Genomic DNA, 55,433 nt, shown 5'->3' on the forward strand with positions numbered 1-55,433 from the left:
CGCACCGTCATCTTCCTGATCGCCGGCAAGCTCGACTTCTCGCGCCTCAACCCGCACGTGGCATAACCCACTCGAATTTCAAAAGAGCCAAAAAAGAAGAGGCCGGGTGAGAAATACCCATACCCCCGAAGAATTCTACGAAGAGCGCACAACAGGCTGCGGAACTAAGGGCTCGAAACGGATCTCTCCCGGAGCTTTGCAACTTCTTGGCACCAAACATCCAGGTCACCGGTCCCGGCCTGTCCGACCTGCTGGGCGGCAAGGCGGATCTGGCGTCGGTGATCAGGCCGGTCGCCGGCACGCAGAACCTGAGCTACCTGCCGCGCGGCGACATCCCGCCGAATCCGTCCGAGCTGCTCATGCACCCGCGCTTCGCCCAGTTGCTGAAGGTGGTGGCCGACCAGTACGACATCGTCATCGTCGATACCCCGCCGATCCTGGCGGTGACCGACGCGGCGCTGGTGGCGGCGCATGCCGGCTCGAATCTGCTGGTGACCCGCTTCGGCGTCAACCAGGCGCGTGAGATCGCGCTGACCGTGCAGCGCTTCGAGCAGAACGGCGTGCCGGTCAAGGGCGCGATCTTCAACGCGGTCGAGAAGCGCGCCACCGGCTACTACAGTTATGGCTACTACGACTACCGGCCGGCCGACGCGCGCGCCTGAGCGCGCCGGTTGACGCCGTAAGCCGCCGCGCCGCCCACGGCCCGTGCGGCGGCGTGGTTGTATCCTTGCGCCATGGCATACGAGCGCTACGAAACGCCCATCCTGCCGCCGGTCCCGCGCTGGCGTGAGCGGCTGGGGCAGTACTGGAAACTGGTGCGCGGCGACCGCCCGATCGGCGTGCTGCTGCTGTTGTGGCCGACCTGGTGGGCGCTGTGGCTGGCCGCCAAAGGGCTGCCGGACCTGTGGACGCTGTTCGTGTTCACCGCCGGCGTGTGGCTGACCCGTTCGGCCGGCTGCGTCATCAACGATTACGCCGACCGCTGGCTGGACCCGCAGGTCGAGCGCACGAAGGAACGGCCCCTGGCCACCGGTGCAGTGTCCGGGCGCGAGGCGCTGGCGGTGTTCGCGGTGCTGATGCTGGTGGCGTTCGCGCTGGTGCTGACGCTCAACCGGCTCACCATCCTGCTGAGCTTCGTCGGCCTGTTCCTGGCCTCGACCTATCCCTACCTCAAGCGCCACACCTACCTGCCGCAGGTCTACCTGGGCATGGCCTTCGGCTGGGGCATCCCGATGGCCTTCGCTGCGGTGCTGGGCGAGGTGCCCGCGCTGGGCTGGCTGCTGTATTGCGCCAACATCCTGTGGTCGACCGCATACGACACCTGGTACGCGATGGTCGACCGCGAAGACGACATCCGCGCCGGCTCGAAGTCCACCGCGATCCTGTTCGGCGACCTGGACCTGGTCGCGCAGGGCATCCTCTACGCGCTGACCTTCCTCGCGCTGGCCCTGGTCGGTCGCCAGGCGCAGCTGGGCGTGGCCTACTGTGCCGGACTGGGCGCGGCGCTGTTGCTGGTGGCCTGGGAGTTCTGGATCGCGCGCCGCCGCGAGCGCGGCCCCTGCTTCCGCGCATTCCTGCACAACAACTGGGTCGGCCTGGCGGTGTTCGCGGGCATCGCCGTGCATTACGCCCTGTAGCCACACTTGGGCATCGCCCGCGGCGTGCCGCGCTGCCGCGTTTCCCGTTGTCGCCAACGCAGCGAGTCACCGCCGCCCCGTAGAGCGGGGCTTGCCCCGCTCCCCCCGCATCCGCAGCCGCCGCTCCCCAGGTGCAGCCGCCCGTCCAGCGGCTTTTCGCGGGTACGGGCACATCCGGCGTAGGAGTCGGGCAAGCCCGACTCTACAGGCGCGGCTCGCCGCCGCTCTTGTAGAGCGGGGCTTGCCCCGCTCCCCCGCATCCGGAGCCGACGCTCCACCAGGTGCAGCCGCCCGTCCAGCGGCTTTTCACGGGCGCCGGCACATCCGGCGTGGGAGTCGGGCAAGCCCGACTCTACAGGCGCGCCTCGCCGCGCTCTTGTAGAGCGGGGCTCGCCCCGCTCCCCCGCATCCGCAGCCGCCNNNNCNCCNGGTGCAGCCGCCCGTCCAGCGGCTTTTCACGGGTGCCGGCACATCCGGCGTGGGAGTCGGGCAAGCCCGACTCTACCTCTGGGAGAGGGGTTGGGCGCCGGCGCGTTACCGCGTCAGGACGGGCGCGCCAACACGCTTGCGCATGTACACGGCGACGAGGATCTGCAGCAGGCCGTAGACCAGCGCGCCGATCCCCAGCCACAGGGCGATCGCGGCCACGCCGAGGTCCGGGTGGGCCAGGAACAGGATGCCCAGCGCCAGGGCCAGCACGCCGCTGAGCACCAGCAGCCAGTTGCCCTGGAGCATCCGCCGCAGCATTGCCGCGAAGACGATGCGCGCGATGCCGGCCACGACGAGCCACAGCGCCAGCAGCCACACCAGCGCGGTGGCCACCGCCTCGGAACGGAAGATCGCAAGCAGGCCGAAGCCGATCGAGGCCAGTGCATACACCAGCAGCAGCCAGTTGGGCAGGGCGATGTCCTTGCGCAGCACGCTCAGCAGGCTGATCACGCCGTCGCCCAGCGCCAGCAGGCCGAAGGCCATGATGATCACCCATACCGTCGATTGCGGCTGGGCCAGCGCGAACACGCCGAACGCGATCGCCAGCACGCCATACACCGCGAACATCCACCAGGCACGGAACATGGGGTTCTCCTGCAATGCGATGGAGCGTGGCGGCATGGTCGCCGCCGCGAAGGATGCGGCTCAGTCCGACTTCGGCTGGTACTTGCGCAAGCGCAGTCCGGCGACCACGTGCGCCACGCCGTAGACCAGCGCGCCTGCGCCGATCCACAGCGCGGTGGCAAACAGGCCCGTCGCCGGATTGCGCAGGAACAGGATGCCCAGCACGATCGCCAGCACGCCGCTGAGCGCGATCAGCCATTCGCCGACGATCTCCTTGCGCACCCGGATCGCGAACACGATCCGGAACACCCCGGCCACGATCAGCCAGAACGAGAGCATCAGGAACAGGATCCCGGCGGTGGCCTTGGGATTGGCCACGGCGATGACGCCGAAGGCGATCGAGGCCAGCGCGTAGAACAGCAGCAGCGCCTTGGGCACCGCCACGCGCTTGTCGAACAGCGCCAGCAGGCTGGCGATGCCATCGGCCAGGGCCACGATGCCGAAGGCCCAGGCCATGGCGACCAGCGCCTGGAACGGCTTGGCCAGGGTCACCAGGCCGAACACGATGCCGATCAACCCGAACAGGACCGACACCCACCAGCTGCGTCGCACCTCCTCGCTCGTGCCCGCTTCCATGGCGCCCTCCAGGGGGATCCGGACCGGTCAGCGACGGGATACGCCTGGCAGGGCCCCCTGTCAAATCGCCTCGCCAATGTCCCCTCTCCCCATGGGAGAGAGGCTGTATCGGCGCCTCCTGTAGAGCGGGGCTCGCCCCGCTCCCGCGCATCCGGAGCCGAGGCGCGATCAGAAGCGGGAATTTGCGTCGTCACTCTTGCCAGCGCCAGGACATCCGGCGCGGGAGTCGGGCAAGCCCGACTCTATGAATAGAGGGGACCCCCGTAGAGCGGGGCTTGCCCCGCTCCCACACTTCCGGAGCCGAGGCGCGATCGGAAGCGGGAACCTGCGTCGCCCTCTTGCCGGCACCAGGACATCCGGCGCGGGAGTCGGGCAAGCCCGACTCTACGAAATGCCTTCGAGATGGGCTTATCACGGCGCCCGCGCGCAGACCCAGGCGTCGACCCGTTCCACGCCCGCCCGGCGCAGCGCCCGCGCCGCGGCATGCAGGGTCGCGCCGGTGGTCATGACGTCGTCGACCAGGACCACGTGCGCGGGCATGGCGATGTCGCTGGCGCGGAACGCATCGCGCAGGTTGCGCCGGCGCGCGGCGGCATCCAGTTCCGACTGCGCCGCGGTGGCGCGCACGCGCCGCAGCAGGTCCGCGCGCAGCGGCAGCCCGAGCGTGGCCGCCAGCGGCCGTGCCAGTTCCAGGGCCTGGTCGTAGCCGCGCCGGCGCAGGCGGCTGCGGTGCAGCGGCACGGGCACCAGCGCCTGCGGCCGTTCGCAGCCGGCGAAGGCGCGGGCTATCAGCTGCGCCATCAGGCGCCCGGCGGCGAGGTCGCCATGGAACTTGTAGCGCGGCAGCAGCCGGTCCAGCGGCGGGGCGTAGAGGAAGGCGGCATGGACCTGCTGCAGCGGCGGCGGTCGTTGCAGGCAGGCCCCGCAGACGCCGGGGGCGGGCAGGGGCAGGGCGCAGCAGCGGCAGGCATTGTGCAGCTCCGGCAGGCTGGTACGGCAGGCCGGGCACAGGTCCAGTCCGTCGGCGCCCGGTTCTGTGCACAGCAGGCAGCGCAGCGGCAGCAGGCGGTGGGCGAGGGTGGCCAGGCGCGCCGGCAGGTCCTTGAACAACATGGCCTGTAAACCATCCATGGCTGATCCGGGTTGACAGTGGCAGGGGCGGATTCCCAGACTGCCCGCGCCCGCTTCCCGGCGCTGTCAGGAAACCCCACGCCATGCCTTCGGAAATCCGCCACGACTGGCGGCGCGAGGAACTGCTCGCGCTGTTCGACCTGCCGCTGCCCGAGCTGCTGTTCCGCGCCGCCAGCGTCCACCGCGAGCATTTCGACCCGGCCGAGGTCCAGGTCTCGACCCTGCTGTCGGTGAAGACCGGCGGCTGCCCCGAGGACTGCGGCTACTGCCCGCAGGCGCAGCGCTACCACACCGGCGTCGACGCCACGAAGCTGATGGACACCGACGAGGTGCTGGAGAAGGCCCGCCAGGCCAAGGCCGCCGGCGCGTCGCGCTTCTGCATGGGCGCCGCCTGGCGCAGTCCGAAGGACCGCGACATCCCCAAGGTCGCGGCGATGATCGCCGGGGTGAAGGCGCTCGGGCTGGAGACCTGCGCCACCCTGGGCATGCTGACCCCGCCGCAGGCGCGGGCGCTGCGTGAGGCCGGGCTCGACTACTACAACCACAACCTCGACACCGCGCCGGAGTTCTACGGCGACATCATCCACACCCGCCAGTACCAGGACCGCCTGGACACCCTCGGACACGTGCGCGAGGCCGGACTGAAGACCTGCTGCGGCGGCATCGTCGGCATGGGCGAGACCCGCGAGCAGCGCGCTGGCCTGCTGCAGGCGCTGGCCAACCTGCCGGCGCACCCGGACTCGGTGCCGATCAACCGCCTGGTGCAGGTGCCGGGCACGCCGCTGGCCGGCACCGCCGAACTGGACCCGTTCGAGTTCGTGCGCACCATCGCGGTGGCGCGCATCGCCATGCCGCGCTCGATGGTGCGGCTGTCGGCCGGGCGCGAGGCGATGTCCGACGAACTGCAGGCACTGTGCTTCGCCGCCGGCGCCAACTCGATCTTCTACGGCGAGAAGCTCCTCACCACCGGCAACCCCGACGTCGAACGCGACCAGGCCCTGTTCGCACGGCTCGGTCTGCGGCCCATGCCACTCGCCCAGTGTGATGACCGTCACGGAAAGTCGACGGTGGCTGGCGGTACCGTGCATGCCGACATCACCGGACCGGCGCCCGCCTGCGGCTGCGCGGCCTGAACTGGAAGGGGGCCCCGGGGGACGGGGCAGGAACATGGCACGTACCGATATCCACGACCGCATCCATGCCTTGCGGCGCCAGCGCGCCGCCCAGGGCCGCCTGCGCCAGCGCCGCACCGTCACCCGTCGCGACGGCGTGCGCCTGGAAGTGGATGGCCGCTGGCTGACCGGCTTCTGCAGCAACGACTACCTCGGCCTGGCCACGCAGTTCGAAGTCGGCGCCGCCCTGCAGGACGCGTCCGCGCGCGAAGGTACCGGCGCCAGCGCCTCGCACCTGGTCTGCGGCCACCATGCCCTGCACGAGCAGCTCGAACGCGAGATGGCCGACTGGCTGGGCGTGCCGCGCGCGCTGCTGTTCGGCAGCGGCTTCATGGCCAACCTCGCCGTGCAGCAGGCCTTCCTCGAGGACGAGGACGTCTGCGTCCAGGACCGCCTCAACCACGCCAGCCTGATCGATGCCAGCCGCCTGGCCGGCTGCCGCCTGCGCCGGTATCCGCACCTGGATCCGGAAGGGGCGATGCGCCAGCTGCGCAACGCGCCCGACGGCGCGGCGATGCTGATCACCGACGGCGTCTTCAGCATGGACGGCGACGTCGCCCCGCTGCGCGCGCTGTCGCTGGTCGCGCGCACCCAGGAAGCGCTGATGTACGTGGACGACGCCCACGGCGTCGGCGTGCTCGGCCCGCAGGGCCGCGGCACGGTGGCCGAGGCCGGCCTCGGCGTGCTGGAAGTGCCGCTGCAGCTGGCCACGCTGGGCAAGGCCCTGGGCGGCTACGGCGCGGTGGTGGCCGGCGACGAGGACCTGGTCCAGCACCTGGCCGAGGTCGCGCGTCCCTACCTGTACACCACGGCGCTGCCGCCGGCGCTGGCGGCGGCCTCGCTGGCCGCGGTGAAGCTGGCGCGCCGCGACGAATGGCGCCGCGAGCGCCTGCGCGAACTGGTCGGCCAGTTCCGCACCGGCGCCGGCAAGTTCGGCCTGGAGCTGATGCCGTCGAACACGCCGATCCAGCCGGTGCTGTGCGGGGACGAAGCCACCGCCTCGGCGATGTCGCGCGCACTGGAGGAAGCCGGTTTCCTGGTCACCGCGATCCGTCCCCCGACGGTGCCCGAAGGCCAGTCGCGCCTGCGCGTGACCCTGTCCTCGCTGCACACCCCGCAGCAGGTCAACGCCCTGCTCGCCGCGATCGCCGACGCCCGCGACCGCGCAATGCGTGACGCGGCCTGACGCCGCCGCCCTTCCCCCAAGCGAGAAGCTCGTAGAGTCGGGCTTGCCCGACTCCCCGGCCGGATGTCCCGGCGTCGGCGGAAAACGGCGACGCAAGCCCTCCGCTTCTGGTGCGCCGTTGTCTGCGGATGCGTGGGAGCGGGGCGAGCCCCGCTCTACAGGGGCGAGGGGCGCCTCCTCAGCGCTGCACCTGCTCCGACTCCACGACCATGTCCAGCACGTAGGCGTAGCGCGAGGCGTCGGCCGGAACGTCCTGGCGGGTGTAGCGGTCGATGCGCAGCACGTTGCGCACGCCGGGCTGATGCGTGTAGCCCTCGATCTCGTCGTAGAAGTTCTGCCACTGGCCCGGTTCGCCGACGCGGAGGCCGTTCTCGTCGAAGCGGATCTCGCGCACCTGCAGGCACTGCTTGTCCGGGATGAGCGGGTGGTCGCAGGGCTTGGTCTCCGCGCCGACCTCCAGGAAGATCCGCTCGCCCGGGCCGCCGAAGCGGGTCGCCGCGGTCGGCGCGCCCTGGAAGACCAGGCGGCTGCCGTCGGCGCCGGTGAGCACCAGTTCCGGCGTATCGCCCGCGGTGGCCGCCACACCCAGTTCGCCCGACAGGCGCGCGCCAGCCTCCGCATCGAGGGCGGACAGCTTCGGATCGGTGCAGGCCATCATCGTCGAGGCCATCCGGCCCAGCGTCAGCCGGTCGCCGGCCAGGGTGTAAGCGCCGTTCATGCGATTGCAGGTGTTGGAGACCGACACGCGACCGTCGGCGAAATCCAGCTGCAGCGGCTGCTCGGGGCGCACGAACAGCGCCTCGATGCGCTGGCCTTGCGCGTCGGTCGCGTCGGTCAGGCGCCAGTGGTGCGCGGGCAGCAGGCTGGCCGGATCGGCCGCGGCCAGCGGCGGCGGCGCGGCCGGATCGGCGGCCATCTCGCCGGGCGCCGGCGCACCGGGTTCGGCGGGACGGTTGCAGCCGGCCAGGGCCAGCGGCAGCAGCAGGAGGAGGATGTGCGGAGCCTTCATGGACAACCTCCGGGCAGGGCCGGCCTGTGTGGCCGGCAGGCGAATGTTCGACTGCGACGGACGACAGAACGGCTGGATGCGCCCGGCGGGGTTCAGCCCGCGTGAAGAGGGTTCAGCTGCCGGCCGGCATGAACGCCAGCAGGCCCAGGCCCAGGGCGATGCGGTAGATCGCGAAGCCGGTGAAGCGGTGGCCCTTGATGTAGCCCATCAGCCAGCGCACCACCACGAAGCCGGTGATCGCCGCGGCCACGAAGGCCAGCGCCACGTCGCCCCAGGGCTCGCGGCCCAGGCCGCCGTCCTTGACCAGTTCCAGGAAGGCATAGCCGCTGGCCGCGAACATGGTCGGGATCGCCAGCAGGAACACGAACTCGGCCGCCGCCGAACGCCGGCTGGTGCCGGCCAGCATCGCCAGGAAGATCGCGGCCGCCGAACGCGAGGTGCCGGGGAAGATGCCGGCCACCACCTGCGCCAGGCCGACCAGCACCGCGACCTTCCAGGTCACGGTGGCCACGTCGCCGCGCTTCTCGGCCACGCGCTCGGCGACCAGCATCCACAGGCCGCCGAGGACCAGCGCGGTGGCCACCGGGGTCACCGTTTCCGGCAGCTCCCAGCCGGCCAGCCGCACCGGCAGGCCGACCAGCGCGGTCACCAGGAAGGCGACGCCCAGCTTGAGCACGTAATCGCGGTTGGCCGGGTCGTGCAGGTTGCTGGCCAGTTCCCACAGGCGGGTGCGGAAGGCCAGGACCACGGCGAGGATCGCGCCGGCCTGGACGACGATGTTGAAGAAGTCCGAACGCGCGCCGAGCCAGTGCTGGGCGATGAGCAGGTGTCCGGTACTGGAGATCGGCAGGAACTCGGTCAGGCCTTCGAGGATGCCCAGCAGGAGGGCGGAAAACAGGTCGGACACGTGCGCTGCCGGAGTGTGAAAGGCGCACGAGGATAGCCGAAGTGAAATGGCTCCTGCTCGTTGCACCATTATGGTTCATCGCGCGCACCCAAATGATGCACTCTTGTGGTGCATTCATCCCCGAATCCGGGATGTGTTCAGTGGAATCAATGACTTGTGAGCGCCGGAAAGTTGGCACGCGGCCTGCTTGTATGCCGGTACCCATCAACCCGAGGTTGCAAGCGATGTCCGTGGAAAACGTTGAGAAGCTGATCAAGGACAACCAGGTCGAGTTCGTCGACCTGCGGTTCGTCGACATGCGGGGTGTGCAGCAGCACGTCACCTTCCCGGTCAGCATCGTCGAGCCGGCCCTGTTCGAGGACGGCAAGATGTTCGACGGCAGCTCGATCGCTGGCTGGAAGGGCATCAACGAGTCCGACATGGTCCTGCTGCCCGACGCCAGCACCGCGGTGCTGGATCCGTTCACCGCCGATCCGACCCTGATCCTGACCTGCGACATCCTCGACCCGGCCACCATGCAGGCCTATTCGCGCTGCCCGCGCGGCGTGGCCAAGCGCGCCGAGGCCTACCTGAAGTCGCTGGGCATCGCCGACGCCGCGTTCTTCGGCCCGGAGCCGGAGTTCTTCATCTTCGACGCCGTGCGCTTCGCCAACGACATGGGCCACACCTTCTTCGAGATCGAGTCCGAGGAGGCGGCCTGGAACAGCGGCACCAAGTACGAATCCGGCAACACCGGCTACCGCCCGGGCGTCAAGGGCGGCTACTTCCCGGTCGGCCCGGCCGACTCGCTGCACGACCTGCGCGCCGAGATGTGCAAGACCCTGGAAGAGGCCGGCATCGAGGTCGAGGTCCACCACCACGAAGTGGCGACCGCCGGCCAGTGCGAGATCGGCACCAAGTTCAGCACCCTGGTGAAGAAGGCCGACGAGCTGCTGACGCTGAAGTACATCGTCAAGAACGTCGCCCACCGCAACGGCAAGACCGCCACCTTCATGCCCAAGCCGATCGTCGGCGACAACGGCAGCGGCATGCACGTGCACCAGTCGCTGTCCAAGGACGGCAAGAACCTGTTCGCCGGCGACGGCTACGGCGGCCTGTCGCAGCTGGCGCTGTGGTACATCGGCGGCATCTTCAAGCACGCCAAGGCGATAAACGCCTTCGCCAACTCCGGCACCAACAGCTACAAGCGCCTGGTCCCGGGCTTCGAGGCGCCGGTGATGCTGGCCTACTCGGCGCGCAACCGCTCCGCCTCGTGCCGCATCCCGTGGGTGTCCAGCCCGAAGGCCCGCCGCATCGAGATCCGCTTCCCCGATCCGCTGCAGTCCGGCTACCTGACCTTCACCGCGCTGATGATGGCCGGCCTGGACGGCATCAAGAACCAGATCGACCCGGGCGCGCCGAGCGACAAGGACCTGTACGACCTGCCGCCGGAAGAAGAGAAGAACATCCCGAAGGTGTGCTCGAGCCTGGACCAGGCGCTCGAGGCGCTGGATGCGGACCGCGAGTTCCTGAAGGCCGGCGGCGTGATGAGCGACGACTTCATCGACGGCTACATCGCGCTGAAGATGCAGGAAGTCACCAAGTTCCGCGCGGCCACGCACCCGCTGGAATACCAGCTGTACTACGGCAACTGAGCAACACGGCGCGCGCGGCGGGGAGTCGCGCGCGCTGCGGTTTGCGGCCGGGCCGGAAACCGTCGAAGAAACAAACACGAAAGGAAAGAAACAGCAACACTGCTCCAGGGGAACGAAGGGATTCACGGGCCTGCATGACCTCCCCCAAGAAGTCGGATGCAAGCCCTGAATCGGTGTGCCGCGGCCAGCACGGCGCGGCCATGTCGTGCGGGGGCGCCGGGTCCAGGGGGACCCGGCGCGATCCCCGGGTTCCGAACGCCGGCCTTTGTGCCGGACCCTCCACCATCGGGATGCGAACATGAAACTGATTACCGCGATCATCCGGCCGTTCAAGCTTGACGAGGTGCGCGAAGCCCTCGCCCAGGCGGGCGTGTCCGGTATCACCGTGACCGAAGTGAAAGGCTTCGGTCGCCAGAAGGGCCACACCGAGCTGTACCGCGGCGCCGAGTACGTCGTCGACTTCCTGCCGAAGATCAAGATCGAGACCGTCGTGACCGACGACCGCGTCGACGCGGTGCTGGAAGCCATCCAGCAGTCCGCCGGCACCGGCAAGATCGGCGACGGCAAGATCTTCGTCACCGCCGTCGAACAGGTCATCCGCATCCGCACCGGCGAGCTCGGCGCGGACGCGCTTTAACCCACCCCTCGGAGAAGCCCATGAACATGCGATTCCTGGCCGGGTGGAAGTCCCGGTTCTATGCCGTGTGCCTGACGATGCTGGTTTCGGCCATGGCAACCACCTCCTTCGCCGCGCAGGCGCAGGAAGAAACCGCCGCGCCGGCCGCCGGAGAAGTGGCCGCCGAGGTCGCCGCGGCGGCCGACGCCGCCGGCGAGGCCGTGGCCGAAGTGGCCGCCGCGGCCGTCGTCGAAGAAGCCGCGCCGGCCGAGGAGGAGGCTTCGCTGGATTCCGGCGACACCGCCTGGATGCTGACCTCCACCATGCTGGTCCTGCTGATGATCGTGCCCGGCCTGGCCCTGTTCTACGGCGGCCTGGTGCGCAGCAAGAACGTGCTGTCGGTGCTCAGCCAGGTGATGGTCGTCGCCTCGGTGGTGATCGTGCTGTGGGCCTTCTACGGCTACAGCGCGGTGTTCTCCGAGGGCAACGCGTTCTTCGGCTCGTTCAAGGAGAAGGCGTTCCTGGCCGGCATCACCACCGCCAGCCTCAGCGGCACCATCCCGGAGCTGCTGTTCGTCGCCTTCCAGTCGACCTTCGCCGCCATCACCACCGCGCTGATCGTCGGCGCCTTCGCCGAGCGCATCAAGTTCAAGGCGGTGCTGCTGTTCTCGGTGCTGTGGTTCACCTTCAGCTACATCCCGATGGCGCACATCGTCTGGGGCGGCGGCTACCTCGCCGAGCTGGGTGCGATCGACTTCGCCGGCGGCACCGTGGTCCACATCAACGCGGGCGTGGCCGGCCTGGTCGGCGCGTACTTCGTCGGCAAGCGCCTGGGCTTCGGCCAGGTCGCGCTGAAGCCGCACAATGTGCCGTTCACCTTCATCGGCGCCTCCCTGCTGTGGATCGGCTGGTTCGGCTTCAACGCCGGTTCGGCCGCCGCCGCCAACGACACCGCCGCCCTGGCCTTCATCAACACCATCCTCGCCACCTCGGCGGCGATCGTCGGCTGGACCCTGGTCGAGGCCCTGACCAAGGGCAAGCCGTCTGCCCTGGGCGCGGCCTCCGGTGCGGTCGCCGGCCTGGTCGGCATCACCCCGGCCTGCGGCACCGTCGGTCCGCTGGGCGCGATCGTGGTCGGCTTCGCCGCCGGCGTGATCTGCGTGTGGGGCGTCACCGGCCTGAAGAAGCTGCTGAAGGTCGACGACACCGCGGACGTGTTCGGCGTGCACGGCGTCGGCGGCATCGTCGGCGCGATCCTCACCGGCGTGTTCACCGCGCCGTCGCTGGGCGGTACCGGCGACGCCGACTTCGACATCGGCCACCAGGTGTGGGTGCAGGTGGTCAGCGTCGGCTTCACCATCGTCTGGTGCGCCGTGGTCACGGTCGTCGCCCTGCTCATCGCCAAGGTGCTGTTCGGCCTGCGCGTCAACGAAGAGGCCGAGCGTGTCGGCCTGGACATCAGCTCGCACGGCGAATCCGCCTACGAGGCCTGATCGACGTAACGACCGGTCCGCGGCACGCCGCCGCGGACCGGGGTTTTTCCACCGGGGCCACCGCTTCCCGCGGCGGCCTCCGGAGACGCGCACGGCCGGGGGGCGCAGCGCAACAGCCACTGCCGAGGTGATCCCGTGTTCGCGGCTTCCTTCCGCATCCGCAGCAGCCGTTCCCGCCCGCCTGCGGGCGACGGCGGTCGCGGACCGCGCGTGCGGCCCTTGCCTTCCGCGGCGCATCCCGCTGCAATGAGGCATGGCCAACGTGTTCCGTCACACCCCGATCATCGCGCTCGCCCTGCTGCTGGGCGCCTGCGCGCAGGCGCCGGTACGCAACCCCATCGCGCAGTGGGAAGCCTCGCCGAACCACGACGAGCGCCGCGCGACCATCATCGTGCTGCATGCGACCGAGCAGGAATCGGTCGCGCAGAGCCTGCTCACCCTTCGTACCGCCAACAGCGGCGGGCCGGTGAGCTCGCACTACCTGGTCGGCGCCGGCGGCGACCTGTACCAGCTGGTCGAGGACTCGCGTCGCGCCTGGCACGCCGGCGGCGGCAACTGGGGCACGATCACCGACCTCAACTCCGCCTCCATCGGCATCGAGCTGGACAACGATGGTGGTGAACCGTTCCCGCCCGCGCAGATCGACGCGCTGCTGCGCCTGCTCGAAGACCTGTGCACGCGCCTGGGCATCCCGCGCCACGCGGTCATCGCTCACGCCGACCTGGCGCCGACCCGCAAGCGCGATCCCGGCGCGCAGTTCCCGTGGGCCGAGCTGGCCCGCGCCGGCTTCGGCCTGTGGCCGGATCCGGCCGATGGCGATCCGCCGCCAGGCTTCGACCCGTGGCTGGCGATGCAGGCCATCGGCTGGCCGCTGGACGACCGCGCCGCGGCCGTGCGCGCCTATCGCCGGCATTACCGCGGCGACGAGGCCGACACCCTCGACGCGGAAGACCTCCGCATCCTGCATTCGCTGGTCCAGCAGGCCCGCAAGCGGCGCTGAACCCCGGCGCGGCGCGGGATCGCGCCGGACCGTGTCTTGCACTAAATTGGTGCAATGGACGTGAGTACGCCGAGCGCCGCCCCGACCCTGGAGCAGCTGACCACCCCCGTGGCCTGGACCGATGCGCAGGCGCGCATCGCCGGGGTCAATCCGGCGTTCCCGCGCTGGCTGGGCATCGGCCCGCGCCGCCTGCTCGGCCAGCCGCTGGCCGCGCTGGAAGTGGAGGGCGAGGCCCTGGCCCGCTTCCTCGAGCAGGAGGAGCGCGAGGTCCTGCGCCTGCACCGGATCGCGCTGGGCGTGCCCGGCGAGGCGCCGCGCTACGCCGACGGCTGGGTCACCCGCACCGCCGACGGCTGGCTGCTGGAAGCGCACCCGGCCGACGCCTTCCCCGCGCCAGACCCGGCCCAGGCCCTGCCCGGCGCCCTGCAGGCCGCGCTCAAGGGCCTGGCCCACGAACTGCGCAATCCGCTGGCCGGGCTCAAGGGCGCCGCGCAGCTGCTGGCGCGCCGCGCCGCCGCGCGCCCGGACGACAGCGGCGAACGCGAGCTGCTGGACCTGATCGGCGCGGAGATCGACCGCCTCAGCCAGCTGGTCGACCAGCTGATGTCGCCGGCACCGCAGCGCCCGCATGCGCCGCTCAACATCCACGCCGTGCTCGAGCGGGTGCTGCGCCTGGTCGAGGCCGAGGGCGGCTGGAGCGTGCGCGTGCAGCGCGACTACGACCCCAGCATCCCCGAGTTCCCCGGCGACGCCGACCGCCTCACCCAGGCGGTGTGGAACCTGGTGCGCAACGCGCTGGAGGCCGGCGCCTCCACCATCATCCTGCGCACCCGCGTCGAGAACGGCCTGCACATCCGCGAACACCTGCACCCGCGCGCGCTGCGCGTGGAGATCGTCGACGACGGCCGCGGCGTGCCCGACGAACTGGCCGAGCACCTGTTCCTGCCGCTGGTCAGCGGCCGCGCCGAAGGCACCGGACTGGGCCTGGCCCTGGCCCACCAGGTCGCGCGCGAACACCGCGGCTCGCTGACCTTCCGCTCGCGCCCCGGCCATACCGTCTTCACCCTGCTGCTGCCGCAGAACGACACCGAAGGAGCAACACCTGCATGAATCCGGCCGTCGCCCGCGCCGAGAACCGCCGCGTCTGGGTCGTCGACGACGACCGCTCGGTGCGCTTCGTCCTCGCCACCGCCCTGCGCGACGCGGGCTACGAGGTCGACGGCTTCGAGAACGCCGCCAGCGCGCTGGCCGCGCTGCGGGTGCGCGGCGCGCCGGACCTGCTGTTCACCGACGTGCGCATGCCCGGCGAGGACGGCCTCAAGCTGCTGGACCGGTTGAAGACCGCGCACCCGCAGCTGCCGGTGATCGTGATGTCGGCCTATACCGATGTGGCCAGCACCGCCTCCGCGTTCCGCGGCGGCGCGCACGAGTTCCTGTCCAAGCCCTTCGACCTTGATGATGCGGTCGCGCTCGCGGCGCGCGCGCTGCCGGCCGGCACGGTCCAGGCGCCTGCACCCGCAGCCGAGCCGGAACCGGAAGGCGAGCCGCCCGCGTCCGAACTGATCGGCGACACCCCGGCAATGCGCGCGCTGTTCCGCGCGATCGGCCGCCTCGCCCAGGCGCCGCTGTCGGTGCTGATCACCGGCGAGACCGGCACCGGCAAGGAGCTGGTGGCCAGCGCGCTGCACCGCGAATCGCCGCGCGCCAACGGCCCGTTCGTCGCGCTCAACACCGCCGCGATCCCGGCCGAGCTGCTGGAAAGCGAGCTGTTCGGCCACGAGGCCGGCGCCTTCACCGGCGCGCAGAAGCGCCACATCGGCCGCTTCGAGCAGGCCGACGGCGGCACCCTGTTCCTCGACGAGATCGGCGACATGCCGGCCTCGCTGCAGACCCGCCTGCTGCGCGTGCTGGCCGAGGGCGAGTTCTTCCGCGTCGGCGGCCGCGAGCTGATCCGCGTCGACGTGCGCGTGATCGCCGCCACCCACCAGGACCTCGAGGCGCTGGTCCAGCAGGGCCGCTTTCGCGCCGACCTGCTGCACCGGCTCAACGTCGTGCGCCTGCAGATCCCGCCGCTGCGCGAGCGCCGCGCCGACATCCCGCTGCTGGCCGACACCTTCCTGCACCGCGCCGCGCGCAAGCTCGGCGCCGGTGCCAAGCGCTTCGAGCCGGCGGCGCTGGCCGCGCTGCAGGCGATGGACTGGCCGGGCAACGTGCGCGAACTGCAGAACCTGTGCTGGCGCCTGGCCGCGCTGGCGCCGGGCGAGACCATCACCGTCGAGGACCTCGGCGACACGCGGGCGCCGCAGTCGCAGGTGCCGCTTCCCGCGGTGGCGTCGGCGCCGGCCGAATGGGACCGCCAGCTCGGCCAGTGGGCGCTGGCCTGCCTCCAGGCCGGCGCCCGCGACCTGCATGCCGAGGCGCGGCAGCGCTTCGACCAGGCCCTGCTCAACGCCGCCCTGCAGCACACCGGCGGCCGCCGCGTGGAAGCCGCCGCGCTGCTGGGCGTGGGCCGCAACACGGTCACCCGCAAGCTGGGTCCGGGCCGCAAGCGGCGCTGAGGCCCATGTCCGCTCCCTCTCCCCCGGGGGAAGAGGGGCTATCGCGCGGCGCCTTTGTAGAGCGGGGCTCGCCCCGCTCCCACCTATCCGTAGCCGCCGCCCGATCAGAAGCGGCCGTGGTCGCGCTGCCTTTCACGGGCGCCGGGACATCCAGCGTGGGAGTCGGGCAAGCCCGACTCTACCGTTCATTCCATCTGCACCGGCCGGGCCCGTATCCTGCGCGTTTTCCAAAGGGAGACCGCATATGCACAAGCACAGGATCCTCGCGCCGCTCGGACTGCTCGCCCTGGCCGCATGCAGCACCACGCCGCCGCCGGCTCCGGAACCGGCACCTCCGGCCCCGGTCAGTACCGCGCAGCAGGCCGAGGCCGTGCTCGCTTCGGCCTCCGGCAGCCGGGTCAGCGGCAAGCTCACCCTGGCGCCGATGGGCGACGGCGTGCACATCAGCGGCGAAGTCGGCGGCCTCGCGCCGCAGGGCCAGTTCGGCTTCCACGTGCACGAGAAGGGCGACTGCAGCGCGGTCGACGCGACCAGCGCCGGCGGCCACTTCAATCCGGCCGCCACCGCGCACGGCCGCGCCGGCACCGCGACCCACCACGCCGGCGACATGGACAACATCACCAGCAATGCCGAGGGCGTGGCCACGGTCAACGTGCACCTGCGCGGCGTGACCCTCGGCGGCGGCGCGACCAACGACATCGCCGGCCGCGCGGTGATCGTCCATGCGTCCGCGGACGACTACCAGAGCCAGCCGGCCGGCAACGCCGGCGCCCGCGTGGCCTGCGGCATCATCAAGGTCGTGCGCTGACGCGGAAAGCGACCAGGAGCCCCTCTCCCGCCGGGAGAGGGGAGATAGAAGCCACGACCTCAACGGTTCGAAAGACGCGGTAGCGCGGGGGTAGCCAGAAGCGTCCCGCTGGGCGACGCGGTGAAGGCTGGCGCGTGGCGACGCGTCAGGCGTCGCCAGCGCCCGAGTGCATTCCCGGCGCGGACGCGGAACCGCGCGATGCGGCATACCGCCGTGCTGCCGCGGCTCCGTCCGGAGCCGGCGCCCCAGCGCTCTCGCCGTTGCTGCTGCAATCGGCGCGCCACTTCCGCCAAGCGGCTGCGGTCCCCTTACCCGGATGCGCTTCGCTTATCCGGGCTACGCGACGGTGCCGTCGCCTGGAGCGCCTTCTTCCGATCAAGCGGCTGAGGCCCCTGGCCCCGGGTGCGCTTCGCTTGCCCGGGCTACTCTCCTCAACTCAGCTGAGGAGGGCGCGGGCGTCCTGCTGGCCGTCGCAGTGGACGTAGAGGACGGGGATGCCGTGGGCTTCGAGGACCGCGGCGAGCTGGCGCTGGCGGGCGAGGAACAGCTCATAGGCGCGCTGCAGCCTGTCGCAGTCGCCCTGGCCGCCGTGGTAGTGCGTGCACCAGCCGGCCGGATCGAACAGGGCCATGCGCGCTTCGCCGCCTTCAAGCCGCAGCAGCGGTTCCGGGCCGGCATCCAGCCACTCCACCGCCTGCGGCGCCAGCAGCGCCGCCTCGACCAGGTTCCACAGTGCCGACAGGCCCTGGTTGTCGTACTGCATGGCCATCATCGCGGCCAGGTCGTGCACGCTGAAGTAGCGCGCGTGCTCGATCCGCGCCTCGAAACCATCCTGCGCCAGCAACGCGGTTTGCGGCTGGGCCATGCCCAGCGCCAGCAGCTTCTCTTCCAGGGCCTCGGCGACCGGCCCCAGCACCTCGGCAGGACCGGCCAGCACGAACGGCAGCACGCGCAGGCCGCCGCCGACCAGGGCCGGATCGGCCTGCAAAGGCATCGGGATCCCGCCGTCGGCGGCCGCGCCGAAGGCGACCACGCGCGGTCCGCTGTTGCGGCCAGGCGCACGCGCGTGCAGCTCCTCCAGGCGCCGATGCAGCGACCAGCCGGGACGCAGGGCCTCGGCCGGGTCGAAGTGGGCCGCCCCCAGCACCAGGTCCAGCCCGGCAACGCCATCGACCAGGCGGGCCAGGTCGCGGCCGATGCCGACCGCCAGCTCGCCGGCGGCCTCCTGGGACAGCGCGGCCTTGCCCGGCGCCTGGCCGCCGGCCAGCTCCAGCGCGAACACGCCCCTGAACACGGCCTCAGCCATGGGCCGGGCCCGTGGAAGCGGTACGGGGGCAGGATTTTTTCATGGCTGGAAGGCTGCGGATCATTGGCCGTCTGTCGGGTCGAGGCTACACTGCGGCATTATGCATTCGCTTGCGTATGCAAGCCGTGTCCACCGAATGGAATCCACCCGAGGTCACCCCATGCCCGCACCCCGTCCCGTCGCCATCCTCGGCGGCGTCCGCATTCCGTTCTGCCGCCAGAACACCGCCTACTCGGACGTGGGCAACCTGGGGATGTCGGTGCGGACCCTCGGCGCGCTGGTCGAGCGCTTCGGCCTGCATGGCCAGCAGCTGGGCGAAGTGGCCATGGGCGCGGTCATCAAGCATTCCTCGGACTGGAACCTGGGCCGCGAGGCGGCGCTGTCGTCGGGCCTGTCGCCGCTGACCCCGGGCATCACCCTGCAGCGCGCCTGCGGCACCTCGCTGGATTCGATCATCACCATCGCCAACAAGATCGCCGTCGGCCAGATCGAGTCGGGCATCGGCGGCGGTTCGGACACCACTTCCGACGTGCCGATCGTCTACGGCAAGAAGCTGCGCGCGCGCCTGCTGGCCGCCAACCGCGCCAGGACCACGAAGGACAAGCTGGCCGCGTTCAAGGGCTTCAAGCTGTCCGAGCTCAAGCCCGAATTCCCGGGCGTGGCCGAGCCGCGCACCGGCAAGAGCATGGGCGACCACTGCGAGGACATGGCCAAGGAGTGGAACATCTCCCGCGACTCGCAGGACGAGTGGGCGGTGTCCTCGCACAGGAAGCTGGCGGCGGCCTACGAGCGCGGCTTCTTCTCCGACCTGATCGCGCCGTTCCGCGGCGTGGAGCGCGACAACATCCTGCGCCCGGACACCTCGCTGGAGAAGCTGGCCACGCTGAAGCCGGCGTTCGACAAGACCTCCGGCCGCGGCACGCTGACCGCCGCCAACTCCACCCCGCTGACCGACGGCGCCGCCGCGGTGCTGCTGTCCACCGAAGAGTGGGCGCGCGCGCACGGCCACGAGCCGCTGGCCTACCTCAAGGACGCGCAGGTGTCGGCGGTGGACTTCGTGCATGGCGAAGGCCTGCTGATGGCGCCGACCGTGGCCGTGCCGGAGATGCTCAAGCGCCACGGCCTCACCCTGCAGGATTTCGACATCTACGAGATCCACGAGGCCTTCGCCGCGCAGGTGCTGTGCACGCTGCGCGCGTGGGAGAGCGAGGACTACTGCCGCAACCGCCTGGGCCTGGATGCGCCGCTGGGCCGGATCGATCCGGAGAAGATCAACCCGGTCGGCTCCTCGCTGGCCACCGGCCATCCGTTCGCCGCCACCGGCGCGCGCATCGTCGCCACGGCGGCCAAGCAGCTGGCCGAACGGGGCGGCGGCCGCGCGCTGGTCTCGATCTGCACCGCCGGCGGCATGGGCGTGGTGGCGATCATCGAGCGCTGATCCGCGCACAGCATCGCCACGAAAGGGAAGGGCGGCCATGGGCCGCCCTTCTCCGTTTCCGCCGGCCGGTTCTTCAGCCCTTGAGCCGCGGCAGGCCGTGCTCGTCGCGTTCCTCGGGGACCGCGAGGTCCTGGATCTTCCCGCGCAGGTCGCGCCCGGGCAGTTCCTCCGCCGGTTCGCCGCGCGCGGTGCGCACGGCGTTGGCGTAGGCACGCCGCGCCAGGGCTTCGTCGCCGGCGGCGGCGAAGCCTGCGCCCAGCTCTTCCCACGCCTCGGCGCCGGCGCCCTGTGCGATCGCCCGGTGCAGGAATTCCTGGGCCTGCAGCCACTGGCCCTGGCGGCGGGCGAGGCGGCCCAGCGTCACCAGCAGCGCCGGGCTGGCCGGATGCTGCTGCAGCCACAGCTGCGCACTGGCGCGGCGCGAGTCGACGTGGTTGATCGGCAGGCGGCCGTAGAGGTCGACCAGGCGCTCGTCCCAGCGCGTGTCGATCGCCTGTTCCAGGTGGCGCAGCGCGGCCTCGTCCCAGCGCAGCGCCGCGGCGCGTTCGGCGTAGGCGGCCACCACCGCCGGCTCCACGCGCAGCGCGCGCGGCATCGCTTCCCAGCGTTCGGCCAGCAGGTTGGCGTCGGCGGCCTCGTGCAGCGAGCGCGTGGCCAGGTCCAGCTCCAGGCGTGCCAGTGCGTCGGCCGGCAGCGCTTCCTGCTGGCGCAGCGCACCGAGCAGGCCATAGGCCTCGCCGGAGCGTCCGACCATCGCCAGGGCGCGGGCGCGCAGCAGCAGGCCGCGCGGCGGCAGCGGCTGCGCCGCGGCCACGTCCAGCGCGTTGATCGCGTCGACCGGCAGCGCACGCTCGAGCAGGCGCTCGGCCTGCAGGATCGCGTGGGTGACCGGGTCGCGTTCGGCCAGCCTGGCCAGCCACGCATCGGCCGCGGCCGCATCACCACGGCCGTCGGCTGCGCGCACCGCCGCGGCCAGGGCGACGCTGCCGGCTTCCGGATCCTCGCCGGCGGCGCCGAGCAGGCGCTCGGCGCGCTGCCAGTGGCCGCCTTGCAGGGCGCGCAGGCCTTCGATCAGGCGCGCGCGGCCCTGGCGCTTGCGGTGCCGGGTCCAGGCACGGAACGGCAGGCGCAGCAGCGACCAGACGAAGCCGAGCACCAGCCACGCCAGCACCAGCAGCAGCACGGCGCGCGGCAGGGTGGTGCTGTAGTCGTAGCCGCCGGCGCGCACGAGCACCGCGCCGAAGCGCGACGGATCGTGCTGCGCCAGCCACTGCGCGCCGATCACGCCGATCACGGCGACGAGCAGCATCGCGACCAGCCAGCGGTAGGGTTTCATCGCGCCTCCTTGCCTTCGCGCAGTGCCCGCAGCTGCAGCAGGGTGCTGTCGACCAGGGGCGACTGCGGCTGCAGCGGGGCCTCGCGCATATCGTCGAGTTCCTGCCGCACTTTCCGCGATTCCGGTGAATCCGGCCACAACCGCCCGATCCACATCGCGCTGCGGTTCAGCGCCGTGTGGAAGCCGTCAACGTCGCCGCGTTCCAGCGCGGCGCGGGCGAGGGTCAGTTCGACCTGCAGCGCATCCTCGCCCTGGCGGCGCTCGGCCTCGCCCATGAGCGCGTCACTGCCGGCCGGGCGCACTTCCAGCAGCGGGGCGAGCAGGCGCTGCCACAGCGGGCGCCGGGCGTCGGTGGCGACGCTGGCGTGGTGCGGGAGCGTGGACAGCGCCTCGACCACCGCCTCCAGGCGTTGCGCCAGTGCGGCGCGCGGGCCGGGGCCGAGCGCGTCCAGCGCGGCGCGTTCGGCCGCCAGGGTCTGGCGCAGGTTGAGCAGGCCGGGGTCTTCGAGGCCTTCGAGCATGGTCGCGGCCAGCGCGTAGGCGCGGCGCGCGCCGTCGATGTCGCCGGCCACGTGCAGGCGCTGGGCACCGAGCACCAGCAGCAGTTCGGCCTCGTCCAGGCGCAGGGCCTGGTGGCCCTGGCGGGCGCGCGCATCGAGCCGCGCCACGCTCTCCTCGAGCAGGGCGTTGCGTTGGCCGAGGCCGAGGACCTCGTCGCGCAGCACGCGGTTGGACGCGGCGGCGTCCTGCAGCAGGCGGCCCTGGGCGCGCAGGTCGGCGCGCAGGGTGTCCAGGCGCTGGCCGAGGGCGTCAATCTGGCGGGCGTCCTCGATCGCGCGTTCCTGCGCCTGTTGCTGGCGGGCCTGCCAGTCGTGCCAGCCATACCAGGCGGCTCCGCACAGCAGCAGCACCAGCAGCAACGGAAGCAGCGCGCGCCAGCGTACGCGCGCGGCGACGGGGGAAACTTCGTCCACGGGAGCGTCCTTGTCCTGGGAGCGCCTGTCGCGCCGTCGAACGTGACGCGCGTCGCACCGGCGATCCTGTGGGAAAGGATCGCTTGGCGCTTTCACGCCCGCAAGCGGCGGCCGTTCAGCCCTGCAGCGCCTGCGCCGCGGCGGCGGCGAGCGCGGCCGGGCGCGGGCTGCCGGCGACGACGGTCCGGCTCCAGCCCAGCTCGCCGGCGCGCTCGGCCAGGCGCTGGCTGGCGGCGGCCACGGGCATGCGCTGCAGCGCGGCCCGGGCCGCGGGCGGCAACTGGTCCAGTACCAGGCGCAGGGCTTCCTCGCTGCTCAGCGCGATGGCGGCCGGAGCGTCGAGGGACTCCAGGCGGGCGATCGCCGCGGCGGGCAGGGGCAGCGGCACGCGTTCGTAGACGTCGGCGCGTTCGACCACCGCGCCGCGCTCGACCAGGGTCGGCGCGAGCAGGCCGCGGCCGCCGGGGGCGGTGACCAGGCCGACGCGTTCCGGCGCCGCCAGTGCCGCCAGGGCCAGCAGGCCCTCGCTGTCCATCCGCGACGGGGCGACGACGCTGGCGATGCCGGCGCGGCGCAGCGCGGCGGCGGTGCCCCCGCCCACCGCCAGCCAGTGCTGGCCGGGCCGGGCCTGTAGCGTCTGCAGCCCGGCCGCGGCGCGGACCGCGGCCGGGCTGGTGAACAGGACCACGGGGGCGCGCAGGGCGGAGGCCAGTTTCTGGCGACTGGCCTGGTCGGTGCGGGGTTCGAGTTGCCAGGGCGACAGCGCCAGCAGGCCGCCGCCGTGGCGCGCGGCGGCGCGGCGCAGGGCGCGGTGCTCGCCCCGTGCGCGCAGCGAGACCAGGTACCAGGCGGGCGGACGCGATGCGTTCATTGCGGCATTATGCGGGCCCCGCGCCTCCCCCCGGACCGAACCTCGATGAGCTCCGACGATTCCCTGGCCGCGCTGCGCGCGCGCCTGCACCTGATCCCGCAGGTGCGGTCCATGCACGCGGAGCTGGTCGCCGAGGAAGGCGGGCGCATGCGCATGGCCGCGCCGCTGGCGCCGAACGTCAACGACAAGGGCAATGCCTTCGGCGGCAGCCTGGCTTCGCTGATGACCCTGGCCGGCTGGAGCCTGGCGACGCGGCGCCTGGAACAGGCGGGGATCGATGCGGAGGTCTACGTGGCCGACAGCCAGATCCGCTACGTGGCGCCGCTGTACGGGGACCTGCAGGCCGAGGCCTGGCTGGAGGAGGGCGACTGGGAGACCTTCGTGGACACCTTCCGCCAGCGCGGTCGCGCGCGCTGCCGTATCGCCGCCTGCATCCGCCTGCCCGAGGGTGGGGAGGCGGCCACCTTCAGCGGGCGCTTCGTCGCCCTGGCCAGGGCCTGAGGTCCTGCTAGCATGCGGGCCATGCGCATCCCATGGCTCGTGTCGCTGTTCCTCCTGCTGGTGGCCGTCGCGGCCCCGGCCAGTGCCGCCGGGGCGCGGCAGCGGGCCAAGCTGGACGAGGTCCAGGTGGCCTACGCTTCGGCCTTGCGCTGGAGCGATTACGAGTCGGCCTGGCAGCTGGTCGATCCGGAGGTGCGGGCGCAGCGGCCGCTGACGGGCCTGGAGCTGGAGCGTTACAGGCAGCTGCAGGTCTCCAGCTACCGCGAAGGCGGCAACGGGGTGCTCGACGACGGCACGGTGGTGCGCGCGGTCGAGGTGGGCGTGGTCAACCGCCACACCCAGTCCGAGCGGGTGATCCGCTACGAGGAGCGCTGGCGCTGGGACCCGGAAGCCAAGCGCTGGTGGCAGATGGCCGGGCTGCCGGACTTCTGGGAAGGGCTCTGAGATCCAGGCTTCTCTCCCGGTGGGAGAGAGGCCAGCCCGCGTAGCCCCGTAGCCCGGACAAGTGGAGCGCATCCGGGACCCTGGTGCGGGAATCGCTGGCGGGCGGATCTTCCCGGCGGCGGCCTGCGGCTTTGGCCGTGATGCGCTTCTGCGAGGGGAAAGCGTCGGGCGGGGCGGCGTCGGAGGGAGCCGCGACAGTGCGGGGGTATCCCGCATCGCGCGGTTCCGCCGTCCATGGCTCCAACGCGCGAGCGCAGGCCTCCATGGCCTGCTTGCGGGATACCCCCGCACTACCGCGTCTTCGGGCGCTTCGAGCTCGCGGCTCCGCTTCCTCCCGTCTCCCCCGGGAGAGGACGCAGGTAAGGGTCGGGTGCCAGCCCGCGTAGCCCGGATAAGCGAAGCGCATCCGGGGATCCGGGCAGGAGAAGCCCTGGCGCGTCTTCGGGTGCGTTTGGGTCGTGGCTTCGTTCCTGGTCCCGCTCACGCGGGCTATGGGGCGGGCTGGCGGCCCGGGGCCGTGCCTGTGCGACAATCCCCGCCCTTTCCCGATTGCCGATCCGACTGCCGTGAATTTCGAGACCCTGATGGCCTTCTTCGGCCGCCACCCGATGCTGTCGCTGGCGCTGGCGGGCCTGACCGTGGCCATCGTCTACACCGAGATCGCCCGGCTCTTCCGCGGCTACAAGGCGCTCAAGCCGGCCGGGCTGACCGAGCTGGTCAACCAGGAAGGCGCGCTGGTCATCGACCTGTCGGCCATCGCCGACTTCGAGAAGGGCCACATCGCCGGCAGCAGGAACGTCATCCCCAGCCAGTTCGACCCGCAGTCCAAGCTGCTGGCCGGGGCGAAGCAGTCGCCGGTGGTGCTGGTCTGCCGCAACGGCATGGCCTCCGATTCGGCGGCCAGGAAGCTGAAGAAGGCCGGTTTCGAGCGCGTGTACTGGCTCGAGGGCGGCACCGCCGCCTGGGAGGCCGCGGGCCTGCCGCTGGTCAAGGGCCGCAACTGAGCTTCCGGCCACGCCCGGGCGGGCGTGCCATAATCCGGCGTTCACTACCGATCTAGACGATCGTTTCCATACAAGCCAGTCCTGGAGTTCCCGAAATGTCCGACGAAACCACCAACGGCGCCGCCGCCCCCGCCCCGCAGGATGCCGCTGCCGCTGGCCCCGCTTTCAGCGTCGAGAAGATCTACGTCAAGGACGTTTCGTTCGAAGCTCCGGGCGCGCCGGGGATCTTCAACGAGCAGGGCCAGCCGGACCTGCAGCTGAACCTCAACCAGCGCGTGCAGCGCCTGAACGATGCCCTGTTCGAGGTCGTGCTGGGCGTCACCCTGACCTGCAAGGTCGGCGACAAGACCGCTTACGTGGCCGAAGTGCAGCAGGCCGGCGTGTTCGCGCTGGTGGGCCTGCCGCCGCAGGGCATCGACGTGCTGCTCGGCACCCAGTGCCCGAACATCCTGTTCCCGTACGTGCGCCAGCTGGTCAGCGACCTGATCCAGGCCGGCGGCTTCCCGCCGTTCCTGCTGCAGCCGATCAACTTCGACGCACTGTACGCCGAGACCCTGCGCCAGCGCCAGCAGCAGGCGGGCGGCCAGGCCGAACTGGCCTCGGCCGAGCCGGCCGGCAACGCCTGAGCCGCGACGGTTCCCGCGGCGCCGTGACACGCCCCGCCTCCGTAGCGGTACTCGGCGCCGGGTCCTGGGGCACGGCGCTGGCCACCCTGGTCGCGCGCAATGGCCTGGCCACCACGTTGTGGGGCCGGGACGCCGCGATCATCGAGGCGATCGACCGCGACCACCAGAACCCGCGCTACCTGCCCGGCATCGAACTGCCGGGCAGCCTGCGTGCCACCACCGACCTGGCCGCGGCCGTGTCCGGCTGCGACTGGGTGCTGGTGGTGGTGCCCTCGCATGCCTTCACCGAGACCCTGCACGCGCTCCAGCCGGTGCTGCCGGCCGGTGCGGGCGTGGCCTGGGCGACCAAGGGCTTCGAGCCCGGGTCCGGCCGCTTCCTGCATGAAGTGGCTGCCGACGTGCTCGGCCCCGGCGTGCCGCTGGCGGTGGTCACCGGTCCGTCCTTCGCCAAGGAAGTCGCGCTCGGCCTGCCGACCGCGGTGACCGTGCACGGCGCCGACCAGGACTTCGCCCAGGTCGTGGCCGATGCGCTGCACGGTCCGGCCTTCCGCGCCTATACCGGCAACGACATGGTCGGCGCCGAGCTGGGGGGCGCGATGAAGAACGTGCTGGCGGTGGCCACCGGCGTGTCCGACGGCATGGAGCTGGGCCTCAACGCCCGCGCCGGCCTGATCACCCGCGGCCTCAACGAAATGCTGCGCCTGGCCGCGGCGATCGGCGCGCGGCCGGAGACTTTGATGGGCCTGGCCGGCCTCGGCGACCTGGTGCTGACCTGCACCGGCGATCTGTCCCGCAACCGCCGCCTGGGCCTGGCCCTGGGCCGGGGACAGGAGCTGGAGGAAGCGGTGCGCCAGATCGGCCAGGTGGTCGAATCGGTGCAGACCGCCGACGAGGTCATGCGCCTGGCCAACCGCCACGGCATCGACCTGCCGATCTCCGCCGGCGTGCAGGCGGTGCTGCATGGCGAGATCACCCCGGTCGACGGGCTGCGCCAGCTGCTGGCGCGCGAACGCAAGCCGGAATACCCGGACACCCTGTTCCGCTGAGCCGTCGCGCGTTCGCGCGCGGCCTGCCCCGCTTTTCGTCAGGCAAAGAAAAGGCCCGGCTTGCGCCGGGCCTTGGCTGGCGTGGGGGGAGGGGCTCACGCCAGCGTGAGGCAGCCGGGAGCAGGGGAGAGAGGTACCGCCCCCGGCCTTGCTGCTCGGGTCTTACCAGGTGTAGCGCGGGCCGACGAACCACTGGGTGTCGCCGTCGACGAACTTCACGTCGCCGCTGATGGCCCAGTTGGCGTTGAACTTGCCGAGCGCGCCGACGCGGCCGTAGAACTCGCCGTCGTACTCGTCGCCGTCCTCGTAGCCGGCCATCACGTAGCCTTCGAAGTTCGGGTGCAGCGAACCGCGCACGCCGACCTCGGCGCTCCAGCCGTCGTAGTCGAAGCCGCGGCCGGCATCGAACTTCTCGTAGGCGACGCGGGTGACCAGGTCGGCGCGCGGGGCGATCTCGCGGTTGTAGCCGACGCCGAAGCGGTACTGGTCGAAATCGATCGAGGTGTGGTCGATCTCCTGGTTGCTGTAGCCGCCGAACAGGTGGAAGTTCGGGGCGATGGCAACCGAGCCGTTCAGGCCCCAGCCGTCGGCGTCCGCACCATCGGTGTTGGTGGCCGCGTAGCCACCCTCGACGTAGTTGTAGGACACGCCCTCGGCGGCGGAGGCAGCGAAGGGGGAGGCAACCAGCAGGGTCAGGGCAAGCAGGGACTTCTTCATTGTTCTATCGACCTCTATGTCGGTTATCAGTCCGGCCCTTTGTGGCGGCCGGTGAGCGCAATTATTCGCGCCGCCCCGGAATCGACCCTGAATATCAAACTGACCAGTACATAAATTAGGCGGCCAGAGCGGGAACTTCCGGACTGGATCAGTTGCCGCCGGCGAACCCGTGCTGGCGCCAGGCTTCGAACACCACCACCGCCACGCTGTTGGACAGGTTGAGGCTGCGGTTGTCCGGGCGCATCGGCAGGCGCAGGCGCTGGCTTTCCGGCACCGCCTCCAGCACGTCGGCAGGCAGGCCGCGGGTTTCCGGGCCGAACAGGAAGGCATCCCGGTCGGCGAAGCGCGGCTGGTCGTGGCGGACCTGGCCGCGGGTACTGAGGGCGAACAGGCGCGGCGGGCGGAGCGCGTCGAGCGCGGCTGCCAGGCTGCGGTGCACCTGCACGCTTGCGAATTCGTGGTAGTCCAGCCCGGCGCGCCGCAGCTGCTTGTCCTCCATCGCGAAGCCGAGCGGCTCGATGAGGTGCAGGCGCGCGCCGGTGTTGGCGCAGAGCCGGATCACGTTGCCCGTGTTGGGCGGGATCTCGGGCTGGTAAAGCAGTACGTCGAAGACAGGAGCTTGCATCGCGGCGATTGTACGGGCCGCCAACCCGCCGGCGCCCGTGCGCCGGTCGGGTCTTCAGCGAGCGGCGGAGGCCGACACCGTCTCGTTCAGCAGGCTGGCGGCCAGCTGCGCGGTCAGGGCCTCGGTGCGCTCGGCGGCGACGATGGCGGCGCGCTCGGCGGCCTGCTGCGCGGTCGGGCGGACGTAGATCGCCGGCAGGTCGACGATGCGGGCGACCATGGCCTGGGCGGCCAGCTCGGTGCGCAGGGCGGCGTCGGGGCGGACGGTCACGGCCGGCAGGTCGACGATGCGGTCGACGCGGGCGCTGGCCAGCTCGGCGCGAAGGTCGGCATCCGGGCGGACGGTGACGGCCGGGAGGTCGACGATGCGGTCGACGCGCGGGGCCTCGACGGCCTGGACGTTGGCGACGGCAGCCAGCGACAGGATCAGGGCGGCCGACAGGGACTTGGCGTTCTTGGCGTTCATGGCGTGCTCCGGTGTTGTGTAGATGTGGTGTGGTAGTAATGTAATACACCTAATCAGCCTGTGCAAGGAAGATCTGAAACTTCTCCTTCTCTGTTCACCGATGGTTCAGCATTAGTCGGTGACCCGCTTGCGCGCCGCAAAGCAATGCACAAGCCGTGCCAACCGCAAGCGATTGATCTGAAAGGAATTGATGGAGTGTCCGCAGTGTCCGCGCGAGGTGGCGGACGTCCGCAGGAAGCGGACGGGGGGCGGACAGCGGCTGGAAAAGCGCGTGGGAGGTGTACTGGTCGGCCTCGAATCGGCACGCGAAGGAGGCGATGCGGTTCCCGATCGCCTGCCAGGCTCTATCTGCAGGAAGTACGGCGCCGTCGGCGCCGGCCCGTCACCAGGGCAACTGGCGGCCCTGGCCGTCGAGGAAGCGGCCGCTATGCTCCGGCCGCACGCCGTCGAGCACCTGCAGCAGCGCGGAGACCGCATCGGCGGGGGACAGCGGGGCCTTCGGCCCGCCCATGTCGGTGCTGACCCAGCCCGGGTGCAGCGCGACCACGGCGATGCCGCGGGGCTCCAGTGCCTTCGCCAGCAGGGCCGTGCCCATGTTCTGCGCGGCCTTGCCCATCGCGTAGCTGGGCGTGCGGAACTCGCGGCGGCCGGCGATCGAGCCGATCTCCGAGGACATGTTCGCCACCACTGCGCCGGGCCGGGCGCCTTCGGCATCGGCCAGCAGCGGCGCCAGCGCCTGGGTCAGCAGGAACGGGCCGATGGCGTTGGTGCGCAGGCTGGTTTCCAGGTCGGCCTCGGCGACCTGGCCGAAGCGCTCGCCGCCGTGGAGCACGCCGGCGTTGTTGACCAGCAGGCCGATGCGCGCGCCGTCGAGGACCAGCGGCAGTTCGCGCAGCAGTTCGTCGCGGCTGCGTGCGCTGGCCACGTCCAGCGGCAGCACGTGCAGGCGGCCGGGATGTTCGCCGGCGAGGGCGTTGAGGGCCGTGGCCCGGCCCGGATGGCGGCAGGCGGCGACGACATGGGCGCGGCGGGCCAGCAGCTGGCGCACGAACTCCAAGCCCAGGCCGCGGTTGGCCCCGGTCACCAGGCAGTGGCGGTCGGCTTGGGCGTAGTCGCGCACGGGGTCCGGTCCGGCATGGCCTATGGCCTAGTGTAAAGGCGACGGGTGCTGGGTAGGATCGCCCGATCCCACCCGAAGGAGCGTCAAATGACGGTTGCCCGCAGGCCACGTACGGCCGCCCTCGTCCTGGCCATCACCGCGTCGCTTGGCGTCGCGGCGCTCGCGCCCTCGCCGCTGCTGGCGAAGCAGGCCGCGCCGGCCAGCCAGGCGCTGGTGCCGTACGAGGAGTTCACCCTGCCCAACGGCCTGCGCGTGGTCGTGCACACCGACCGCAAGGCGCCGGTGGTGGCGGTGAACATCTGGTACCACGTCGGCAGCAAGGACGAGCCGGCCGGCCGCAGCGGCTTCGCCCACCTGTTCGAGCACCTGATGTTCAACGGTTCGGAGAACCACCGCGGCGAATACTTCGAACCGTTCGAGCTGGTCGGCGCCACCGACATGAACGGCACCACCTGGCTGGACCGCACCAACTACTTCCAGAACGTGCCCACCACCGCGCTGGACCTGGCGCTGTGGATGGAGTCCGACCGCATGGGCCACCTGCTCGGCGCGATCGACCAGAAGGTGCTGGACGAGCAGCGCGGCGTGGTCCAGAACGAGAAGCGCCAGGGCGAGAACCAGCCCTATGGCCAGGCCGACGACCTGATCTACCGCGCGCTGTACCCGAAGGACCACCCGTACCACCACAGCACGATCGGCTCGATGAACGACCTCAACGCGGCCTCGCTGGAGGACGTGAAGCAGTGGTTCCGCGCCTGGTACGGCCCCAACAACGCGGTGCTGGTGCTGGTCGGCGACATCGACGTGGCCACCGCGAAGGAGAAGGTCACCCGCTACTTCGGCGACATCCCCGCCGGCCCGAGCCTGGACCGGATCAAGGCCGGCCCGGTGAAGGACCGCAAGACCTCGCGCGCGACGATGACCGACAAGGTCCCGCAGGCGCGCATCTACCGCGCCTGGAGCGTGGCCGGCTACGCCGACGCCGACGTCGAGCGCCTGCAGCTGCTGTCGCAGGTGCTGGGGGGCAGCAAGAGCTCGCGCCTGGACCGGCGCCTGGTTCACGAGGACAAGCTGGCCGACCGCGTCAGCACCTACGTGCTGCCCTTCGAGCTGGCCTCGACCTTCTACATCACCGCCGACGTCAAGCAGGGCGTGGACCCGGAGCAGGTGGAGAAGATCATCGACGAGGAGCTGGCCAGGCTGCTGGCCGAAGGCCCGACCGCGCAGGAACTGGAGCAGGCGCAGGCGGTGATCCGCGCCGGCTTCGTGCGCGGCGTCGAGCGCATCGGCGGCTTCGGCGGCAAGGCCGACGCGCTGGCCGAATGCACGGTGTACACCGGCGACCCGGGCTGCTTCCGCCGCCAGCTGGACAACATCGCCTCGGCCACCGCCGCCGACGTCAAGGCCACCGGCCAGCGCTGGCTGGGCGAAGGCTCGCACACCCTGGTGGTGCTGCCGGGCGACCGCACCCCCATCGCCGAAGAGCCGTCGCCGACGCCGGAACCGTTCGTGCTCCCCAAGCCGGACGCGAAGTACAAGACGACCAGGACCTCGGTCGACCGCAGCAAGGGCGTGCCGATGCCCGACAGCTTCCCGGACCTGAAATTCCCGGCGCTGGAGCGGGCCACGCTCAGCAACGGCACCAGGGTGATCCTCGCCCGCCGCGACGCGGTGCCGGTGGTGCAGTTCAGCTACGAGTTCAAGGGCGGCTTCGCCGCCGACCACGGCCGCAAGCTGGGCACCTCCAGCTTCACCATGGGCATGCTCGACGAAGGCGCCGGGGAACTCGACGCGCTGGGCTTCGCCAACCGCGCCGAGGCGCTGGGCGCCTCGCTGAGCGCCGGCGCCTCGCTGGACGGCGGCAACGCCTACCTGTCGGCGCTGAAGGAGAACCTGGACGAATCGCTGGCGCTGTACGCGGACATGCTGCGCCGCCCGCGCTTCGACCAGAAGGAAATCGACCGCGTCCGCGCGACCTGGATCGCCGGCATCGCCCAGGAGAAGGCGCGCCCGAACGGCGCCGCGCTGCGCGTGCTGCCGCCGCTGCTGTACGGCGCCGGCCATCCGTACGCGATCCCGTTCAGCGGCAGCGGCACCGAGCAGTCGATCGCCTCGCTGACCCGCGACGACCTGGTCGCCTTCCACCGCCAGTGGGTGCGTCCGGAGAACGCCACGCTGATCGTGGTCGGCGACACCACCCTCGACGAGGTCGTGCCGCTGCTGGAGAAGCACTTCGGCGACTGGAAGGGCGAAGGCCCGGCCCCGGCCCCGGCCGCCACCGCCATGCCGGCCGACGTTCCGCGTCCGGCCAGGTCGACCGTGTACCTGATCGACCAGCCCGGCGCGGTGCAGGCCACGATCCTGGCCGGCCAGGTGGTACCCTCGACCAAGGACCCGGGCGCGATCAGGTTCGACTTCGCCAACTCGGTGCTGGGCGGCGAGTTCTCCTCGCGCCTGAACATGAACCTGCGCGAGGACAAGCACTGGGCCTACGGCGCCTACAGCTTCAGCTCGGCCGCGCTCGGCCAGCGCCCGTGGATCGCCTTCGCCCCGGTGCAGATCGACAAGACCGCCGAGTCGCTGCAGGAGCTGGACCGCGAGATCCGCGAGTACACCTCCGGCAAGAACCCGCCGACGGAGAAGGAGGTCGCCAAGATCCAGGCCACCGAGATCCGCAGCCTGCCGGGCGCCTACGAGACCGGCCGTTCGGTGCTGGGCACGATCGGCGGCATCGTCCGCTACGACCGCCCGGACGACTACGTGTTCAAGCGCAAGGCGGAGATCGAGGCGCTGACCGTGGACCAGGTGAAGGAAGCCGCTTCGACCATCGACCCCGACAGGCTGGTGTGGGTGGTGGTGGGCGACGTGTCCAAGGTCGAGGCGCCGGTGCGCGCCCTCGAGCTGGGCGAAGTCCACATCGTCGACGCCGACGGCAAGCCGGTCGCGAAGAAGTAAGGTCCCCTGGTCCCCGCCCCGGCGGCGGGGACCGCACCAGCGTCGGGCGGGCCCGCTCGCCCGGCGTTCATGCCACCGCCGGCACGCTGGAAGCGCCGGCCCCACAGGAATACACGCCCCATGATCCGTCCCCTGTCCCTGCTGCTCCTGGTCCTGCCCCTGGCCGCCTGCACCTGGGTGCCGCTGCAGCCGGAGGCGAAGCAGGTCCGGGTGGTCCCGGCCGGGGCCGCGCCGGCCGGCTGCACCCGCCAGGGCGAGATCGAGGTGTCGGTGAAGCACGCCGTGGGCTTCTACGAGCGCAACCAGGTGAAGGTCCGCGACGAGCTGGAAACCCTGGCCCGCAACGAAGCCCCGGGGATCCCGGCCGACACGATCCAGCCGCTGGGCGAGCCCTCCGGGGGCAGCCAGCGTTTCGCGGCCTGGCGTTGCCGCTCCTGAATGGCGCGGGCACGCCTCCATCCGTAAAGGTGCGGTGAAGGCGTCCAGCCGGTAGAATGAGGTCCTTTCGCCCGACCGGCGCGTACAGCCATGCTTTTCAAGAACGTCTCCATCGCGGGACTGGCGCATGTCGATGCGCCGCACACCCTGACCTCGCAGGAAATCAACGAACGGCTCAAGCCCACGCTTGACCGCCTCGGTATCCGCGTGGACGTGCTCGGCGACATCGCCGGGATCCATGCGCGGCGCCTGTGGGACGAGGGCATGCAGGCTTCGGACGTGGCCACCCTGGCCGCGCGCAAGGCCCTGGCCGACGCCGGCATCGGCGTGGAGAAGATCGGCCTGCTGGTCAACACCTCGGTCAGCCGCGACTACCTGGAGCCGTCCACGGCCTCGATCGTGTCCGGCAACCTGGGCGTGTCCGACGAGTGCATGACCTTCGACGTCGCCAACGCCTGCCTGGCCTTCATCAACGGCATGGACATCGCCGCCCGCATGCTCGAGCGCGGCGAGATCGACTACGCCCTGGTGGTGGACGGCGAGACCGCGAACCTGGTCTACGAGAAGACCCTGGAGCGCATGAGCGCCCCGGACGTGACCGAGCAGGAGTTCCGCGACGAGATGGCGGCCCTGACCCTGGGCTGCGGCGCCGCGGCCATGGTCCTGGCGCGCCGCGAGCTGGTCCCGGACGCGCCGCGCTACAAGGGCGGCGTGACCCGTTCGGCGACCGAGTTCAACCAGCTGTGCCGGGGCAACCTGGACCGCATGGTCACCGACACCCGCCTGCTGCTGATCGAAGGCATCAAGCTGGCGACCAAGACCTTCGCCGCCGCCAAGCAGGCGCTGGGCTGGGCGGTGGACGAGCTGGACCAGTTCGTGATCCACCAGGTCAGCCGTCCGCACACCAAGGCCTTCATCAAGTCGCTGGGCGTGGACCCGAAGAAGGTCATGACCATCTTCGGCGAGCACGGCAACATCGGCCCGGCCTCGGTGCCGATCGTGCTGAGCAAGCTCAAGGAGCTGGGCCGCCTGAAGAAGGGCGACCGGATCGCCCTGCTGGGCATCGGCTCGGGCCTGAACTGCTCGATGGCCGAGGTGGAGTGGTAAGCCACTCCGTCGCAGCTTGAGGAAAGGGCCGGCTTGTCCGGCCCTTTTTGTCATGTGGCCCGGTGGCCGCATATGTTCAAAAAGTTGGCCGAATTGAACATGTCGGCTTTCTCATGTATAAAAAATCAAGTTTTCTATGCATGATGGTGCCGCGTGTCCTTGTCTCCGCTGCACTCACTGGTCCCGGAGAGGTTCGAGACGGTCGGCATTCTCAAGCGGCTGGCCAAGGCCAGCCGCGCCTTGGCGGAGCTCAAGGGCCTGGCGGCGAGCATTCCGAACCAGAACATCCTCATCAACACCCTCACCCTCCAGGAGGCGCGCGACAGCTCGGCCATCGAGAACATCGTCACCACCCAGGACGATCTCTATCGTGAAGAGGACTCGGCCAGCGCCGTCGGCACGGCGACCAAGGAGGTTCTGCGTTACCGCCAAGCCTTGACGGCCGGCTACGATCAGGTCCGCACTACCGGCCTTCTGACCCTCAACACCATCGTCCAGATCCAGGAGCAACTCGAATGCAACCGCGCAGGGCTGCGTCGGTTGCCGGGGACGGCACTAAGGGACGGCGATGGGAGGATGGTCTACGAGCCACCGCAAGACGCCAACGAAGTACGCCGACTGATGGGCGAGCTCGAACGCTTCATCCACGACGAGCCGCCATTCGCGGCCGATCCGTTGGTGAAGATGGCGCTCATCCATCACCAGTTCGAGAGCATCCATCCGTTCTACGACGGCAACGGACGCACCGGGCGGATCCTCAACGTGCTCTACCTGGTGAAGGAGGGCTTGCTCGATATTCCCGTGCTCTACCTGAGCAGGCATATCGTGCGCACGAAGTCCGACTACTACCGCCTGATGCAGGCCGTTCGGGACGATGATGCATGGGAAGACTGGGTGGCCTACATGCTGGATGCGGTCGCCGCCACGGCTGCCGAAACCGTCTCGACGGTGCAGGCGATAAAGGAGCTGCTACAGGAGACCAAGCAGCGCATCCGCGACGGCTACAAGTTCTATAGCCAGGACCTGATCAACAACCTGTTCAACCATCCGTATACGCGGGTCGAGTTCGTGCAGCGCGAGCTGGGAGTGACGCGCGTCACTGCCACCCGCTACCTCGACGCCTTGGCGGGCGATGGCGTGCTCCAGAAGATCCGTGTGGGTCGCAACAACTACTACGTGAATCTACCGCTGTTCGATCTGCTACGCCGCGGCGACCCCGTGGGCACGTGACCCCACCCCGGTCGCCTCGCCGGAATTCCCAGGATCGCGACCGCCGCGCCAGGTCGGTTCCAGTGGCGCGCTCAGCCGGCCCCGCAGCACTTCTTGTACTTCTTCCCGCTGCCACAGGGGCAGGGCTCGTTGCGGCCGGGGCCGTCCTCGCGGCGGATCGGCGTGCGCGGGGTCAGTTCCTCGAAGTGGTGGTGGTTGAGGTCGGCCAGCATCGCCGGCAGGTCCATCACGATGTCCAGGCGCTCGCGGTAGGGCAACGGCGTAGGCGCCCTGTCGGGGTTTTCCGGGTCGACGATCTCGCCGGTGGCCAGGCGCTCGAGCAGGTCGAAGATGTCGGCGATCCAGTCGTGCTCTTCCAGCCACCGGTCCCAGCCGTCCTCGCGCAGGGCCACGCCCTCGAAGAAGCCCAGCGCCCACTCGCGGCCGACGTCCAGTTCGTCCTCGGGCAGCGCTTCCTCGCCTTCCTCCGGGTCTTCCGGCAGCCACATCAGCGGCATCAGGTGGTCGGGCAGGCCGTCCTCGCCGGCGCGCGCGCGGGCCGCGCACATGTTCCAGTGGCCCTGCAGCAGCGCCTGGACCTCTTCCGCCTCTTCCGGGCTGTTCCACTTGGGCGCCTTGCCGCCCCAGACCAGCAGCTGCCATTCCTCCGGCGGCACCGGCGAGGGCGCCACCACCAACGCCGAGAGGAAGCCGTCCAGCGCCTCCAGGTTGAAGCCGCGGAAGGGCACGGCGCGCTGCTCGAGGAGGCTGGAGAGCCGTTCGATCTGCGCGTCGTCGAGGTAGGGCGGGGGCGTGGCCATGGTCGTGCGGGGATCAGATGGGGTGTGCATGGTAGTCCCTGGCGGCGGCGAAGGCGCGCCTGCTGGCTCCGCGCGCCGGCCGACGGCGGGCCGCACTGGCCTACAATGCGCGGTTTCCGCGCCAACCCGCCGCCCGTGTCCCAGTTCCCCGGCTACCCCGAGCATCCCCGCCGCTTCGAAGTCCGTCCCGGCATCCACATGTCCTACCTGGACGAGGGCCCGCGCGACGGCGAGGTGGTGGTGATGCTGCACGGCAACCCGTCGTGGAGCTACTACTGGCGCACCCTCGTGGCCGGGCTCTCCGACCCCGCTTCCGGCAAGCAGTACCGCTGCATCGTGCCGGACCACGTCGGCATGGGCCTGTCGGACAAGCCGGACGACTACCTGGCCTCCAAGCCGCGCTACGACTACACCCTGCAGTCGCGCGTGGACGACCTGGAGGCGCTGCTGCGCCATGCCGGCGTCGACGATGCCACCCCGGTGACCCTGGCGGTGCACGACTGGGGCGGGATGATCGGCTTCGGCTGGGCGCTGAAGCACGCCGCGCAGGTCAAGCGTCTGGTGATCCTCAACACCGCCGCGTTCCCGATGCCGGCGGCGAAGAAGATGCCCTGGCAGATCGCGCTGGGCCGCGACTACTTCATCGGCGAGGTGGTGATCCGCGCGTTCAATGCGTTCTCGGCCGGCGCCTCCTACTTCGGCGTGGAGCGCAGGATGCCCGCCGACGTGCGCCGCGCCTACGTGGCGCCGTACGACTCGTGGAAGAACCGCATCTCCACGATCCGCTTCATGCAGGACATCCCGCTGTCTCCGAAGGACCGGGCGTGGCCGCTGCTGGAAGCGGCGGGCAGGGCGCTGCCGTCCTTCGCCGACCGCCCGGCCTTCATCGGCTGGGGCCTGAAGGACTTCGTGTTCGACCACCACTTCCTCGAGCGCTTCCGCGCCGACCTGCCGCGCGCGCAGGTGCATGCCTTCGAGGACGCCGGCCACTACGTGCTGGAGGACAGGCACGAGGTGCTGGTGCCGGCGATCCGCGTCTTCCTCGACGCCAACCCCCTGTGACCCCGTAGAGTCGGGCTTGCCCGACTCCCACGCCTGGTGGCCCGGCCGGCGCGAAAAGCAGCGGGGCAAGCCCCGCTCTACAGGGCGGCGCCCTCATCCGCCGCAGTGAAGCCACGCCTGCCCCGTAGAGTCGGGCTTGCCCGACTCCCGCGCGTGCGAGTCGATGTCGTGCAAAAGCAGCGGGGCGAGCCCCGCTCTACACGGCGGCACCCACGTCCCTGGTTTCTACGCCGCGATCGGCGTGACCGGCGGCGATGGGCTGTTGCCGCTGTCGTCCGGATGGTCGTCGTCGTTGTCCGCTTCGCGCCAGCGCCAGTCGGCGGCGGTCAGCGGCGGCAGGCCGTGGGCGATGCGGGCGCGGTCGCATTGCGAGCTGGCCACGCCGAATTCCCAGGACGCATCCACCTCGCGGCACACCGACGGCCGGTTCGGATGGATGCTGCAGCGCGAGTACACCCCGATCTCCGCGTCCAGGGCCACGCAGCGGATCGGCGGCGCGTAGGTGCCCTGCATGCACAGGCGGTGCGCATCCACGCGTTCGGTCAGATGCGCCGGGACCCCGCCCTGGGTGAACTCGTCCGATTCCATCCAGTGGAAGGCGACGCGGTACTGGGTGCAGCAGGCGCCACAGGTGAGGCAGGGATGCATGGGGGGCCGGGCCTTGCGCGGCGGCGGAGCGGGGATGAGTGGCGATTCTGCCGCATCTGCCGTACGCGTTGTAGACGTGCAGGACCGTTCCCCGCGCGCGCTCCCGACGTTTCCGCCGGGCGGTCCCATGTAGCCCGGACAAGGCCGCAGGCCGCATCCGGGGAACGTCGTCGGGCGACGCCTCCGCAGCGCCTGGGCGATGCGGCATGGCTCGCCAGCGCCCTGGCGCTGCAGCGGCGCGGTGCGCTTCTCTCACCCGGGCTGCGGCATCCGTACGCGGCGCGGGACCGGCCACCCGCTCCCATCGGCGATAATCCCCGCATGCCTTCCACTCCCTGCAACATCGCCGCCGCGTTGCCGCGGCTGGCTGCCGAACGCCCGGACCAGCCCGCGATCCGCTGCCCCGGCCGGCGCAGCGCCGGCAACGGTCCGGCCGCCTACGACGTGGTCCTGGACTACCGCGCCCTGGATGCGCGCAGCGACGCCATCGCCGCCGGCCTGGCCAGGCGCGGCATCGGCCGCGGCATGCGCACCGTGGTGATGGTGCGGCCGTCGCCGGAGTTCTTCCTGCTGATGTTCGCCCTGTTCAAGGCTGGCGCCGTCCCGGTGCTGGTCGATCCGGGCATCGACAGGCGCGCGCTGAAGCAGTGCCTGGACGAGGCGCAGGCCGAGGCCTTCATCGGCATCCCGCTGGCGCACCTGGCGCGGCGCCTGCTGGGCTGGGCGAAGTCGGCGGACCGGCTGGTCACCGTCGGTCGGCGCTGGGGCTGGGGTGGGACCACGCTGGCCAAGGTCGAGCGCGAAGGCGCCGGCGCCGGGCCGCAGCTGGCCGACACCGCGCCGGACGACGTGGCCGCGATCCTGTTCACCAGCGGCTCGACCGGCGTGCCCAAGGGCGTGGTCTACCGCCACCGCCATTTCGTCGCGCAGATCGCGATGATGCGCGAGGCCTTCGGCATCGAACCGGGCGGCGTCGACCTGCCGACCTTCCCGCCGTTCGCGCTGTTCGACCCGGCGCTGGGCCTGACCTCGGTGATCCCGGACATGGATCCCACGCGCCCGGCGCAGGCCGATCCGGTGCGCCTGCACGATGCCATCCGCCGCTTCGGCGTGAGCCAGCTGTTCGGCTCGCCGGCGCTGATCCGGGTCCTGGCCGAATACGGGGAGCCGCTGCCGACGCTGCGTCGCGTCACCTCGGCCGGCGCGCCAGTGCCGCCGGAGGTGGTCGGCAGGATCCGCGCGCTGCTGCCGGAACAGGCGCAGTTCTGGACGCCGTACGGCGCCACCGAATGCCTGCCGGTCGCGGTGATCGAAGGCCGCGAGCTGCAGCAGACGCGTGCGGCCACCGAGGCCGGCGCCGGCACCTGCGTCGGCCGCCCGGTGCCGCCGAACGAGGTGCGCATCATCGCCATCGACGATGCACCGATCGACGACTGGAGCGGCGTGCGCGAGCTGCCCCCCGGACAGGTCGGCGAGATCACGGTCGCCGGTCCCACCGCCACCGACAGCTACTTCAACCGCGAAGCGGCCACGCGCGCGGCCAAGATCCGCGAGATCCTGGCCGACGGCGGCGAGCGCATCGTCCATCGCATGGGCGACGTCGGCTACTTCGACGGCGAAGGCCGGCTGTGGTTCTGCGGACGCAAGACCCAGCGCGTGGAAGCGGTCGACGGCCCGCTCTACACCGAGCAGGTCGAGCCGGTGTTCAACGTGCATCCGCAGGTGCGCCGCACCGCGCTGGTCGGCGTCGGCGAAGCCGGGCGGCAGCTGCCGGTGCTATGCGTGGAGCTGGCCGACGGCGTGCCGGCAGGCGAGTTCGCGCGCATCGAGCGCGAACTGCGCGCGCTGGCCAAGCCGCACGCCGCCGCCGCACGCATCGACCGTTTCCTGCGCCATCCGGCCTTCCCGGTCGACATCCGCCACAACGCCAAGATCGGTCGCGAGAAGCTGGCCGCCTGGGCCGCCACCCAGCCTGGAGGCAACGCATGAGGATCCTGGTCACCGGCGGCGGCGGTTTCCTCGGCCAGGCGCTGTGCCGCGGCCTGCGCGAACGCGGCCACGAGGTGGTGAGTTTCCAGCGCCGGCATTCGCCGGAACTGGCGGCCATGGGTGTGGGCCAGGTGCGCGGCGACCTCGCCGACGCGCACGCGGTGATGCATGCCGCCGCCGGCATGGACGCGGTGTTCCACAACGCCGCCAAGGCCGGCGCCTGGGGCAGCTACGACAGCTACTTCCAGGCCAACATCGCCGGCACGCGCAACGTGCTGGCCGCCTGCCGCGAACACGGCATCGGCCGCCTGGTCTATACCTCCACGCCCAGCGTTACCCATCGCGCCACCCATCCGGTCGAAGGGCTGGGCGCGGACGAAGTGCCCTACGGCGAGGATTTCCAGGCGCCGTACGCGGCGACCAAGGCCATCGCCGAACAGGAAGTGCTGGCCGCCAACGACGCCCGCCTGGCGGTGGTCGCGCTGCGCCCGCGCCTGATCTGGGGCCCCGGCGACCAGCAGATCCTGCCGCGCCTGGTCGAGCGTTCGCACGCCGGCCGCCTGCGCATCGTCGGCAGCGGCGACAACCTGGTCGACACCACCTACATCGACAACGCCGCGCAGGCGCACTTCGACGCGTTCGAGCATCTCGCACCGGGCGCCGCCTGCGCCGGGCGCGCCTACTTCATCTCCAACGGCGAGCCCAGGCCGATCCGCGAGGTGCTCAACCTGCTGCTGGCCGCGGCCGGTGCGCCGCCGGTGGAGAGGCATCTTTCGTTCAAGGCCGCGTACCGGATCGGCGCGGTGTGCGAGAAGCTGTGGCCGCTGCTGCGCCTGCGCGGCGAACCGCCGATGACGCGCTTCCTCGCCGAGCAGCTGAGCACCACGCACTGGTACAGCATGGAGCCGGCGCGGCGCGATTTCGGCTACGTGCCCAAGGTGTCCTTTGACGAGGGACTCACGAGGCTGAAGGCTGCATGGCGCGAGCGCGCCGCCGTCACCTGATCACGACCAGGCAGCACGCAACATCCTCGGCACCCGCCCCGCAGAGGCGTTCACCGAGGGATGCCCCCATGCTGCATTACGCCGTCGTTTTCTTCGTCATCGCCGTCATCGCCGCGCTGCTGGGCTTCAGCGGCATCGCCGGCGCGGCGACCAACATCGCCTGGATCCTGTTCGTCGTCTTCCTGGTCCTGGGCGCCATCTCGCTGCTGCGCGGCCGCAAGGTCTAGCCGCCGACCGTCCTGGAGCTGTAGCCCCCGCAACCGGGACGCCCGCGGGCGGCAGGAAAGGAAGCCATCGAAGCGGGCGGGAAGGAGTTCCCGCCCGCTTCCCTTTGCGCTGATGGCCGGGCGCCGGCACCGTCCAGGCCGGTAGAATGCGCGCATGCCCACGCCCCTCGATGCCCTCAAGCCGCTGGCCGGACGCGCCCTGGAAGCGGCGCTGAACCGCGCGCTCGCACTGGACCCGGACACCTGCGATGCCCTGTCGCGGCTGGACGGCCGGCGCGTGTCACTGGCCCTGGAGTCGCCACCGCTGGCCCTGGACATCGCCGTGCACGGCGGCTACCTGCAGGTCGGCCCGCCGCTGCGCGAAGTCGACCTGGCGGTGCGCGGCACGATCGGCGGGCTGCTGGCGCAGCTGCCGTTCTTCGCCAATGCGCGGTCGCGGCCGAAGGGGCGCCTGCACGTGGCCGGCGACGCCGAACTGGCGCGGGGGCTGCAGCAGCTGGCCGCGCGTTTCCAGCCCGACTGGCAGCAGCCGTTCGTCGCCGCCTTCGGCGAGGTGCTCGGGGTGCAGGTCGCCAACGCCGTGGGCGCCGCACTGCGAGGCGCGCGCGATACCGCCGCCGGCGTGGCCCGTTCCAGCGCCGAATACCTCACCGAGGAATCGCGCGACCTGGTCGCGCGCGACGAGGTGGCCGCGTTCAACGACGAGGTCGATGCGCTGCGCGACGACGTCGAACGCCTGGCCGCGCGGATCGCGCGGCTGCCGCGCGTGGAGCCGGCACCATGAGGGCCGCGCTGCGCGCCTGGCGCATCGGCCGGGTGGTCCTGCGTTACCGCCTGGACGAACTCCTCGACGACACCCCCGCCGGCCCCTGGCTGCGCCTGGGCAAGCCGTTCGTGCCGCGCGCCTCGGCCAGCGTGGCCGCGTTGCCGCGCGGCGCGCGCCTGCGCCTGGCGCTGCAGGAGCTGGGCCCGATCTTCGTCAAGTTCGGGCAGATCCTCTCCACCCGCCGCGACCTGGTGCCGGCCGACATCGCCGTCGAGCTGGCGCTGCTGCAGGACCAGGTCGCGCCGTTCGACGGCGAGGCCGCGCGCGGCATCGTCGAGCGCGCGCTTGGCCAGCCGGTGGAGGCCGCCTTCGCCCGCTTCGACACCGTGCCGCTGGCCTCCGCCTCCATCGCCCAGGTCCACGCCGCGCGCCTGCGCGACGGCCGCGAGGTGGTGGTCAAGGTGCTGCGTCCGGGCATCGAGAAGCAGATCGCCGCCGACATCGCCCTGCTGCGCTCGCTGGCGTCGCTGGTCGATCGCGCCCATCCCAACGCCGACAAGATCCGCCCGCAGCTGGTGGTGGACGAGATCGAGGCCACGCTCGCCGCCGAACTGGACCTGCAGCGCGAGGGCGCCAACGCCTCCGTGATGCGCCGGCTTTGGAAGGACTCGCCGGACCTGTACGTGCCGGAGGTGATCTGGTCGCACAGCGCCGAGCGCGTGCTGACCATGGAACGGGTCAGCGGCATCCCCTCCGACGACATCGTCGCGCTGGACGCGGCCGGGATCGACCGCAAGGTGCTCGCGGCCAAGGGCGTGCGGGTGTTCTACACCCAGGTGTTCCGCGACAACTTCTTCCACGCCGACGCGCACGCCGGCAACATCTGGGTCGACGACGACCCTGCGCGCCGTACCGATCCACGCTTCGTGGTGCTGGACTTCGGCATCGTCGGCCAGCTCTCGCCGCAGGACCAGTACTACCTGGCCGAGAACTTCATGGCCATCTTCCGCAAGGACTACCGGCGCATCGCCGAGCTGCACGTGGAAGCGGGCTGGATGCCGTCCACGGTGCGCATCGACGAGCTGGAGGCGGCGGCGCGCGCGGTGTGCGAACCGTACTTCACCCGGCCGCTGAGCGAGGTGCCGCTGGGCGAGGTGCTGGCCAAGCTGTTCCGCACCGCGCAGCGCTACGAGCTGACCCTGCAACCGCAGCTGATCCTGCTGCAGAAGACCCTGCTTAACATCGAGGGCGTCGGCCGCCTGCTCGACCCGCGCCTGGACATCTGGGCGGTGGCGCAGCCGGTGCTGGAGCGCATCCTGCGCGAGCGCTACAGCCCGCGCCGGCTGCTGCGCGAGTTCGGCAAACGCGCGCCGGAACTGATCACCCGCGCCCCGGACATGCCGCGCCTGGTGCACGCCTGGCTGGAGCAGCAGGTCGAAGGGAACCACCGCACCGACATCCATTCGCGCGAGCTGGCGGAGATGGCGCGCACGCTGAAGACGATGCAGCGGCGCTCGGTCGCCGCGATCCTCGGCAGCGGCCTGCTGCTGGTGGCCGCGGTGCTGTACGCGCTGGAAGCCGGCGGGCCGCGCCTGCTGGGCGTGCCGCTGTCGGCGTGGATCGCCGGCGCCGGCGGCCTCTGGGCGATCCTGGCCGCGCTGCCGCGGCGCTGAGAGACCCGGGCGGGGATGCAGGAAGGCCGCCGCGGCATTGCCACGGCGGCCTTTGCGTTACTGGCTCTGGCCCGCTCCATCGCATTGGCGATGGAGCGGGCGGTTGCCGCACGACTCAGCCCTGCGGTGTGGCGGCCGGTTCGGCGGTCCTTTCAGCGGCCGAAGCCTTCGCCGCCGCATCGAAGTCGCCGGCCACGAACACGCTCAGCCTGGCCGGATCCAGGTGGCGGCGGATCGCCGCGTTGACCTGCTCGACCGTCAGCGCCCGGTACTTGGCGTCCATGTCGGCGGTGAACTGCATGGTGCGGCCGAAGTACAGTTGGTCCTGCAGCATGCTGGCGATGCGGCCGTCGCTGGCGCGGGCCTGCTCGCGTTCGGTCAGCAGGCCGGACACCGCGTCGCGCAGCTCCTCGGCGGTGATGCCTTCGGCGACCAGCCGCGCCAGTTCTTCGCGCACCGCCTTGTGCACCCTGTCCACGTTCTGCGGCGCGGCGATGGCCTGGATGATGAAGCTGCCGGCGTCGTCCTGGCCGTCCAGGCTGTCGTCGGCGTTGACCGAGCTGCCCACGCCGTAGCTGAGCCCTTCCTTCTGGCGGATGCGCTCGCCCAGGCGCGAGGCCATCGCGCTGCCGCCGAAGATGCGGTTGGCCACGAACAGCGCCGGGTAGTCCTCGTCGGTCACGCGCAGGGCGATGTTGTGGCGGGCCAGGAACACCGCGTTGGGCTTGTCCGGCGCCGGCAGCTTCGACTCCACCGGGGCCACCGCGTGGTAGCGGGTCGGGATCGGCGCGTACGGCCTGGGGCTGGCCCAGCCGGCGAACAGCTCGCGCAGCCGCGCTTCGATCACCTCGGCGTCGAAGTCGCCGACGATGGCGATCTCGCCTTGGGTGGTGCCGTAGAAGTCGCGGTGGACGGCGACCAGGTCCTCGCGCCTGAGCGCCTTCAGCTCGGCCAGCGACTCGTCCAGGCTGCGCGCGCGCAGCGGATGCCCGGCCGGCCACGGGTCGAAGTGCAGCGCCATCGCCTGGGAGACGATGCTGCCGGGTTCCTTGCGTGCGGCTTCCAGGCCGGTGATCGCCTGCAGCTTCAGCTGCTCGAACTCGTCCTCCGGGAAGGCCGGTTCGCGCAGCAGCCTGGCCATCAGCGCCAGCGCCTCGGGCAGCTGCTCGCGCCGGCTCAGCAGCGACATGCCGGCGCCCTGCAGGCTGCCGCTGACGCCGCCCTTGGTCTGCAGCGCTTCCAGCTGCCGGTCGATCTGCACGCGGTCCAGGCCGCGCGCGCCGCGCATCAGCATCGAGCCGGCCAGGCTCGCGGCCGCGTCGCGGCCGGTCAGGCTGTCGACGTCGCCGAAGCGGAAGCTTGCGTCCACCACCACCGTGCCACCGCGGGTGCGCTTGGGCAGCAGCGCCACCTTCAGGCCGTCGCCGATGGTGAAGCGGCGGGTGCGCGCCTCGATGTTCGCCGGTGTCGGCTCGAAATGCTCGCCGGCGTCGACCGCGGCGCGGCCGGTGTAGCCGGCGACCACGCTGGCCGCCGGCGGCGCAACCGGCACCTCGACGCGGTCCGGTGCGTCGGTGGGGATGAAGCGGCCGAGGGTGCGGTTGCTCGCGCGCAGGTACTGCGCCGCCACGCGGTTGACATCCTCGGCGGTGACCCTGGCGATCGCGTCGCGGCTGGTGAACAGCAGGCGCCAGTCGCCGGCGGCGACGTACTCGGACAGGCCGACGCCTACCGCGTTGACGTTGGTGAAGTACAGGTCGAAGCCGTTGGCGAGGCGCTGCTGCGCCTGCGCGACCTCTTCGGCGGTGACCGGCTCGCTGGCCAGCCGTTCCAGCTGGCCCAGCAGCACCTCCTCCATCTTCGCCGCGTCGCCGCTGCGCGGCTGCAGCGCCACCGCGCTGAACAGGCCCGGCTGGGCGCCGGCGCTGGCGCTGGCGCCCGCGGCCGCGGCGATGCGCGGGTCCACCAGGGCGCGGTGCAGCCGCCCGCCCGGGCTGTGGCCGAGCACGTTGCCCAGCACCTGCAGCGGGGCGCTGTCGGCATGGGTGAGCGCCGGGATGTGGTAGGCGGTGGCCACCAGGTTCATGTCGCCCACGCGGCGCACCAGCACCGTGCGTTCGCCGTCCTGTGCCGGCTCGACGGTCGGGAAGCGCGGCAGCGGCGCGTCCGGCTTGCGCACCTTGCCGAACGCGGCCTGCACCCTGGCCAGGGTCGCGGCCGGATCGATGCGCCCGGCGATGATCAGGGTGGCGTTGTCCGGCCGGTACCAGGTCCGGTAGAACGCCTGCAGTTCCTCGATGCGCAGGCCTTCGACGTCCGAGCGCGCGCCGATGGGCATGTTGCCGTAGTTGTGCCAGAGGTAGGCGGTCGAGCGCACGCGCGTCATCAGCACGTTGGCCGGGTTGTTCTCGCCGGACTCCAGTTCGTTGCGGACGACGGTCATCTCGCTGTCCAGGTCGGAGCGGGCCACGCGCGAATTGACCATGCGGTCCGCTTCCATGCCCAGCACCCAGGCCAGGGTGTCGTCGTTGGCCGGGAATGAGGCGAAATAGTTGGTGCGGTCGAACGAGGTGGTGCCGTTGAAGGTGATGCCGCGGCGCTTCATCTCGCCGCTGATGTCGGCGTGGGTGGGCGTGCCCTTGAACAGCAGGTGCTCGAGCAGGTGGGCCATGCCGGCCTGGCCGTAGCCTTCGTGCGCCGAGCCGACGCCGTAGGTGAGGTTGACGGTCACCGTCGGCTTGGTCGGGTCGGGGAACAGCAGCACGCGCAGGCCGTTGGCCAGGGTGTACTCGCTGATGCCTTCGATGCTGGGGCCTGCGACCACGCCCTTGGGCAGGGCGGGAATACTGGTGCTGGCGCATGCCTGCGTGCCGGGCAGGGCCAGTGCCAGTGCCAGGGCCAGCGTGAATGCGAGAATCGGCTTGCTGGGGATCATCCGTGGTCTCCAATGGGCTGCCGGCGATGCTGCCGGCCGCCGGAGTGTCGCAGAAGCGATGGAACGATGCAGGAGTCAGGACGGATGCAGTTGCCGGTGCTGTACGAGGACGCGTGGCTGGCGGTGGTCGACAAGCCCGCCGGGTTGATGGTGCACGGCAGCGTGCTGGCGGCCGACGAGACCGACTTCGCCGCCGACCGCCTGCGCGCGCAGTTCGGCCGCCCGATCTTCCTGGTCCACCGCCTGGACCGCGCCACCAGCGGCTGCCTGCTGCTGGCCTTCGACCGCGACAGCGCCTCGGCGCTGGGCAAGGCGGTGATGGCCCAGCAGCTGGACAAGCGCTACCTGGCGGTGTGCCGCGGCTGGCCGGAGGCGGCGTTCACCATCGACCGCCCGCTCGATGGCGGCCCGGGCAAGCCGCAGAAGAAGCCGGCGGTCACCCGCTTCCGCCGCCTGGCCACCGGCGAACTGCCGGTGCCCTCGGCCGGCTTCCCGACCTCGCGCTACGCCTTGCTGGAATGCGAGCCGGTGACCGGCCGCTTCCGCCAGATCCGCCGCCACCTCAAGCACGCCTCGCACCACCTGGTCGGCGATACCAGCCACGGCGACGGCCGCCACAACCGCCAGTTCCGCATGCGCGGCGTGCACCGCATGCTGCTGCACGCCTGGCGGCTGGGCCTCCCGCATCCGCACACCGGCGCGCGGATGGAGGTGGAGGCACCGGTGTCCGGCGAGTTCGCCCGGGCGATGGAGCTGTTCGGCTGGAACCTGCCGGTGGCAGGCTCCAGCGCTGGGGGCTAGGGCCTGCGCCACTGCGCGGACATCCTGGCCATTTCCTCGCGGAAGCGGGCCAGCTCCGGTTCGGCGGCCTTCATGCTGGCCTGCATCAGGGTCTGCACCAGCGGCGGCTGCCGCTCCAGCAGGCGCTGCCCGGCCGGGTTCGCAGAAGGCGATGATGGCCTCCACGTCCTCGGCCTCGTAGGTTTCCTGGTAGATCTCCACCTGCAGCGGGCGCATCACCTCCCAGGTGAGCAGCCGCCGCATCGGCCCGAGCGTGGTCTCCAGGGCGCACCCGGTGGCCATGGTCCGGGCACGGCGGGACGCCTCCCGGCTCCCGTACAATCCTGCCATGCCCGCGGACGCCATCCAGGTCACCCCTACGCTGGCGATCCCGGAAACGGAGATCGTCGAGCGTTTCGTGCGCGCCAGCGGCGCCGGCGGGCAGAACGTCAACAAGGTCTCCAGCGCGGTCGAGCTGCGCTTCGACGTCGCCGGCTCGCCCTCGCTGCCCGAACCGCTGCGCGCGCGCCTGCTCGCCCGCCGCGACCGCCGGCTCACCGACGACGGCGTGCTGGTGATCGACGCGCAGCGCTACCGTACCCAGGAGCGCAACCGCCAGGACGCGCGCGAGCGGCTGGCCGCGTTCGTCGCCGCCGGGCTGGCCGTGCCCAAGCGGCGCATCGAGACCAAACCGACCCGCGCGTCCAGGCAGCGGCGACTGCAGGGCAAGCGCGAACGCGCCGAGATCAAGCGCGGGCGCGGCACGCGCAACTGGGACTGACATGAGCGAAGACGTTTCCCTGCTGCCGGAAATCCCGGCGGAAATGCCGCAGCTGCCGGCGCGCAACCGCTTCAGCCGCTGGCTGGGCCGCAGCGTGCTGCGCCTGGGCGGCTGGCGCGTGGTCGGCACCATCCCGCCGGTGTCACGGCTGGTGGTGATCGCCGCGCCGCACTCGTCCAACTGGGACGGGATCTGGGGCATGGCCGCGAAGATGGCCCTCGGCGTGGACATCCGCGTGCTCGGCAAGGCGCAGCTGTTCTGGTGGCCGCTGTCGATCGTGCTGCGCCGGCTGGGGGTGATCCCGGTGGACCGCAGCCGCCCGCAGGGCGTGGTCGAGCAGGCCATCGAGCTGGTCCGCAACAGCGAGCGGATGTGGTTCGTGGTCGCGCCGGAAGGCACGCGCAAGGCGGTCAACGAATGGAAGCGCGGCTTCTGGAAGATCGCCGATGGCGCGCAGGTGCCGGTGCTGATGACCTACTTCCACTACCCGGAGAAGATCATCGGCTTCGGCCCGCTGTTCCACACCACCGGCGACATGGAGGCCGACATGGCCGCGGTGCGCGAGTGGTACCGGCCCTGGCAGGGCAAGAACCGCGGGACGGTCTAGCGGAGACCGCGCATGGCCGCCGCCCTGGTCTGGTTCCGCGACGACCTGCGCCTGGACGACCAGCCGGCCCTGCGTGCCGCGCTCGACCGCGGCTGGCTGCCGATCCCCGTCTACATCCACGCGCCGTCGGAGGAAGGCGAATGGGCGCCGGGCGCCGCGTCCGATGCGTGGCGGCGGCGTTCGCTGGCCGCGCTGGCGGTGGAACTCGAGCGTCGCGGCTCGCGGCTGGTCCTGCTGCACGGCCCGACCCTGGGCACGCTGCAGGCGCTGGCCGCGCTCACCGGCGCCGAGGCGGTGCTGTGGACGCGCCGCTACGAGCCGGCGGCCGAGCAACGCGATGCGCGGATCAAGCGCGCGCTGCGCGAAGCCGGCCTGCATGCGGAGAGCTTCAACGGCGCGCTGCTGTTCGAGCCCTGGGACGTGGCGACGAAGCAGGGCGATCCGTACCGTGTGTACACGCCGTTCTGGAAGGCCGCGCGCGCGGCCTGGCGTACGCCGCGGCTCTGGGATGCACCGGCAAGGTTGCCGTCGCCGGACGAGGCCGGCGCGCCGCACGGCGTCGAGCTCGACGGCGTGATCGCGGCACCACGGCCGGCGTGGGACGCGGGCTTCTGGCAGCGCTTCACCCCGGGCGAGGCCGGCGCGCGGCAGGCGCTGGCGAAGTTCGTCGGGCAGGTGCTGGACGGCTACGCCGATGCGCGCGACCGCGCCGACCTGGAAGGCACCTCGCGGCTGTCGCCACACCTGCACTTCGGCGAGGTCTCGGTGGCGCGCGTGGCTGCCGGGGTGCTCGCCGCCACCGGCGACGACCCGGCCGGCCGTGAGCGTTTCCTCGCCGAACTGGGCTGGCGCGAGTTCGCCCACCACGTGCTGCACCACCATCCGCACGCGGTCGACCAGGACCTGGATCCGCGCTTCGCGGGCTTCGAGTGGTCGCCGCCATCGCCGGCGCGGCTGGAGGCGTGGCGCCGCGGCCGCACCGGCGTACCCATCGTCGACGCCGGCATGCGCGAACTGTGGCACACCGGCTGGATGCACAACCGCGTGCGCATGATCGTCGCCAGCTGGCTGACCAAGCACCTGCGCGTGCACTGGCGGCACGGCGCGCGCTGGTTCTGGGACACGCTGGTCGACGCCGACCTGGCCAACAACACCCAGGGCTGGCAATGGACCGCCGGCACCGGCGTGGACGCGGCGCCGTACTTCCGCGTGTTCAACCCGGTGCTGCAGGCGCGCCGGTTCGATCCGGACGGTGCCTACATCGCGCGCTGGGTGCCGGAACTGGCGGCGCTGCCGGCCGCGGCGCGCTTCGCGCCGTGGGAGCATCCGCAGCTGCTGCGCCGCTTCGCCCCGGATTACCCGTCGCGGCCGCAGGTGGACCTGGCGGCCGGCCGGCAGGCCGCGCTGGATGCCTTCGCCCGGCTGCGCGAAGGCCGCTGAGCGCGTCGCGCTCACGACGCGCTTACCCGCAGCCGGTAGCATCCGGGCGTCTTCGACTTCCGGGATGCCCGCCATGCGCACCTCCGCCCTGACCGCTTCCGTTTCCGCCCTGCTGCTCGGCATCGCCGCCGCCGTGCAGGCGCAGCCGGCGCCGGCCGCCAAGCCCTTCGTCGAACGGGAAGTCGCACGCTTCGAGGAACCGTGGGCGATGACCTTCCTGCCCGACGGCCGCCTGCTGGTCAGCGAGAAGGCCGGGCGCCTGCTGGTGGTGGACACGAAGACCGGCGGGCGCACGGAGATCGCCGGCGTGCCCAAGGTGGCCTATGGCGGGCAGGGCGGCTTCAGCGACGTCGTGCTGCATCCGCGCTTCGCGGAGAACGGCTGGGTCTACCTGAGCTTCGCCGAGCCGGGCGAGGGCGACACCGCCGGCGCCGCGGTCGCACGTGCGCGCCTGGACCTCGACGGCAACGCGCTGGAGGACCTGCAGGTGATCTGGCGCCAGTTCCCCAAGGTCGCCGGCCAGGGCCACTACGGCCACCGCATCGCCTTCGACCGCGACGGCATGCTGTGGATCACCTCCAGCGAACGGCAGAAGTTCGATCCGGCACAGGACATGGGGTCGAACCTGGGCAAGATCGTGCGCCTGCGCGACGACGGCAGCGTGCCGCCGGACAACCCCTTCGCCGGGCAGGGCGATATCGCCGCGCAGGTGTGGTCGCTGGGCCACCGCAACATGCTCGGCATCGCCTTCGATGGCGACGGCCGGCTGTGGGTGCACGAGATGGGCCCGAAGGGGGGCGACGAGCTCAACCTGATCGAAAAGGGCGCCAACTACGGCTATCCGATCGTCTCCGAGGGCGACCACTACGACGGCAGGCCGATCCCGGACCATTCCACCCGGCCGCAGTACCGCGCGCCGGTGGTGAGCTGGACGCCGGTGATCTCGCCGGCCGGCTTCGTCATCTACAGCGGCGACCGCTATCCGGGCTGGACCGGCAGCGGCCTGATCGGCGGCCTGTCCTCGCAGAGCCTGGTGCGGGTGGCCTTCGACGGCGACCGCGCGCGCGAGGCCGAACGCTACGACATGGGCACGCGCATCCGCGAGGTGGAGCAGGGCCCGGACGGCACGATCTGGCTGCTGGAGGACGGCACCCGCGGCGCGCAGGGCCGGCTGTTCCGGCTCGAACCGCGCCCCTGAGGCGCACGCGGGAGGCGGGCATGGACACCGGCAACGTGGTGCAGGGCATGCGCCAGGTCGCGGTGACCGTGGCGGACGTCGACCTCGCACTGGGCTTCTACCGCGACGTGCTCGGCCTTCCGTTCCCGTTCCGCGCCGGGCCCGGGCTGGCCTTCCTCGATGCGGACGGGGCGCGGATCATGCTGACCACCCGGCAGGGCGCCGGCGCCGCCGGCGCCAACTCGATCCTGTACTTCCGCGTCCGCGACATCGCCGCCACCCACGCGGCGATGCTGGCGCGCGGGGCGACCGGCGAGCGCGGGCCGCAGCTGGCCGCGCGCATGCCCGACCACGCGCTGTGGACCGCCTTCCTGCGCGATCCCGACGGCAACCTGGTCGGCCTCATGGAGGAGGTGCGCTAGGCCGGACTGCCCCGGGGTGGGCCTGCGGGCCCTGCCATCGGTCATATGGATCGGCGGCCGGGGCGGCGCTAGCGTAGGCCCTGGATCCCCGGAGGCCGGCGATGGAAGCAACGCAGACGAAGGAGGGCGGAACCCGCGCGTTCCGCGTGCGCTCGTGGCTGCGCCGCGAGGCGCTGCCGATCGTGGCGATGCTGCTCCTGCTGGGCACCGCGCGCGCGTCCTTCGCCAACCACTATTACGTGCCCAGCGGCTCGATGCAGCCGACCCTGGCGCCAGGCGACCGGGTGGTGGTCGACATGAGCGCCTACGGCCTGCGGGTGCCGTTCACCCGCCTGGTGCTGCTGGAGCGCGACGTGCCGCAGCGCGGCGACGTGGCCGTGTTCGACTCGCCGCGCGACGGCGCGCGCCTGATCAAGCGCGTGGTCGCCGTGGCCGGTGACCGCGTGGTGCTGCGCAACGGCCGCCTGACGATCAATGGCCGGCCGCTGGCGGCCGACGCCGGACGCGGCGAGGGCCCGGAAGTGTTCGGCGGGCGCACCGCCTGGCTCGACCTGGCCGACGGCGGCGGCCCGGACATCCCCGGCGTGGTCGTGCCCGAAGGCAAGGTGCTGGTGCTGGGCGACCATCGCGGCGACAGCCTCGACGGCCGCTACTTCGGCTTCGTCGACGCCGACGCGATCTACGGCCGCGCGGTGGCGGTCTACTGGCGCCGCGGCGAGGGCCTGGGCTGGCAGCGGCTCTGACGCCGGTTCCCGCGCCGAAGAAGATACCCTGGCCAGGAACCTCCGGACGGCGGCGCGAGGTGGCCGCAGGCGGGGACTAGCGCTCCGAATGCCCCGCCTGGTCGTACTCGCGCGGAGCCAGCAGGTCGGGCTTGATCAGGGCGATGAAGGCCCGCGCCTGCGGCGACAGCACGCGGCCCTTGCGCACCACCACGCCGTAGCTGCGCGAGGGGAAGAACGCCGACAGCGAGCGCGAGGCCAGGCGGTCGCGGTCGCCCTCGCCCAGGCAGATCGACGGCACGATCGAGACGCCCATGCCCATCGCCACGTACTGCTTGATCACGTCCCAGCCGCTGACCTCCAGCGCCACCGTGTACGGCACCCGGTTCTGCTGCAGCACCAGGTCGACCAGGCGCCAGGTGATCTGCCGTTTCGGCGGCAGGATCAGCGGGTATTCGGCGAGGTCGGCCAGCTCCAGCCGCGGCTTGCGCAGCAGCGGATGGCCGGGCGGGGCGACCAGCAGCTGCTCGAAGCGGTAGGCGGCCTCGTAGCTGAGGTCGGCCGGCACGTCGAGCAGGGTGCCGACCACCAGGTCCACCGCGTCCTCGCGCAGCAGCTCGGTGCCTTCGCTGGTAACCACGTTGTGCAGGGCCAGGCGCACCTCGGGATGGCGGGCGCGGAAGGCCTCCACGATCTTCGGCAGCAGGTAGAGGATGGTCGAGCTGTTGGCGGCGATCTTCAGCTCGCCGGCCTCCAGCCCGCGCACCCGCTCCTGGAAGTCCGCCTCCAGCCCGTCGAGCTGCTCGACCAGGGGCAGGGCCATCTCGTACAGCACCTCGCCCTCACGGGTGGGGGTCAGGCGCCGGCCGTTGCGCTCCAGCAGGCGCACGCCCAGGTCCCGTTCCAGCGCCTGCAGCTGCAGGGTGATGGCGGGCTGGCTGACGAAAAGCGCGTCCGCGGCCCGTGAGACCGACCCCAGCCGGACCGTCTGGCAGAACGCGCGCAGCGGCTTGAGCTTGTCGGATTTGTAAGGAAATCGCGGACTTGCGGACGGCGCCATGGGATGGTTGTGCAAGCCTATTAGCTGATCTTATGAATTACATTGCAATATCTTAGTTGTCAAATAATTTGACGCAGCGCAGCGTGGGCATCCGTACCGAGCAGTAGGAGCCCGCCATGTCCGCCACCGCCAGTGCCATCCCGACCCCGATCCGTCCGGCCAGCCGCGCCGCCGACGTCGCCTCCCCGCGCGCCGCCGGTCTCAGCCTGACCGAGCGCGTCGCCGGGCAGGAACAGGTGCTGCCGGCTCCGCTGCTGGGCCTGCTCGTCTCGCTGCACCGGGCGATCGAGCCGGAGCGCCGCGCGCGCCTGGCCGCCCGCCGCGAGCGCCAGGCCTTCTTCGACGCCGGCGGCCTGCCGGACTTCCGCGCCGACACCGCCGGGATCCGCGCCGGCGACTGGAAGGTCGCGCCGATCCCGGCCGCGCTGCAGGACCGCCGCGTGGAGATCACCGGCCCGGTCGACCCGAAGATGGTGATCAACGCGCTGAACTCCGGCGCCAACTGCTACATGGCCGACTTCGAGGACTCGACCTCGCCGACCTGGCGCAACCTGCTGGCCGGCCAGCGCGCGCTGGCCGCCGCGGTCGAGGGCACCCTCAGCTTCGACGCCGACAACGGCAAGCAGTACCGCCTGCGCCCGTACGAGGAGCGTGCCGTGCTGATCGTGCGCCCGCGCGGCTGGCACCTGGACGAGAAGCACGTGCGCGTGGACGGCGAGCCGATCGCCGGCGGCCTGTTCGACATGGCCGTGTTCGCCTTCCACAACGCGCGCACGCTGATGGCCAACGACCGCGGCCCGTACTTCTACCTGCCCAAGCTGCAGTCGATGGAGGAGGCGGCGCTGTGGGAGGCCGCGCTGTCGCACGTGGAGGCCTTCCTGGGCCTGCCGCACGGGCAGATGAAGGTCACGGTGCTGATCGAGACCCTGCCGGCCGTGTTCGAGATGGACGAGATCCTGTACGCGCTGAAGGACCGCATCGTCGGCCTGAACTGCGGGCGCTGGGACTACATCTTCTCGTACCTGAAGACCTTCCGCGCCCATGCCGACAAGGTCCTGCCCGAGCGCGGCCAGGTGACCATGACCCAGCCGTTCCTGAAGGCCTACTCGGAGCTGCTGATCCGCACCTGCCACCGCCGCGGCGCCCATGCCATGGGCGGCATGGCCGCGCAGATCCCGATCAACCACGACGAGGCCGCCAACGAGCAGGCCCTGGCCCGCGTCCGCGCCGACAAGCTGCGCGAGGTCAGCGCCGGCCACGACGGCACCTGGGTCGCGCACCCGGCGCTGATCCCGGTGGCGCGCGCGGTGTTCGACGCGCACATGCCCACCCCCAACCAGCACCACGTGCTGCGCGAGGACGTGCAGGTGACCCGCGACGACCTGATCCGGCCGTGCGAGGGCACCATCACCCGCGAGGGCTTCGAGAACAACGTCGAGGTCTGCGTGCGCTACCTGGCCTCGTGGCTGGACGGCAACGGCTGCGTGCCGATCCATTACCTGATGGAGGACGCGGCCACCGCCGAGATCGCCCGCGCCCAGCTGTGGCAGTGGCTGCACCACTCCGACCCGCGCGGCTGCCACGCCGACGGCAGCCCGGTGCACCTGGCCGACGGCACGGTGATCGACTTCGCCCTGTTCGAACGCACCCTGGCCGCGCTGCCGGGCCGCCTCGGCGACACCGCCACCCTGCCGGGCGGCGCGCGCATCCCCGAGGCCATCGCCCTGCTCGACGAACTGACCCGCGCCTGCCAGCTGGTCGAGTTCCTGACCCTGCCGGCCTACGCCCGCATCGACTGATTCCGCGCCGGCCCGGATGCCCGGGCCGCGCATCCCGCCATAGCCGCAGCAACACGACGTCCCACGGAGAAGCACCATGAGCACGCTGAAGACCGCCGAGCAGATCCAGCACGAATGGAACACCGACCCGCGCTGGGCCGGCATCACCCGCAACTACACCGCCGAGGACGTGGTCCGCCTGCGTGGCACCATCCCCGTGGAGCACTCGATCGCCCGCATCGGCGCCGAGAAGCTGTGGCGCTACCTGCACGAGCTGGACTTCGTCAACGCGCTGGGCGCGCTGACCGGCAACCAGGCCATGCAGCAGGTCAAGGCCGGCCTGAAGGCGATCTACCTGTCCGGCTGGCAGGTCGCCGCCGACGCCAACCTGGCCGGCCAGATGTACCCGGACCAGTCGCTGTACCCGGCCGACTCGGTGCCGGCGGTGGTCAAGCGCATCAACAACGCGCTGCTGCGCGCCGACCAGCTGCATCACGCCGAGGGCGACGACAGCATCGA

Annotated in this window: 53 protein-coding genes (1 of these 53 running past the window's edge); 36 read left to right on the top strand and 17 right to left on the bottom strand. The window is 71.3% G+C overall.

From position 1 onward, the window contains the following. Positions 1-206: 206 nt before the first annotated feature. Entirely contained in the window at positions 207-662 is a 456-nt protein-coding gene (locus tag PSEJ35_RS0114240; RefSeq protein ID WP_028918360.1) for a hypothetical protein, read from the top strand. Positions 663-734: 72 nt separating this feature from the next. Continuing rightward, positions 735-1,637 (top strand): 4-hydroxybenzoate octaprenyltransferase, encoded by a 903-nt coding sequence (ubiA, locus tag PSEJ35_RS0114245; RefSeq protein ID WP_037083474.1) that lies wholly within the window; start codon positions 735-737, stop codon positions 1,635-1,637. Positions 1,638-2,171: 534 nt separating this feature from the next. On the opposite strand, the gene PSEJ35_RS0114250 is transcribed toward ubiA, so the two are convergent. The 3 genes from PSEJ35_RS0114250 to PSEJ35_RS0114260 all read right to left on the bottom strand — a co-directional run bounded on the left by PSEJ35_RS0114250 (position 2,172) and on the right by PSEJ35_RS0114260 (position 4,439). Beyond that, positions 2,172-2,711, bottom strand: coding sequence for a DUF308 domain-containing protein (locus PSEJ35_RS0114250; protein WP_051412708.1), 540 nt, complete (start codon positions 2,709-2,711; stop codon positions 2,172-2,174). Between the two features lie 60 nt (positions 2,712-2,771). After that, positions 2,772-3,326, bottom strand: a complete 555-nt coding sequence (locus PSEJ35_RS0114255; protein ID WP_028918363.1) for an HdeD family acid-resistance protein — start codon at positions 3,324-3,326, stop codon at positions 2,772-2,774. A gap of 411 nt (positions 3,327-3,737) precedes the next feature. Further along, complete coding sequence (locus PSEJ35_RS0114260) at positions 3,738-4,439, bottom strand: ComF family protein (RefSeq protein WP_232207682.1); 702 nt, start codon at positions 4,437-4,439, stop codon at positions 3,738-3,740. A 101-nt stretch (positions 4,440-4,540) separates the two neighbouring features. On the opposite strand from PSEJ35_RS0114260, the gene bioB reads away from it, so the two are divergent. Together bioB and bioF are read left to right on the top strand one after the other, a co-directional pair. Next, positions 4,541-5,590 carry a biotin synthase BioB gene (bioB, locus tag PSEJ35_RS0114265; RefSeq protein WP_028918365.1) on the top strand — a complete coding sequence of 350 codons (1,050 nt, stop codon included), beginning with the start codon at positions 4,541-4,543 and terminating at the stop codon, positions 5,588-5,590. A 34-nt stretch (positions 5,591-5,624) separates the two neighbouring features. After that, a complete protein-coding gene (bioF, locus tag PSEJ35_RS0114270) occupies positions 5,625-6,815 on the top strand; it encodes an 8-amino-7-oxononanoate synthase (protein WP_028918366.1) in 1,191 nt (396 codons plus the stop codon). A 178-nt stretch (positions 6,816-6,993) separates the two neighbouring features. Here bioF and PSEJ35_RS0114275 read toward each other — a convergent pair whose 3' ends face one another. Together PSEJ35_RS0114275 and PSEJ35_RS0114280 are read right to left on the bottom strand one after the other, a co-directional pair. Then, positions 6,994-7,824 carry an META and DUF4377 domain-containing protein gene (locus tag PSEJ35_RS0114275; protein WP_028918367.1) on the bottom strand — a complete coding sequence of 277 codons (831 nt, stop codon included), beginning with the start codon at positions 7,822-7,824 and terminating at the stop codon, positions 6,994-6,996. 112 nt (positions 7,825-7,936) lie between these two features. Then, complete coding sequence (locus PSEJ35_RS0114280; RefSeq protein WP_028918368.1) at positions 7,937-8,731, bottom strand: undecaprenyl-diphosphate phosphatase; 795 nt, start codon at positions 8,729-8,731, stop codon at positions 7,937-7,939. Between the two features lie 224 nt (positions 8,732-8,955). Between PSEJ35_RS0114280 and glnA the strand changes: the two genes are divergently transcribed. The 7 genes from glnA (at position 8,956) to PSEJ35_RS0114315 (ending at position 16,840) form a co-directional block, all read left to right on the top strand. Further along, positions 8,956-10,365: a type I glutamate--ammonia ligase gene (glnA, locus tag PSEJ35_RS0114285; RefSeq protein ID WP_028918369.1), complete on the top strand. Its 1,410-nt coding sequence runs from the start codon at positions 8,956-8,958 to the stop codon at positions 10,363-10,365. Positions 10,366-10,663: 298 nt separating this feature from the next. Then, positions 10,664-11,002 (top strand): P-II family nitrogen regulator, encoded by a 339-nt coding sequence (locus PSEJ35_RS0114290; protein ID WP_024868950.1) that lies wholly within the window; start codon positions 10,664-10,666, stop codon positions 11,000-11,002. 20 nt (positions 11,003-11,022) lie between these two features. Next, positions 11,023-12,474, top strand: a complete 1,452-nt coding sequence (amt, locus tag PSEJ35_RS0114295; protein WP_028918370.1) for an ammonium transporter — start codon at positions 11,023-11,025, stop codon at positions 12,472-12,474. A 253-nt stretch (positions 12,475-12,727) separates the two neighbouring features. Then, on the top strand, positions 12,728-13,474 hold the full coding sequence (locus tag PSEJ35_RS0114300; protein WP_028918371.1) for an N-acetylmuramoyl-L-alanine amidase: 747 nt from the start codon (positions 12,728-12,730) through the stop codon (positions 13,472-13,474). 60 nt (positions 13,475-13,534) lie between these two features. After that, positions 13,535-14,584, top strand: a complete 1,050-nt coding sequence (locus PSEJ35_RS0114305) for an ATP-binding protein (protein WP_028918372.1) — start codon at positions 13,535-13,537, stop codon at positions 14,582-14,584. Further along, on the top strand, positions 14,581-16,032 hold the full coding sequence (gene ntrC / locus PSEJ35_RS0114310) for a nitrogen regulation protein NR(I) (protein ID WP_028918373.1): 1,452 nt from the start codon (positions 14,581-14,583) through the stop codon (positions 16,030-16,032). Before PSEJ35_RS0114305 ends, ntrC begins: the two co-directional genes overlap by 4 nt. 244 nt (positions 16,033-16,276) lie before the next feature. After that, positions 16,277-16,840: a superoxide dismutase family protein gene (locus PSEJ35_RS0114315; protein WP_028918374.1), complete on the top strand. Its 564-nt coding sequence runs from the start codon at positions 16,277-16,279 to the stop codon at positions 16,838-16,840. 436 nt (positions 16,841-17,276) lie between these two features. Here PSEJ35_RS0114315 and PSEJ35_RS0114320 read toward each other — a convergent pair whose 3' ends face one another. Continuing rightward, complete coding sequence (locus PSEJ35_RS0114320; protein WP_028918375.1) at positions 17,277-18,146, bottom strand: hypothetical protein; 870 nt, start codon at positions 18,144-18,146, stop codon at positions 17,277-17,279. A 160-nt stretch (positions 18,147-18,306) separates the two neighbouring features. Between PSEJ35_RS0114320 and PSEJ35_RS0114325 the strand changes: the two genes are divergently transcribed. Next, complete coding sequence (locus PSEJ35_RS0114325) at positions 18,307-19,584, top strand: acetyl-CoA C-acetyltransferase (protein ID WP_028918376.1); 1,278 nt, start codon at positions 18,307-18,309, stop codon at positions 19,582-19,584. A 73-nt stretch (positions 19,585-19,657) separates the two neighbouring features. On the opposite strand, the gene PSEJ35_RS0114330 is transcribed toward PSEJ35_RS0114325, so the two are convergent. From PSEJ35_RS0114330 to PSEJ35_RS0114340, 3 genes are all read right to left on the bottom strand, one after another. After that, a complete protein-coding gene (locus PSEJ35_RS0114330) occupies positions 19,658-20,920 on the bottom strand; it encodes a heme biosynthesis HemY N-terminal domain-containing protein (protein WP_028918377.1) in 1,263 nt (420 codons plus the stop codon). Beyond that, the gene (locus PSEJ35_RS0114335; protein WP_028918378.1) at positions 20,917-21,894 is read right to left on the bottom strand and encodes a uroporphyrinogen-III C-methyltransferase; all 978 of its coding nucleotides are present in this window, start codon (positions 21,892-21,894) and stop codon (positions 20,917-20,919) included. Before PSEJ35_RS0114335 ends, PSEJ35_RS0114330 begins: the two co-directional genes overlap by 4 nt. A gap of 115 nt (positions 21,895-22,009) precedes the next feature. Then, positions 22,010-22,765 carry a uroporphyrinogen-III synthase gene (locus tag PSEJ35_RS0114340; protein ID WP_028918379.1) on the bottom strand — a complete coding sequence of 252 codons (756 nt, stop codon included), beginning with the start codon at positions 22,763-22,765 and terminating at the stop codon, positions 22,010-22,012. Between the two features lie 45 nt (positions 22,766-22,810). Here PSEJ35_RS0114340 and PSEJ35_RS0114345 point away from each other — a divergent pair, with 45 nt between their 5' ends. The 5 genes from PSEJ35_RS0114345 to PSEJ35_RS0114365 all read left to right on the top strand — a co-directional run bounded on the left by PSEJ35_RS0114345 (position 22,811) and on the right by PSEJ35_RS0114365 (position 26,386). Next, positions 22,811-23,266 (top strand): YiiD C-terminal domain-containing protein, encoded by a 456-nt coding sequence (locus tag PSEJ35_RS0114345; RefSeq protein ID WP_028918380.1) that lies wholly within the window; start codon positions 22,811-22,813, stop codon positions 23,264-23,266. Between the two features lie 12 nt (positions 23,267-23,278). Beyond that, positions 23,279-23,710: a hypothetical protein gene (locus PSEJ35_RS0114350; protein WP_028918381.1), complete on the top strand. Its 432-nt coding sequence runs from the start codon at positions 23,279-23,281 to the stop codon at positions 23,708-23,710. A gap of 566 nt (positions 23,711-24,276) precedes the next feature. After that, complete coding sequence (locus PSEJ35_RS0114355; protein ID WP_028918382.1) at positions 24,277-24,714, top strand: rhodanese-like domain-containing protein; 438 nt, start codon at positions 24,277-24,279, stop codon at positions 24,712-24,714. 95 nt (positions 24,715-24,809) lie between these two features. Continuing rightward, a complete protein-coding gene (gene secB, locus PSEJ35_RS0114360; RefSeq protein ID WP_028918383.1) occupies positions 24,810-25,340 on the top strand; it encodes a protein-export chaperone SecB in 531 nt (176 codons plus the stop codon). A gap of 23 nt (positions 25,341-25,363) precedes the next feature. Then, the gene (locus PSEJ35_RS0114365; protein ID WP_028918384.1) at positions 25,364-26,386 is read left to right on the top strand and encodes an NAD(P)H-dependent glycerol-3-phosphate dehydrogenase; all 1,023 of its coding nucleotides are present in this window, start codon (positions 25,364-25,366) and stop codon (positions 26,384-26,386) included. A 162-nt stretch (positions 26,387-26,548) separates the two neighbouring features. On the opposite strand, the gene PSEJ35_RS0114370 is transcribed toward PSEJ35_RS0114365, so the two are convergent. From PSEJ35_RS0114370 to PSEJ35_RS0114385, 4 genes are all read right to left on the bottom strand, one after another. Beyond that, a complete protein-coding gene (locus PSEJ35_RS0114370; RefSeq protein WP_028918385.1) occupies positions 26,549-27,103 on the bottom strand; it encodes an Ax21 family protein in 555 nt (184 codons plus the stop codon). A 148-nt stretch (positions 27,104-27,251) separates the two neighbouring features. Next, complete coding sequence (gene trmL / locus PSEJ35_RS0114375) at positions 27,252-27,728, bottom strand: tRNA (uridine(34)/cytosine(34)/5-carboxymethylaminomethyluridine(34)-2'-O)-methyltransferase TrmL (protein WP_028918386.1); 477 nt, start codon at positions 27,726-27,728, stop codon at positions 27,252-27,254. 54 nt (positions 27,729-27,782) lie between these two features. Beyond that, entirely contained in the window at positions 27,783-28,193 is a 411-nt protein-coding gene (locus PSEJ35_RS16410) for a hypothetical protein (protein ID WP_051412709.1), read from the bottom strand. A 382-nt stretch (positions 28,194-28,575) separates the two neighbouring features. Next, entirely contained in the window at positions 28,576-29,313 is a 738-nt protein-coding gene (locus PSEJ35_RS0114385; RefSeq protein WP_028918387.1) for an SDR family oxidoreductase, read from the bottom strand. Positions 29,314-29,400: 87 nt separating this feature from the next. On the opposite strand from PSEJ35_RS0114385, the gene PSEJ35_RS0114390 reads away from it, so the two are divergent. From PSEJ35_RS0114390 to PSEJ35_RS0114405, 4 genes are all read left to right on the top strand, one after another. Next, positions 29,401-32,268, top strand: a complete 2,868-nt coding sequence (locus PSEJ35_RS0114390; protein WP_028918388.1) for a pitrilysin family protein — start codon at positions 29,401-29,403, stop codon at positions 32,266-32,268. A gap of 123 nt (positions 32,269-32,391) precedes the next feature. After that, entirely contained in the window at positions 32,392-32,706 is a 315-nt protein-coding gene (locus PSEJ35_RS0114395; protein WP_028918389.1) for a DUF4156 domain-containing protein, read from the top strand. Between the two features lie 90 nt (positions 32,707-32,796). Beyond that, entirely contained in the window at positions 32,797-33,813 is a 1,017-nt protein-coding gene (locus PSEJ35_RS0114400; protein ID WP_028918390.1) for a 3-oxoacyl-ACP synthase III, read from the top strand. Between the two features lie 153 nt (positions 33,814-33,966). Next, on the top strand, positions 33,967-35,043 hold the full coding sequence (locus tag PSEJ35_RS0114405) for a Fic family protein (RefSeq protein ID WP_028918391.1): 1,077 nt from the start codon (positions 33,967-33,969) through the stop codon (positions 35,041-35,043). Between the two features lie 71 nt (positions 35,044-35,114). On the opposite strand, the gene PSEJ35_RS0114410 is transcribed toward PSEJ35_RS0114405, so the two are convergent. Continuing rightward, the gene (locus tag PSEJ35_RS0114410) at positions 35,115-35,843 is read right to left on the bottom strand and encodes a UPF0149 family protein (RefSeq protein ID WP_028918392.1); all 729 of its coding nucleotides are present in this window, start codon (positions 35,841-35,843) and stop codon (positions 35,115-35,117) included. Positions 35,844-35,978: 135 nt separating this feature from the next. On the opposite strand from PSEJ35_RS0114410, the gene PSEJ35_RS0114415 reads away from it, so the two are divergent. Then, positions 35,979-36,905, top strand: coding sequence for an alpha/beta fold hydrolase (locus tag PSEJ35_RS0114415; protein ID WP_028918393.1), 927 nt, complete (start codon positions 35,979-35,981; stop codon positions 36,903-36,905). A gap of 225 nt (positions 36,906-37,130) precedes the next feature. Here PSEJ35_RS0114415 and PSEJ35_RS0114420 read toward each other — a convergent pair whose 3' ends face one another. Next, complete coding sequence (locus PSEJ35_RS0114420) at positions 37,131-37,553, bottom strand: YkgJ family cysteine cluster protein (RefSeq protein ID WP_028918394.1); 423 nt, start codon at positions 37,551-37,553, stop codon at positions 37,131-37,133. A gap of 321 nt (positions 37,554-37,874) precedes the next feature. Between PSEJ35_RS0114420 and oleC the strand changes: the two genes are divergently transcribed. From oleC to ubiB, 5 genes are all read left to right on the top strand, one after another. Continuing rightward, entirely contained in the window at positions 37,875-39,542 is a 1,668-nt protein-coding gene (gene oleC, locus PSEJ35_RS0114425; RefSeq protein ID WP_037083481.1) for an olefin beta-lactone synthetase, read from the top strand. After that, positions 39,539-40,546 carry a 2-alkyl-3-oxoalkanoate reductase gene (gene oleD / locus PSEJ35_RS0114430; protein WP_028918396.1) on the top strand — a complete coding sequence of 336 codons (1,008 nt, stop codon included), beginning with the start codon at positions 39,539-39,541 and terminating at the stop codon, positions 40,544-40,546. Before oleC ends, oleD begins: the two co-directional genes overlap by 4 nt. 68 nt (positions 40,547-40,614) lie before the next feature. After that, positions 40,615-40,773: a DUF1328 domain-containing protein gene (locus PSEJ35_RS17075; RefSeq protein ID WP_024868921.1), complete on the top strand. Its 159-nt coding sequence runs from the start codon at positions 40,615-40,617 to the stop codon at positions 40,771-40,773. A gap of 154 nt (positions 40,774-40,927) precedes the next feature. After that, complete coding sequence (locus PSEJ35_RS0114440) at positions 40,928-41,557, top strand: SCP2 sterol-binding domain-containing protein (RefSeq protein WP_028918397.1); 630 nt, start codon at positions 40,928-40,930, stop codon at positions 41,555-41,557. Further along, positions 41,554-43,212 (top strand): ubiquinone biosynthesis regulatory protein kinase UbiB, encoded by a 1,659-nt coding sequence (gene ubiB, locus PSEJ35_RS0114445; protein WP_028918398.1) that lies wholly within the window; start codon positions 41,554-41,556, stop codon positions 43,210-43,212. Before PSEJ35_RS0114440 ends, ubiB begins: the two co-directional genes overlap by 4 nt. A gap of 115 nt (positions 43,213-43,327) precedes the next feature. Here the strand turns inward: ubiB and PSEJ35_RS0114450 are convergent, their stop codons facing one another. Further along, positions 43,328-46,147 (bottom strand): pitrilysin family protein, encoded by a 2,820-nt coding sequence (locus PSEJ35_RS0114450; protein ID WP_028918399.1) that lies wholly within the window; start codon positions 46,145-46,147, stop codon positions 43,328-43,330. Positions 46,148-46,231: 84 nt separating this feature from the next. On the opposite strand from PSEJ35_RS0114450, the gene PSEJ35_RS0114455 reads away from it, so the two are divergent. From PSEJ35_RS0114455 to lepB, 7 genes are all read left to right on the top strand, one after another. Further along, positions 46,232-46,948, top strand: a complete 717-nt coding sequence (locus PSEJ35_RS0114455; RefSeq protein WP_232207683.1) for a pseudouridine synthase — start codon at positions 46,232-46,234, stop codon at positions 46,946-46,948. 328 nt (positions 46,949-47,276) lie between these two features. Continuing rightward, positions 47,277-47,708 carry an alternative ribosome rescue aminoacyl-tRNA hydrolase ArfB gene (gene arfB, locus PSEJ35_RS0114465; protein WP_028918401.1) on the top strand — a complete coding sequence of 144 codons (432 nt, stop codon included), beginning with the start codon at positions 47,277-47,279 and terminating at the stop codon, positions 47,706-47,708. 1 nt (position 47,709) lies between these two features. Beyond that, positions 47,710-48,315, top strand: a complete 606-nt coding sequence (locus PSEJ35_RS0114470) for a lysophospholipid acyltransferase family protein (protein WP_028918402.1) — start codon at positions 47,710-47,712, stop codon at positions 48,313-48,315. Positions 48,316-48,327: 12 nt separating this feature from the next. Next, positions 48,328-49,755 (top strand): deoxyribodipyrimidine photo-lyase, encoded by a 1,428-nt coding sequence (locus PSEJ35_RS0114475; protein ID WP_028918403.1) that lies wholly within the window; start codon positions 48,328-48,330, stop codon positions 49,753-49,755. A 73-nt stretch (positions 49,756-49,828) separates the two neighbouring features. Then, positions 49,829-50,953 carry a PQQ-dependent sugar dehydrogenase gene (locus PSEJ35_RS0114480; protein WP_037083484.1) on the top strand — a complete coding sequence of 375 codons (1,125 nt, stop codon included), beginning with the start codon at positions 49,829-49,831 and terminating at the stop codon, positions 50,951-50,953. A gap of 20 nt (positions 50,954-50,973) precedes the next feature. Continuing rightward, positions 50,974-51,354, top strand: coding sequence for a VOC family protein (locus tag PSEJ35_RS0114485; RefSeq protein WP_028918405.1), 381 nt, complete (start codon positions 50,974-50,976; stop codon positions 51,352-51,354). 101 nt (positions 51,355-51,455) lie between these two features. After that, positions 51,456-52,097, top strand: coding sequence for a signal peptidase I (gene lepB / locus PSEJ35_RS16415; RefSeq protein WP_051412711.1), 642 nt, complete (start codon positions 51,456-51,458; stop codon positions 52,095-52,097). 76 nt (positions 52,098-52,173) lie between these two features. On the opposite strand, the gene PSEJ35_RS0114495 is transcribed toward lepB, so the two are convergent. Continuing rightward, entirely contained in the window at positions 52,174-53,136 is a 963-nt protein-coding gene (locus PSEJ35_RS0114495; protein ID WP_028918406.1) for a LysR family transcriptional regulator, read from the bottom strand. A gap of 116 nt (positions 53,137-53,252) precedes the next feature. Between PSEJ35_RS0114495 and aceB the strand changes: the two genes are divergently transcribed. Both aceB and aceA read left to right on the top strand, forming a co-directional pair. Next, positions 53,253-54,935: a malate synthase A gene (gene aceB, locus PSEJ35_RS0114500; RefSeq protein ID WP_028918407.1), complete on the top strand. Its 1,683-nt coding sequence runs from the start codon at positions 53,253-53,255 to the stop codon at positions 54,933-54,935. 76 nt (positions 54,936-55,011) lie between these two features. After that, positions 55,012-55,433 carry the 5' portion of an isocitrate lyase gene (gene aceA / locus PSEJ35_RS0114505; protein ID WP_028918408.1) on the top strand. 871 nt of this gene lie beyond the right edge of the window, so 422 of the gene's 1,293 nt are visible here — the first part of the coding sequence; the start codon lies at positions 55,012-55,014; its stop codon lies beyond the right edge, outside the window.

The sequence above is a fragment of the Pseudoxanthomonas sp. J35 genome, assembly GCF_000513995.1.
Lineage (GTDB): Bacteria > Pseudomonadota > Gammaproteobacteria > Xanthomonadales > Xanthomonadaceae > Pseudoxanthomonas.

Excerpts from the sequence above, each read along its gene's own strand:
- PSEJ35_RS0114485 (WP_028918405.1), top strand. The coding sequence starts at position 50,974 with ATGGACACCGGCAACGTGGTGCAGGGCATGCGCCAGGTCGCGGTGACC.
- PSEJ35_RS0114420 (WP_028918394.1), bottom strand. The coding sequence starts at position 37,553 with ATGCATCCCTGCCTCACCTGTGGCGCCTGCTGCACCCAGTACCGCGTC.
- PSEJ35_RS0114255 (WP_028918363.1), bottom strand. The coding sequence starts at position 3,326 with ATGGAAGCGGGCACGAGCGAGGAGGTGCGACGCAGCTGGTGGGTGTCG.
- bioF (WP_028918366.1), top strand. The coding sequence starts at position 5,625 with ATGGCACGTACCGATATCCACGACCGCATCCATGCCTTGCGGCGCCAG.
- PSEJ35_RS0114250 (WP_051412708.1), bottom strand. The coding sequence starts at position 2,711 with ATGTTCCGTGCCTGGTGGATGTTCGCGGTGTATGGCGTGCTGGCGATC.
- PSEJ35_RS0114345 (WP_028918380.1), top strand. The coding sequence starts at position 22,811 with ATGAGCTCCGACGATTCCCTGGCCGCGCTGCGCGCGCGCCTGCACCTG.
- PSEJ35_RS0114290 (WP_024868950.1), top strand. The coding sequence starts at position 10,664 with ATGAAACTGATTACCGCGATCATCCGGCCGTTCAAGCTTGACGAGGTG.
- PSEJ35_RS0114340 (WP_028918379.1), bottom strand. The coding sequence starts at position 22,765 with ATGAACGCATCGCGTCCGCCCGCCTGGTACCTGGTCTCGCTGCGCGCA.
- oleD (WP_028918396.1), top strand. The coding sequence starts at position 39,539 with ATGAGGATCCTGGTCACCGGCGGCGGCGGTTTCCTCGGCCAGGCGCTG.
- PSEJ35_RS0114390 (WP_028918388.1), top strand. The coding sequence starts at position 29,401 with ATGACGGTTGCCCGCAGGCCACGTACGGCCGCCCTCGTCCTGGCCATC.
- PSEJ35_RS16410 (WP_051412709.1), bottom strand. The coding sequence starts at position 28,193 with ATGAACGCCAAGAACGCCAAGTCCCTGTCGGCCGCCCTGATCCTGTCG.
- PSEJ35_RS0114300 (WP_028918371.1), top strand. The coding sequence starts at position 12,728 with ATGGCCAACGTGTTCCGTCACACCCCGATCATCGCGCTCGCCCTGCTG.
- PSEJ35_RS0114275 (WP_028918367.1), bottom strand. The coding sequence starts at position 7,824 with ATGAAGGCTCCGCACATCCTCCTCCTGCTGCTGCCGCTGGCCCTGGCC.
- oleC (WP_037083481.1), top strand. The coding sequence starts at position 37,875 with ATGCCTTCCACTCCCTGCAACATCGCCGCCGCGTTGCCGCGGCTGGCT.
- PSEJ35_RS0114450 (WP_028918399.1), bottom strand. The coding sequence starts at position 46,147 with ATGATCCCCAGCAAGCCGATTCTCGCATTCACGCTGGCCCTGGCACTG.
- PSEJ35_RS0114495 (WP_028918406.1), bottom strand. The coding sequence starts at position 53,136 with ATGGCGCCGTCCGCAAGTCCGCGATTTCCTTACAAATCCGACAAGCTC.
- PSEJ35_RS0114400 (WP_028918390.1), top strand. The coding sequence starts at position 32,797 with ATGCTTTTCAAGAACGTCTCCATCGCGGGACTGGCGCATGTCGATGCG.
- PSEJ35_RS0114370 (WP_028918385.1), bottom strand. The coding sequence starts at position 27,103 with ATGAAGAAGTCCCTGCTTGCCCTGACCCTGCTGGTTGCCTCCCCCTTC.
- ubiB (WP_028918398.1), top strand. The coding sequence starts at position 41,554 with ATGAGGGCCGCGCTGCGCGCCTGGCGCATCGGCCGGGTGGTCCTGCGT.
- glnA (WP_028918369.1), top strand. The coding sequence starts at position 8,956 with ATGTCCGTGGAAAACGTTGAGAAGCTGATCAAGGACAACCAGGTCGAG.
- PSEJ35_RS0114410 (WP_028918392.1), bottom strand. The coding sequence starts at position 35,843 with ATGGCCACGCCCCCGCCCTACCTCGACGACGCGCAGATCGAACGGCTC.
- arfB (WP_028918401.1), top strand. The coding sequence starts at position 47,277 with ATGCCCGCGGACGCCATCCAGGTCACCCCTACGCTGGCGATCCCGGAA.
- trmL (WP_028918386.1), bottom strand. The coding sequence starts at position 27,728 with ATGCAAGCTCCTGTCTTCGACGTACTGCTTTACCAGCCCGAGATCCCG.
- PSEJ35_RS0114325 (WP_028918376.1), top strand. The coding sequence starts at position 18,307 with ATGCCCGCACCCCGTCCCGTCGCCATCCTCGGCGGCGTCCGCATTCCG.
- PSEJ35_RS0114315 (WP_028918374.1), top strand. The coding sequence starts at position 16,277 with ATGCACAAGCACAGGATCCTCGCGCCGCTCGGACTGCTCGCCCTGGCC.
- PSEJ35_RS0114320 (WP_028918375.1), bottom strand. The coding sequence starts at position 18,146 with ATGGCTGAGGCCGTGTTCAGGGGCGTGTTCGCGCTGGAGCTGGCCGGC.
- PSEJ35_RS0114455 (WP_232207683.1), top strand. The coding sequence starts at position 46,232 with ATGCAGTTGCCGGTGCTGTACGAGGACGCGTGGCTGGCGGTGGTCGAC.
- secB (WP_028918383.1), top strand. The coding sequence starts at position 24,810 with ATGTCCGACGAAACCACCAACGGCGCCGCCGCCCCCGCCCCGCAGGAT.
- lepB (WP_051412711.1), top strand. The coding sequence starts at position 51,456 with ATGGAAGCAACGCAGACGAAGGAGGGCGGAACCCGCGCGTTCCGCGTG.
- PSEJ35_RS0114475 (WP_028918403.1), top strand. The coding sequence starts at position 48,328 with ATGGCCGCCGCCCTGGTCTGGTTCCGCGACGACCTGCGCCTGGACGAC.
- amt (WP_028918370.1), top strand. The coding sequence starts at position 11,023 with ATGAACATGCGATTCCTGGCCGGGTGGAAGTCCCGGTTCTATGCCGTG.
- PSEJ35_RS0114470 (WP_028918402.1), top strand. The coding sequence starts at position 47,710 with ATGAGCGAAGACGTTTCCCTGCTGCCGGAAATCCCGGCGGAAATGCCG.
- PSEJ35_RS0114350 (WP_028918381.1), top strand. The coding sequence starts at position 23,279 with ATGCGGGCCATGCGCATCCCATGGCTCGTGTCGCTGTTCCTCCTGCTG.
- PSEJ35_RS0114330 (WP_028918377.1), bottom strand. The coding sequence starts at position 20,920 with ATGAAACCCTACCGCTGGCTGGTCGCGATGCTGCTCGTCGCCGTGATC.
- ubiA (WP_037083474.1), top strand. The coding sequence starts at position 735 with ATGGCATACGAGCGCTACGAAACGCCCATCCTGCCGCCGGTCCCGCGC.
- PSEJ35_RS0114440 (WP_028918397.1), top strand. The coding sequence starts at position 40,928 with ATGCCCACGCCCCTCGATGCCCTCAAGCCGCTGGCCGGACGCGCCCTG.
- PSEJ35_RS0114260 (WP_232207682.1), bottom strand. The coding sequence starts at position 4,439 with ATGTTGTTCAAGGACCTGCCGGCGCGCCTGGCCACCCTCGCCCACCGC.
- PSEJ35_RS17075 (WP_024868921.1), top strand. The coding sequence starts at position 40,615 with ATGCTGCATTACGCCGTCGTTTTCTTCGTCATCGCCGTCATCGCCGCG.
- ntrC (WP_028918373.1), top strand. The coding sequence starts at position 14,581 with ATGAATCCGGCCGTCGCCCGCGCCGAGAACCGCCGCGTCTGGGTCGTC.
- PSEJ35_RS0114480 (WP_037083484.1), top strand. The coding sequence starts at position 49,829 with ATGCGCACCTCCGCCCTGACCGCTTCCGTTTCCGCCCTGCTGCTCGGC.
- aceB (WP_028918407.1), top strand. The coding sequence starts at position 53,253 with ATGTCCGCCACCGCCAGTGCCATCCCGACCCCGATCCGTCCGGCCAGC.
- bioB (WP_028918365.1), top strand. The coding sequence starts at position 4,541 with ATGCCTTCGGAAATCCGCCACGACTGGCGGCGCGAGGAACTGCTCGCG.